At 69.7% G+C, this 40,569-nt stretch carries 33 protein-coding genes and 2 pseudogenes; 16 read left to right on the top strand and 19 right to left on the bottom strand.

The features are described 5' to 3' along the window. From LDQ05_RS11345 to LDQ05_RS11335, 3 genes and pseudogenes are all read right to left on the bottom strand, one after another. Window positions 1–252 (bottom strand): annotated as a pseudogene (locus tag LDQ05_RS11345) (esterase); the annotation flags it as partial. A gap of 8 nt (window positions 253–260) precedes the next feature. Beyond that, entirely contained in the window at window positions 261–1,088 is an 828-nt protein-coding gene (locus LDQ05_RS11340; RefSeq protein ID WP_226437064.1) for an SDR family NAD(P)-dependent oxidoreductase, read from the bottom strand. Further along, window positions 1,085–2,674: a flavin-containing monooxygenase gene (locus LDQ05_RS11335; RefSeq protein WP_226437063.1), complete on the bottom strand. Its 1,590-nt coding sequence runs from the start codon at window positions 2,672–2,674 to the stop codon at window positions 1,085–1,087. Before LDQ05_RS11335 ends, LDQ05_RS11340 begins: the two co-directional genes overlap by 4 nt. Before the next feature lie 80 nt (window positions 2,675–2,754). On the opposite strand from LDQ05_RS11335, the gene LDQ05_RS11330 reads away from it, so the two are divergent. Further along, window positions 2,755–3,447, top strand: coding sequence for a TetR/AcrR family transcriptional regulator (locus LDQ05_RS11330; RefSeq protein ID WP_226437062.1), 693 nt, complete (start codon window positions 2,755–2,757; stop codon window positions 3,445–3,447). A 105-nt stretch (window positions 3,448–3,552) separates the two neighbouring features. On the opposite strand, the gene LDQ05_RS11325 is transcribed toward LDQ05_RS11330, so the two are convergent. The 6 genes and pseudogenes from LDQ05_RS11325 to LDQ05_RS11300 form a co-directional block, all read right to left on the bottom strand. Then, window positions 3,553–7,209 (bottom strand): multifunctional oxoglutarate decarboxylase/oxoglutarate dehydrogenase thiamine pyrophosphate-binding subunit/dihydrolipoyllysine-residue succinyltransferase subunit, encoded by a 3,657-nt coding sequence (locus LDQ05_RS11325; protein WP_443711609.1) that lies wholly within the window; start codon window positions 7,207–7,209, stop codon window positions 3,553–3,555. A gap of 258 nt (window positions 7,210–7,467) precedes the next feature. Next, window positions 7,468–11,340: an ABC transporter ATP-binding protein gene (locus tag LDQ05_RS11320; protein WP_226437060.1), complete on the bottom strand. Its 3,873-nt coding sequence runs from the start codon at window positions 11,338–11,340 to the stop codon at window positions 7,468–7,470. A 57-nt stretch (window positions 11,341–11,397) separates the two neighbouring features. Then, window positions 11,398–12,174 (bottom strand): ABC transporter permease, encoded by a 777-nt coding sequence (locus tag LDQ05_RS11315; protein ID WP_226437059.1) that lies wholly within the window; start codon window positions 12,172–12,174, stop codon window positions 11,398–11,400. 245 nt (window positions 12,175–12,419) lie between these two features. Further along, window positions 12,420–13,487 (bottom strand): annotated as a pseudogene (locus LDQ05_RS11310) (ATP-binding cassette domain-containing protein); the annotation flags it as partial. Between the two features lie 68 nt (window positions 13,488–13,555). Next, window positions 13,556–14,359, bottom strand: coding sequence for an alpha/beta fold hydrolase (locus LDQ05_RS11305; protein ID WP_226437058.1), 804 nt, complete (start codon window positions 14,357–14,359; stop codon window positions 13,556–13,558). Between the two features lie 10 nt (window positions 14,360–14,369). Beyond that, window positions 14,370–15,089: a YbdD/YjiX family protein gene (locus tag LDQ05_RS11300; protein ID WP_226437057.1), complete on the bottom strand. Its 720-nt coding sequence runs from the start codon at window positions 15,087–15,089 to the stop codon at window positions 14,370–14,372. A gap of 56 nt (window positions 15,090–15,145) precedes the next feature. On the opposite strand from LDQ05_RS11300, the gene LDQ05_RS11295 reads away from it, so the two are divergent. Both LDQ05_RS11295 and LDQ05_RS11290 read left to right on the top strand, forming a co-directional pair. After that, a complete protein-coding gene (locus tag LDQ05_RS11295; RefSeq protein WP_226437056.1) occupies window positions 15,146–16,054 on the top strand; it encodes a helix-turn-helix domain-containing protein in 909 nt (302 codons plus the stop codon). Between the two features lie 52 nt (window positions 16,055–16,106). After that, complete coding sequence (locus LDQ05_RS11290) at window positions 16,107–16,484, top strand: VOC family protein (RefSeq protein ID WP_226437066.1); 378 nt, start codon at window positions 16,107–16,109, stop codon at window positions 16,482–16,484. A gap of 40 nt (window positions 16,485–16,524) precedes the next feature. Here the strand turns inward: LDQ05_RS11290 and LDQ05_RS11285 are convergent, their stop codons facing one another. Continuing rightward, window positions 16,525–17,556, bottom strand: a complete 1,032-nt coding sequence (locus LDQ05_RS11285; protein ID WP_372461081.1) for a glutathione S-transferase family protein — start codon at window positions 17,554–17,556, stop codon at window positions 16,525–16,527. A 31-nt stretch (window positions 17,557–17,587) separates the two neighbouring features. After that, on the bottom strand, window positions 17,588–18,286 hold the full coding sequence (locus LDQ05_RS11280) for a GNAT family N-acetyltransferase (RefSeq protein WP_264184832.1): 699 nt from the start codon (window positions 18,284–18,286) through the stop codon (window positions 17,588–17,590). Window positions 18,287–18,430: 144 nt separating this feature from the next. Here LDQ05_RS11280 and LDQ05_RS11275 point away from each other — a divergent pair, with 144 nt between their 5' ends. Beyond that, complete coding sequence (locus LDQ05_RS11275; protein ID WP_264184839.1) at window positions 18,431–19,834, top strand: DHA2 family efflux MFS transporter permease subunit; 1,404 nt, start codon at window positions 18,431–18,433, stop codon at window positions 19,832–19,834. 87 nt (window positions 19,835–19,921) lie between these two features. After that, complete coding sequence (locus LDQ05_RS11270; protein WP_226437053.1) at window positions 19,922–20,977, top strand: class I adenylate-forming enzyme family protein; 1,056 nt, start codon at window positions 19,922–19,924, stop codon at window positions 20,975–20,977. 46 nt (window positions 20,978–21,023) lie between these two features. On the opposite strand, the gene LDQ05_RS11265 is transcribed toward LDQ05_RS11270, so the two are convergent. After that, window positions 21,024–22,334 (bottom strand): D-arabinono-1,4-lactone oxidase, encoded by a 1,311-nt coding sequence (locus tag LDQ05_RS11265; RefSeq protein ID WP_226437052.1) that lies wholly within the window; start codon window positions 22,332–22,334, stop codon window positions 21,024–21,026. Window positions 22,335–22,404: 70 nt separating this feature from the next. On the opposite strand from LDQ05_RS11265, the gene LDQ05_RS11260 reads away from it, so the two are divergent. Genes LDQ05_RS11260 through LDQ05_RS11250 form a run of 3 tightly spaced genes read left to right on the top strand, consistent with a single transcriptional unit; the run spans window position 22,405 to window position 25,023 of the window. Then, entirely contained in the window at window positions 22,405–23,049 is a 645-nt protein-coding gene (locus LDQ05_RS11260; RefSeq protein ID WP_226437051.1) for a TetR/AcrR family transcriptional regulator, read from the top strand. 46 nt (window positions 23,050–23,095) lie between these two features. Continuing rightward, window positions 23,096–24,292, top strand: a complete 1,197-nt coding sequence (locus LDQ05_RS11255; RefSeq protein WP_226437050.1) for an amino acid deaminase/aldolase — start codon at window positions 23,096–23,098, stop codon at window positions 24,290–24,292. Window positions 24,293–24,324: 32 nt separating this feature from the next. Then, window positions 24,325–25,023 carry an alpha/beta hydrolase gene (locus tag LDQ05_RS11250; RefSeq protein ID WP_226437049.1) on the top strand — a complete coding sequence of 233 codons (699 nt, stop codon included), beginning with the start codon at window positions 24,325–24,327 and terminating at the stop codon, window positions 25,021–25,023. On the opposite strand, the gene LDQ05_RS11245 is transcribed toward LDQ05_RS11250, so the two are convergent. Then, window positions 25,014–26,816 carry an AMP-dependent synthetase/ligase gene (locus LDQ05_RS11245; RefSeq protein WP_226437048.1) on the bottom strand — a complete coding sequence of 601 codons (1,803 nt, stop codon included), beginning with the start codon at window positions 26,814–26,816 and terminating at the stop codon, window positions 25,014–25,016. The genes LDQ05_RS11250 and LDQ05_RS11245 overlap by 10 nt on opposite strands. Window positions 26,817–27,002: 186 nt before the next feature. Further along, window positions 27,003–27,629, bottom strand: a complete 627-nt coding sequence (locus LDQ05_RS11240) for a phosphoribosyltransferase (RefSeq protein ID WP_226437047.1) — start codon at window positions 27,627–27,629, stop codon at window positions 27,003–27,005. A 128-nt stretch (window positions 27,630–27,757) separates the two neighbouring features. Between LDQ05_RS11240 and LDQ05_RS11235 the strand changes: the two genes are divergently transcribed. Beyond that, entirely contained in the window at window positions 27,758–29,608 is a 1,851-nt protein-coding gene (locus LDQ05_RS11235) for a DEAD/DEAH box helicase (protein ID WP_226437046.1), read from the top strand. A 43-nt stretch (window positions 29,609–29,651) separates the two neighbouring features. Here LDQ05_RS11235 and LDQ05_RS11230 read toward each other — a convergent pair whose 3' ends face one another. Both LDQ05_RS11230 and LDQ05_RS11225 read right to left on the bottom strand, forming a co-directional pair. Next, window positions 29,652–31,553, bottom strand: coding sequence for an ABC transporter ATP-binding protein (locus LDQ05_RS11230; RefSeq protein ID WP_226437045.1), 1,902 nt, complete (start codon window positions 31,551–31,553; stop codon window positions 29,652–29,654). A 65-nt stretch (window positions 31,554–31,618) separates the two neighbouring features. Next, window positions 31,619–32,218, bottom strand: coding sequence for an AMIN-like domain-containing (lipo)protein (locus tag LDQ05_RS11225; RefSeq protein WP_226437044.1), 600 nt, complete (start codon window positions 32,216–32,218; stop codon window positions 31,619–31,621). 135 nt (window positions 32,219–32,353) lie between these two features. On the opposite strand from LDQ05_RS11225, the gene LDQ05_RS11220 reads away from it, so the two are divergent. From LDQ05_RS11220 to LDQ05_RS11210, 3 genes are read left to right on the top strand one after another with little or no spacing between them, the layout of a single operon-like run. Further along, window positions 32,354–33,097, top strand: coding sequence for an ABC transporter ATP-binding protein (locus tag LDQ05_RS11220; RefSeq protein WP_226437043.1), 744 nt, complete (start codon window positions 32,354–32,356; stop codon window positions 33,095–33,097). Next, complete coding sequence (locus LDQ05_RS11215; protein ID WP_226437042.1) at window positions 33,094–33,849, top strand: ABC transporter permease; 756 nt, start codon at window positions 33,094–33,096, stop codon at window positions 33,847–33,849. Before LDQ05_RS11220 ends, LDQ05_RS11215 begins: the two co-directional genes overlap by 4 nt. Then, the gene (locus tag LDQ05_RS11210; RefSeq protein ID WP_226437041.1) at window positions 33,846–34,436 is read left to right on the top strand and encodes a TetR/AcrR family transcriptional regulator; all 591 of its coding nucleotides are present in this window, start codon (window positions 33,846–33,848) and stop codon (window positions 34,434–34,436) included. The genes LDQ05_RS11215 and LDQ05_RS11210 overlap by 4 nt, the downstream gene beginning before the upstream one ends. Window positions 34,437–34,439: 3 nt before the next feature. Here LDQ05_RS11210 and LDQ05_RS11205 read toward each other — a convergent pair whose 3' ends face one another. After that, window positions 34,440–34,721: an SDR family NAD(P)-dependent oxidoreductase gene (locus LDQ05_RS11205; protein ID WP_226437040.1), complete on the bottom strand. Its 282-nt coding sequence runs from the start codon at window positions 34,719–34,721 to the stop codon at window positions 34,440–34,442. 39 nt (window positions 34,722–34,760) lie between these two features. Between LDQ05_RS11205 and LDQ05_RS11200 the strand changes: the two genes are divergently transcribed. After that, window positions 34,761–35,333 (top strand): MmyB family transcriptional regulator, encoded by a 573-nt coding sequence (locus LDQ05_RS11200; protein ID WP_226437039.1) that lies wholly within the window; start codon window positions 34,761–34,763, stop codon window positions 35,331–35,333. Between the two features lie 20 nt (window positions 35,334–35,353). Here LDQ05_RS11200 and LDQ05_RS11195 read toward each other — a convergent pair whose 3' ends face one another. Together LDQ05_RS11195 and LDQ05_RS19725 are read right to left on the bottom strand one after the other, a co-directional pair. Beyond that, complete coding sequence (locus tag LDQ05_RS11195; RefSeq protein ID WP_226437038.1) at window positions 35,354–36,127, bottom strand: deoxyribonuclease IV; 774 nt, start codon at window positions 36,125–36,127, stop codon at window positions 35,354–35,356. Between the two features lie 74 nt (window positions 36,128–36,201). After that, window positions 36,202–36,324: a hypothetical protein gene (locus tag LDQ05_RS19725; RefSeq protein WP_264184827.1), complete on the bottom strand. Its 123-nt coding sequence runs from the start codon at window positions 36,322–36,324 to the stop codon at window positions 36,202–36,204. On the opposite strand from LDQ05_RS19725, the gene LDQ05_RS11190 reads away from it, so the two are divergent. The 3 genes from LDQ05_RS11190 to LDQ05_RS11180 all read left to right on the top strand — a co-directional run bounded on the left by LDQ05_RS11190 (window position 36,323) and on the right by LDQ05_RS11180 (window position 40,502). Then, window positions 36,323–37,084 carry an SDR family NAD(P)-dependent oxidoreductase gene (locus LDQ05_RS11190; RefSeq protein WP_226437037.1) on the top strand — a complete coding sequence of 254 codons (762 nt, stop codon included), beginning with the start codon at window positions 36,323–36,325 and terminating at the stop codon, window positions 37,082–37,084. The two genes, LDQ05_RS19725 and LDQ05_RS11190, sit on opposite strands and share 2 nt — an antisense overlap. A 114-nt stretch (window positions 37,085–37,198) precedes the next feature. Beyond that, window positions 37,199–37,960, top strand: a complete 762-nt coding sequence (locus LDQ05_RS11185; RefSeq protein WP_226437036.1) for an ABC transporter ATP-binding protein — start codon at window positions 37,199–37,201, stop codon at window positions 37,958–37,960. 10 nt (window positions 37,961–37,970) lie between these two features. Beyond that, the gene (locus tag LDQ05_RS11180; RefSeq protein WP_226437035.1) at window positions 37,971–40,502 is read left to right on the top strand and encodes an ABC transporter permease; all 2,532 of its coding nucleotides are present in this window, start codon (window positions 37,971–37,973) and stop codon (window positions 40,500–40,502) included. The last annotated feature ends 67 nt before the right edge of the window (window positions 40,503–40,569 follow it).

Below are 40,569 nucleotides of genomic sequence, written 5' to 3'. Positions count from 1 at the left end.
CTTCCGATCGTGCAGATACAGCACGGCGGCGCGACGTTCGGTGGCCCCCACCGTGACCCGCTCGACGGGGCGCCCCGCGAGCACGGTCCGCCGTGTGACGGTGCCCGCCGGGCACCGCTGCACCGGCGCGAGCAGTTCGAGGATCCGCCGTTGCGCGACGAACGGCAGCCGCGGGTGCAGGGCGATCCGGAACAGCGGGCGCAGGAGCCTGCGTGCCGCGGCGGGTGACAACGTCGGGGTCGGTACGGGCATGGCTCAGGCTAGCCCTTCGGGAGCACCCGGGCGGTCACGAACGCAACGATGCGCTGGTAGGACGGTCCGACGAGTCGCACCCAGGCGTCGAGCAGTTTCGCGTCGGCGCCGATGAGCACGCGTCCCCTGTTGCGGCGCACACCGTCGACGATGGTCCTGGCGGCGTCCTCGGGGGTGGTGCGCGCCAACCTCTTGTCGAAGAACTGTGCGAAGGACGCCTGATCGTCGCCGTCGGGTACGGCGGCATTGCGGGCGATGGCCGTCTTGATCCCGCCCGGATGCACGCACGTCACCTGCACCGGGTGCTTCGCGACGAGCATCTCCTGACGCAGTGCCTCGGTGAATCCGCGCACCGCGAACTTCGCGGCGTTGTAGGCGCTCTGCCCGGGGATCGCCAGCAGCCCGAACAGGCTCGACACGTTCACGAGGTGTCCGTCGCCCGATGCGATCAGGTGCGGCAGGAACGCGTGGGTGCCGTTGACGACGCCCCAGAAGTCGACGTCCACGACACGTTCGAAATCCTTGAACTCGGAGCGTTCGAACTCGCCGTGGAACGCGATCCCGGCGTTGTTGTAGACCTGGTTGACCACCCCGTAGTGCGCGACCACCGACTCGGCGTACGCGACCACCTTCTCGCGCTGCGTGACGTCGAGGGTGTCCGACTTGACCTCGGCGCCCAGATCACGTGCGAGCCGCACCGTTTCGTCGAGCCCGACGACGTCGACGTCGGACAGCGCGAGCCGCGCGCCCTTCGCCGCGAGGTCGAGTGCCAGGGCGCGCCCGATCCCTGATCCGGCACCGGTGACGACGGCGACCCGTCCGGTGAATTCGCTCATTTGGCTGCTGCCTTCCGGGGAGTGCGGGTCTTCTTCGGTGCGGCCGGGGCCGGTGCGGATTCGACGGTGACGGGCGCCGGCGGGAGATCCGCAGCCGCGACGCTGCGGTACGCCGCGAGATCGAATTCCTTGGTGATCCGGCGGAACTCGAACGTGAACCCGGGCCACAGCGTGGTGTTGTTGCCGTGCTTGTCGAGGTACCAGCTGGCACACCCGCCGTTGCTCCACACGCTGGTGCGCAGCGCGTCCTGCAGGGAACGGTTGTACTCGCTCTGGCTGTCCTCGCGCACCTCGATGGTGCCGATGCGGTGGCTGTCGATGGTGCGGATCGCGTCGGTGACGTAGTTCAACTGCGATTCGATCATGTAGACCATCGAGGTGTGGCCGAGCCCGGTGTTGGGGCCGACGAGGAAGAACATGTTGGGGAACCCGGCGACCGCGCTGCCCTTGTACCCCTGCATCCCGGTGGCGTCGAAGACGTCGGCGAGCGATCGGCCGTCCTTGCCGAAGATGCCGGCGAACGTGGGGGAGTCGGTGACGTGGAAGCCGGTGGCGACGATGATCGCGTCGACCTTCCGGACGGTGCCGTCGCGGGTGACGATGCCGTCGGCGGTGACCTCGGCGATGCCGTCGGTGATCAGGTCGACGTTCGGCCGTGCGAGGGCGGGGTAGTAGTTGTTCGAGATCAGCATGCGCTTGCAGCCGATCTGGAAGTTCGGGGTGACCTTGCGGCGCAGTTCCCGATCGCGGATCTGGCGCCGGATGTGGGCGCGAGCGGCAAGTTCCAGCGGCTTCAGGAAGACGGGTGCCTTCGCGAGGCCGACGACCTGGGTCTCGCGGGTGACGTACTGCAGGGCGCGGGACAGTCGCTGGAACCCGGGGACGTGACGGAACGCGAATCGCTCGACGGGGGTGTACTCGCGGTCGGCGCGGGGCATCACCCACGGCGCGGTGCGCTGGTAGACGTCGAGGTGCGCGACCTTGCCGGCGATGGCGGGCACGATCTGGATGGCGGAGGCGCCGGTGCCGATGACGGCGACCCGCTTGCCGGCGAGGTCGGCGTCGTGGTTCCAGCGGGCCGAGTGGAAGATCTCGCCCTGGAAGTTCTCGATGCCGGTGATGTCGGGCAGCGAGGGTTCGCAGAGGGCGCCGACCGCGCTGACGACGACCCGCGCGCTGATGTCGCCGTGGTCGGTGGTGACGTCCCACCGGTGGGTGGTGGTGTTCCAGTGCGCGGATTTCACCTCGCAGCCGAACTCGATGCGCCGGCGCACGTCGTAGCGGTCGGCGACGGACTCGATGTAGGCCTGGATCTCGGGCTGCGGCGAGAACGATCGGGTCCACTCGGGGTTGAGCGCGAAGGAGTACGAGTAGAGGTTGGACGGCACATCGCAGGCGGCGCCGGGGTAGGTGTTGTCGCGCCAGGTGCCGCCGACGTCGTGTCCGCGCTCGAGGACCAGGAAATCCTTGCCGGCGCGGGCGAGGCGGATGGCGGCGCCCAGTCCGGCGAACCCGCTGCCGATGATGAGGGTGTCGACCTGGCGGGTGCCCGCACCCGAGGAGGTGTCTGTAACCGGGAGACTCATGTAAGTGAGCGTAGGGGCTTGTTGAGACGCGGTCAACAGTTTGTTGACCCGAATTCAATAGGAGTGCTTGCATGGGTGTCGTGAGCAGTCACAGGAAGACGACGGATGACGGGAACACCACGCCCCGACGCACCCGGCTGAGCCCCGAACAACGCCGCGCCCAGCTGATCGATCTCGGCGTGGAGATGCTCGCGACCAGACCCATCGAGCAGATCTCCGTCGAGGAGATCGCCGACCGCGCCGGTGTGTCACACGGATTGCTGTTCCACTACTTCGGGTCCAAACACGGCTACCACGTCGCGCTCGTCCGGCACATCAGCCGCGAGATGATCGCCCACACGGCGCCGGACGAGAGCCTCCCGCCCCTCGACATGCTGCGCGGCACCCTCGTCGCCTACGTCGAGTACGTCACCGAGCGCCGCGACGCCTACGTGTCGATGCTTCGCGGCTCCACCAGCGGCGACCCCGAGATGCGCGAGATCTTCGAGGCGACCCGTACCGCGATGGTCGAGCGGACCGTCGCGCACCTGCCCGCGATCGGGATCCGGACCGGTCCGGCGGTGCGGCTCGCCGTACACGGATGGGTCGCCTTCGTCGAGGACACGACCATCGTGTGGCTGCGTGATCACGCCGAACCGGCTGCATCCGCAGACCAGGTGATCAGCCGCGACGAGTTCATCGACCTCGCTGTCTCGGCGCTGCCGGCCGTCACCCTCGCCGCCCTCGCCTCCGGTGACTCGCAGAACCCTACTCTCGACGAATTCGTCCTCTGACGACGGCGCAGGCCGGGCCGGCGTCCCTGAGGACGACCGGCCCGGCCTGCTGTGAGAACCGTCGGCGCCGAGGCGCGAACGGGGCCTACCTGGTGGGAACTGCAGCTAGCGCGCGAACGCCTTCTCGATGATCTCCTGCTGCTCCACGGCGTGGACCTTGCTCGAGCCGGAGGAGGGCGCCGACATCGCGCGCCGCGACACCCGCTTGACACCGCTCAGGTGGTCCGGCAGGAGCTCCGGCAGCGCGAGACCCAGGAACGGCCACGCACCCTGGTTGGCCGGCTCCTCCTGCACCCAGTAGAACTCGGTGGCGTTCGGGTACCGATCCAGAGTTTCTGCGATCCGTCGACGCGGCACCGGGTACAACTGCTCGATGCGGACGATCGCGATGTCGTCGCGATTCTCCTTCTGCTTCTTCGCCAGCAGCTCCCAGTAGAGCTTGCCGGAGGTCAGCAGGACGCGGGTCGCCTTCGACCGGTCGGCGGTGTTGTCCTCGTAGGGGACCTCTTCGAGGACCGAGCGGAACTTGCCCTGCGTGAAGTCGGAGACGTTGCTGACTGCGGCCTTGTTGCGCAGCATCGACTTCGGCGTGAACACGACCAGCGGGCGGCGGATGCCGTCGAGGTGGTGGCGACGCAGCAGGTGGAAGTAGCTGGCGGGCGTCGACGGTACCGCGACGGTCATCGAGCCCTCGGCGCACAGCTGCAGCCAACGCTCGATTCGGCCGGAGGTGTGGTCGGGTCCCTGCCCTTCGTGACCGTGCGGCAGCAGCAGCACGACGTCCGAGAGCTGACCCCACTTCGCTTCACCGGACGAGATGAACTCGTCGATGATCGACTGGGCGCCGTTGACGAAGTCGCCGAACTGGGCCTCCCACAGGACGAGCGCGTCGGGGTTGCCCACCGAGTAGCCGTACTCGAAACCCAGGCCCGCGTACTCGGTCAGCGCCGAGTCGTACACCAGGAAGCGTCCGCCCTGACCGGACTCGTTGGCGACACGCGCCAGCGGGCTGTACTCGTCGCCGGACTTGCGGTCGATGAGCACCGAGTGACGCTGCGTGAACGTGCCGCGACGCGAGTCCTGGCCGGCGAGACGCACCAGCGCGCCCTGCTCGGCGAGGGAGCCGAACGCGAGGAGTTCGGCGAATGCCCAGTCGATGTGGCCGTTGACGGCCATGTCACGGCGCTTCTCGACGACCGGCTTGACGCGCGGGTGCACGGTGAAGCCCTCGGGCACGTCGGCGAACGCGTCGCCGATACGCTCGAGCACGGCCGGTTCGACGGCGGTCGTCAGGCGCGGTGCCGGGGTCTGGTCGAGTTCGACGGACTCCGACGGCTCCGGCTGGAACTTCTCGAGTTCCCGCACCTCGTTGAAGACCCGCTCCAACTGACCCTGGTAGTCGCGCAGGGCGTCTTCGGCTTCCTTCAGCGAGATGTCGCCGCGGCCGATCAGGGCCTCGGTGTAGCTCTTGCGGACGCTGCGCTTGGTGTCGATCACGTCGTACATCGCCGGCTGGGTCATCGACGGGTCGTCGCCCTCGTTGTGGCCGCGACGGCGGTAGCAGATCATGTCGATGACGACGTCCTTGTGGAACTTCTCGCGGAAGTCCACGGCCAGCTTCGCCACCCACACACACGCTTCGGGGTCGTCGCCGTTGACGTGGAAGATCGGCGCGCCGATCATCTTGGCGACGTCGGTGCAGTACTCCGACGACCGCGAGTGCTCGGGTGCGGTGGTGAACCCGACCTGGTTGTTGACGACGATGTGCACGGTGCCGCCGGTGCGGTAGCCGCGCAGCAACGCGAGGTTCAGTGTCTCGGCGACCACACCCTGACCGGCGAACGCGGCGTCGCCGTGCAGCAGCAGCGGCATGACGGTGAATCCGCCCTCACCCTTGTCGAGGATGTCCTGCTTCGCGCGGACCAGGCCCTCGAGGACCGGGTTGACGGCCTCGAGATGCGACGGGTTCGCGGTGAGCGACACCTTGATGTCGTTCTCCCCGAACATCTGGATGTAGGTGCCCTCGGCACCCAGGTGGTACTTCACGTCACCGGAGCCGTGTGCGGCGGCCGGGTTGAGGTTGCCCTCGAACTCGGTGAAGATCTTCGAGTACGGCTTGCCGACGATGTTGGCGAGCACGTTGAGGCGACCGCGGTGCGGCATCGCGATCGCGACCTCGTCGAGCTGATGCTCGGCGGCCTGGTCGATGATCGAGTCCATCATCGGAATGACCGATTCGGCGCCCTCGAGCGAGAACCGCTTCTGGCCGACGTACTTGGTCTGCAGGAACGTCTCGAACGCCTCGGCGGCGTTCAGGCGGCTGAGGATGTACTTCTGCTGCGCGACCGTCGGCTTGACGTGGTGGGCCTCGACACGTTCCTGCAGCCACTGCTGCTGTTCCGGTTCGAGGATGTGCGTGTACTCGATGCCGATGTGGCGGCAGTACGCGTCACGCAGCACCGACAGCACGTCGCGCAGCTTCATGCGCTGTTTGCCGTGGAAGCCACCTACGTTGAACTCGCGGTCGAGGTCCCACAGGGTCAGGTCGTGGGTGGTGACGTCGAGGTCGGGGTGCGACCGGAACTTGTCCTTGACGAACTGCAGCGGGTCCGTGTCGGCCATGAGGTGACCGCGGCTGCGGTACGCGGCGATCAGCTCGAGGACGCGCGTGTGCTTGTCGACGAGTCCCTCGGGCACGTCCTTGCGCCAGCGGACCGGCTCGTACGGGATGTGCAGCGTGTGGAAGATGTCGTCGTAGAAGTCGTCGCTGATGAGCAGCTGGTGGACCTGCTTGAGGAACTCACCCGACTCGGCGCCCTGGATGACGCGGTGGTCGTAGGTCGACGTCAGCGTCAGCAGCTTGCCGATGCCCATCTCCGCGATGCGCTCGTCCGACGCACCCTGGAACTCGGCGGGGTACTCCATCGCGCCGGCACCGATGATCGCGCCCTGGCCGTTCATCAGGCGCGGAACCGAGTGGACCGTGCCGATGCCGCCGGGGTTGGTCAGCGAGATCGTCACACCCGAGAAGTCGTCGCCGGTGAGCTTGCCGTCGCGGGCGCGGCGCACGATGTCCTCGTACGCCGAGTAGAACTGCGCGAAGTTCATCGTCTCGCAGTTCTTGATCGCGGCGACGACGAGGGAACGCTGACCGTTCTTGCCGGGCAGGTCGATGGCCAGGCCCAGGTTGGTGTGCGCGGGGACGACGAGGTTCGGCTTCCCGTCGATCTCCGCGAAGTGGTTGTTCATGTTCGGGAACGCCTTGATCGCCTGGACGATCGCGTAGCCGAGCAGATGGGTGAACGAGACCTTGCCGCCTCGGGTGCGGGCGAGGTGGTTGTTGATGACGATCCGGTTGTCGAACATCAGCTTCGCCGGGACCGCGCGCACGCTCGTGGCGGTCGGGATCGACAGCGAGGCATTCATGTTCTTCGCGACGGCGGCAGCGGCACCGCGAAGCACCTTCTTCTCCTCCGCGGCGGCCTTGTCGGCGGACGCGGCCGGGGCCTTCGGCGCTGCCGGCTTCGCGGCGGCGGGCTTCGCGGCGGGCTGGGGGGTCGCCGGCTTCGGAGCAGCAGCTGCCGGAGCGGGGGCGGTCGAGGGTGCCGCGGGGGTGGTCCGGGGGAGGGTGGACTGATCCGAAGCCGAGGTGTCGGCGCCGTTCACACCTCCCGCGACTGCTGCTTCCGGCGAATAGTCGGTGAGGAACTCGTGCCAGCTCGCATCCACGGACGAGGGGTCGTCCTGGAACCGCTGGTACATTTCGTCAACCAACCACTGGTTCTGTCCGAACTGTGATGTAGAGCTGCTGCTCACGGCAGTTGTTCGCCTCGTTTCTTTCTTCGGTACCCGATCGGAGCGCCTGTGCTATGAGGCTAGCCCGCCGCATATGACGATCAGAACCGATCGTCGGCACCGGAGAGCCAGCTCACAGTTTCTGTGTCGATGGGGTCTCCATCGATGACGGTTCTCGACAGCCGATTATTCCCTGTAGGGTGCATCGCCGCAGCATGGACCCCGTTACAAGTTCGAGGTGTGCGCAGTCGCAACGGAACCCGTGCCGACCGCGTCACCCTCGCCGTGCGGAGCACGCGGTCGATCCGGGCGTGCCCCGACCCGTCCGGTCGCCGCGCCTTCCGCGTGGGCCCACAGCCCCGCGTAGATCCCGTCGCCGTCCAACAGGTGCGCGTGCGGACCGCACTCGACGATGCGGCCACCGTCGACCACGACGACCAGATCCGCGCGGGCGGCCGTGGCGAGGCGGTGCGCCACGACCACCGCGGTGCGCCGGCGTGCGAGTGCGGCCCCCGCATCGAGGACGGCGCGTTCCGTCGCGGGGTCGAGGGTGGCGGTCGCCTCGTCGAGCAGCAGCAGATCGGGATCGACGAGTTCGGCGCGGGCCAGCGCGATGAGCTGACGTTGACCGGCGGACAACCCCTGCCCGCGTTCCCCGACCGGATGATGCATCCCGTCGGAGAGTCCCGCGATCATGTCCAACGCGCCCACGGCCCGGGCCGCCGACTCGATGTCGGCGCGGTCCGCGTCGGGTCGCCCGAACGCGATGTTGCTCGCGACCGTTCCGGTGAACAGGTGGGCCTCCTGCGGCACCACACCGAGCCGGTGACGGTACGCGTGCAGCGGGAAGTCGCGCAGATCGGTTCCGTCCACACGCACCGCGCCGGCCGTCGGGTCGTAGAACCGGGCGAGGAGCTTGACGATCGTCGACTTGCCGGCACCCGTCCTGCCGACCAGTGCCACCGTGGTCCCGGCCGGAATGTGCAGATCGACGTCCGTCAGTGCGGGGTCGGCGTCGTCGCGATAGCGGAATCCCACGTCGGCGAGCTGGACTTCACCGCGGAGGTGACCGGTGATCGGCACCGACGCCGTCGATTCCGTCTCGAGGGAACTCTGCGTCCGCAGCAGCTCACCGATCCGCCGCAAGCCCACCCGAGCCTGCTGGTAGCCGTCGAACACCTGGGAGAGCTGCTGGATCGGCCCGAACAGCAGATTCAGGTAGAGGACGAACGCGACGAGCACGCCGGCTGTCGCGGCGCCCGACGCGACCTCCCGCGAACCGACGAGCACGACGGCGGCGAGAGCGAGATCCGACAGCAGCGCGATGAACGGGAAGTACAGGGAGATGGCCCGCTGCGACCGCATCCGGCTGCGCAGATACGAACCGGACCGTTCCGCGAACCGTCGGGCGGCCTCACTCTCGCGCCGGTACGCCTGCGCCGCTCGCAGTCCCGTGACGTTCTCCTGGAAATCAGCATTGACCAGGGATATCCGTTCGCGGGACTGCGCGTACGCGGTGCCCGAGACCTTACGGAACCACAGGGTGGCCACCACCAGCACCGGGACGACCGACAGCACGACCAGCGCGAGCGACGGATCGGTCGCGAGGAGCGCAGCCGAGATCCCGACGAGGGTGAGCACACCGACCACGGCGGTCGACAATCCCGTCTGGATGAACTGGGACAACGCGTCGACGTCCGTGGTCATCCGCGTCATGATGCGACCGGACAGTTCACGCTCGTAGTAATCGAGCCCCAGCCGCTGCAGGTGCGCATAGCTGCGGACCCGCAATCCGAACAGCACCCGCTCACCGGCCTGCGCGGTGAGCACCGTCAACACCGCCACGGCCACCCAACCGACCAGCGCCACCGCGACGCCGACGGCCGTGGCCCGCCACAGTTCACCCGGAGCACCCGGGGTCACCCCGCGGTCCACCGCGAACCGCACGATCGACGGGAACGCGATGTCGGCGAGGGCCTGCACCGCGAGGCACACCACCACGGCGGCCAGCAGCGCCCGGACGGGCCGCAGGGTGCGCCGGAGCGAGAACGTCGGATCGTCGCGACGCAGCTCCGCCGACCGGTACTCCGGGCGGTCCCCGGGTGTGTCCTGCGCCGGTGGCAACGCCGCGACCGACGCGCGCAACTCGGGGGTGGGTGCGATCGCGCCCAACGCCCCACCGATCGGTCCGCCGCCCCCCGGGCCGCGGCCGACACCTCCGCCGGTGCCGGACCGTGGCCCGGACCCGTCGGGCACGGTGCCGAGTTCGGGCCACAGCACCGCCGCCGACGTGTCGGCGGCCTCACCGGGACGGGCCGCGCCGTCCGTCGGCGCCGCAGGGACGCCGTCGGGCGAGAGCAACCGGCGGAACACGGCGCTGCGCCGGTCGAGGTCGTCCACGGTGCCGATGTCCACGATCCGACCGCCGTCCAGGACCGCGACGCGGTCGGCCAGCGCGAGCGTCGACCGACGGTGGGCCAGCACCAGCGTGGTGCGGTCGGGCCGCGACCGCAGGGCCGCGTAGATCGCCGCCTCGGTCTCCGCGTCGACCGCGGAGGTGGCGTCGTCGAGCAGCAACACCCGGGGTTCGAGCAACAGTGCCCGTGCCAGCGCCACCCGTTGACGCTGGCCGCCGGACAATGTGAGGCCGCGCTCACCCACGACGGTGTCGTATCCGTCGGGGAGCGCAGCGATGAACTCGTCGGCGCGCGCGGCGACCGCCGCGGACCGGATCTCCTCGGCGCTCGCGTCCGGGCGTCCCAGAGCGATGTTCGCGGCGATGGTGTCGGAGAACAGGAACGGTTCGTCGAACACGAGGCTCACCGCCTCCCGCAACCGGTCGGCGCGCACCGTCGCGACATCGACGTCGACCCCGCCGGACGTCAGACACACCGACCCGGACGACGGGGCGTAGAAACGGGGGAACAGCAGCGACATCGCGGTCTTGCCCGACCCCGCGGGCCCGACGATCGCAACGGTCTCGCCGGGACGCACCTCGAGATCCAGGCCGCGCAGCACGTCGTGGCCCGGCTCGAACCCGAACGTGACCTCACGCAATGCCAGGCCGAGCGGCCCCTCGGGCACGGGCGCAGGGTCGGCGGGATCGGCGACGTCCGGTTCGGTGTCGATCACCTCGTACACACGCTCGACGGCGGCGCGGGACAGTTGCGCGAGGATCACGACGTGCGCGAGGGTCCGGGTCGTTGCGCTCATCGTCGCGATGTAAGCGGTGAACGCGACGAACGTGCCGACGGTGATCGTGCCGTGCAGCGCGAGCCACCCGCCGGCCGCGATGGTCGCGACGAGCCCCAACTGCGGGATCGCGCTCATCGGTGCCGCGAACCACGCGTTGATGCGGGCGGCGCGGAGCCGCTCCGCGTACAGGGCCCGCCCGTGCTCCTCGAGCCGGTCCACGGCCCGCGACTCCTGACCGAACCCCTTGACGACCCGAACCCCGGTGACGGTCTCCTCGACGTGCTGGGCGAGGTCGGCGGCACGCTGCTGCGCCGACCAGGTCGCCGCGAACACCTTCGGGCGCACCGTGCGCACCAGCAACGCGATCACCGGCACGGTGACGACCGCGATCAACGTGAGCAGCGGCGACAGCGCCGTCATGATCACGAGAGCCAGGACGAACTGGAGCAGGGCGCCGGCGGACATCGGCACCATCGCCAGCAGCCCCTGCACGAGTTGCAGATCGGTGATGGATCGGGACACGACCTGCCCGGTGCGGATCCGGTCCTGGCCGGAACCGTCGAGACGCTGCAACGAACCGAGCAACCGCAACCGCAGATCGTGCTGGACGTCGAGGGACAGCCGGCCCGCCAGCATGCGACGCCCGTACTGGCAGCCGAACCGCACGAGCGCACCGACGGCGATCGCGACGGCCGCGATCACGATCACCGACTGTGCGGCAGCCCGCTCGGTTCCCTGCGAGGTCGCGCTGTCGAGCGCGGCCTTCGTCAGCAGCGGGAACGTGATGTCGATCAGGGCCGCGACGATCGTGGCGGCGAGTGCACCGAACGCGGTCGCGCGGTGTAGCAGGCATTCGGCGCCGAGTCGTCGGACCCAGCCCCGATCGGGGGAATCGAGTGGCATCGCCTCCGACAGTATCGCCGGGTGACGACAAGGTGATCGTCGCGTGCTGCCGGACCGTCAGATCAGGTCACGGCTGCGGGTGCGCCACCAGCCCAGCCCGCAGAGCACGACGGCCCAGGCGACGACCACGAGGGGCGCGGCCGGCCAGCCCGGATGCAACTCGTTGCCGTCACCGGAGAACACGCCGAACAGGGTCGCCGCCGTCGCCTGCGCCGGCAGGATCTGCGCGAGTCCACCGATGTCGAGTCCGTGCAGGATCAGCGAGGTGATCGTCTCCCCGAACGGGACCCACACGCAGATCGCGACGACACTCCCCGTCGTCGAGCCCGTGAGCAGGCCCAGCCCAGCGCCGATCAGCGCCCACAGGGCGGCACAGAGCAGACCCACCGTCAGGACCACCGCGACCTGGCCGCCCGAGGCACCGTCGAAGCCGCCACCGAACATGAGCACGGCCGCTGCCGCGACGATCTCGACGACCGCCCCGTACGCCAGCCCGAACAACGCGGCCGTCGCGAGTTTCGCGGCGATGACGCGGTCGCGTCCGGCGGACATCAACACGGAGGTGGCGAGGGTGTGGTACCGGTACTCGCTGCCGGTGGCGACAGCCCCGAAGAGTGCGGAGAACACGAACACGAGCGTCAACGCGAGGGCGATGCCGACGGCAGCCGCGGCGGCACCGGCGAAACCCTCACCGAGGATCTGCCCGAGATAGCGGAACACGGGCAGTGTCAGCGCGCCGGAGAACACCCCGACGGCGACGGGGACGAGACCGAGGATCCACCAGTACCTCAGCCCCAGCACCTTGCGGAACTCTGCGGTGACGAGTGCGGTCACTGGTGTCCTCCCGATCCGGTCGTCGGCCGCCGGTGCTGATTCAGCCGGTAAACGCCCGGCGGATACCGCGATGTGTCCTGGTGCTGTGGTGGGTCCTGGCGTTGCGGTGGGTTCCGGTGCTGTGGTGGGTCCTCGCGTTGCGAGGTGTCCCGGTGCTGTGGTGGGTTCTGGTGCTGTGGTGGGTCCTGGCGTTGCGGTGGTCCCGGGTCCGGTCCGGCCTGCGGATCGGGTGAGTCATCGGCCTGCGGATCCGGTGAGTCGACGGGGTGCGGGGTCGGCGGCACCACCGTCGGGGTCGGCTGCACCACTGTCGGGGACGGCGGCACCACCGTCGGAGTCGGCTGCGCACCCCACCCCGGAGGTGCGGCCGCGGTGTAGCGGCCGGAGGTCATCGCGAGGAACACCTGCTCGAGATCGACGTGTTCGATGCTCGTCCCGAACAGTTGCACACCGGCGTCGCTCGCGAGCGACGCGATCCGGTCGGGCGCGACACCGACGGCGGCGAGACGCCCGTCCGGCTGGACCTGCACGTCGGTGTGGCCTGCCGCCGCGAGCACCGTGGCCAACCGCACCGGGTCGGACGTGGCGAGCAGTACCCGTGACCGGTACTGCTCCCGCAGGTCGTGCAGGGACGTCTCCGCTACGAGACGGCCGTCGCTGATGATGACCAGGCGGTCGGCCATCTGCTCGACCTCCCGCAGGATGTGGCTGGACACCAGGACGCTGCCCCCGCCCCGCGCGTACGCGACGAGGAAGTCTCGCAGCCACGCCATCCCCTCCGGATCCAGGCCGTTCGCCGGTTCGTCGAGCACCAGGTACCGGGGGGATCCGAGCAGCGCGGTCGCGAGCGCGAGCCGTTGCCGCATACCGAGCGAGAACTCGCCGATCCGCCGACGCGCCACCGACGACAACCCGACCAGGTCCAGGACGTCCCCGGCCCGAGAATCGGGTACTCCCGTCGCGGCGCAGTACACCCGCAGATGGGTTGCGGCGGTGTGCTTGGGATGAGCGCCGCGCGCGTCGAGAACCACACCGACGACCCGCGACGGATTGCCGAGGGACCCGAACGGGACCCCGTCGACGTACGCGGTGCCCGCAGACGGCCGGACCAGGCCGACGAGCATCCCGAGCGTCGTGGTCTTGCCGGAACCGTTGGGGCCGAGGAACCCGGTGATCGTCCCCGGTGGCACCGAGAAACTCAGATCCGAGACGACCGTCCGATCCGCGAACGTCTTCGTCAGCCGATCCACCACGATGCCCGGCGGTGGCGTTCCCGACGAGGTGTACGGCACGTTCGCCGATGGCGCTGTCATGGAATCCCCCCACGGTGCGACGGTGCGGCCGGCCGGTCGGCCGACACGATGCCCGAGCTTACGCAGAATCAGCCGACGAACGGCAGCACCGCGTCGAGGAACGCACCGGGAGAATCGAGCTGCGGGCAGTGCCCCGCGTCGGGGATCACCACCACCCGGCGATCGGTGGTCACGCGGATCCGTCGTGCCGCCGCGGCGGGGGTGAGCCGGTCGTGGGCACCCCACACGAGCAGAGCCGGCACGTCGAGGGCGTGCAACATCTCCGGTGTCGGTAGCCGACCGAGCTCGGCGATGACGGCGGTGCCGACGGCGAGCATGGTGTCGATCTGCTGCCGGGTCGCGTAGTTCGCGGTGAACGCCGCCCGCACGTCGCCGTCCATGCTCGCGGGCCGGTGCATCGCCGCGCGCGCATACAGCGCACCGATGGTGTGCTGCACGAGCGGTGTCGGCAGCGGACGGGAGAGTGATCCGGTGAGCCACGGCGGGATCCGCGCGCCGTGCGTCCACGAGCGGGGGATACCCGCGACGCCCGGCATGTCCGCGAGAACCACCCGGTCCACCGCCTCGGGCCGCGCCGACGCGAACACCATCGCGGTGGTCGCGCCGAGCGAGTTGCCGATCACCGTCACCGGTGCCGTCCGGTCGGCCACCAGCGCGCCGAGCACGTCCACGTAGTGGTCGAGGACCGGGGTGCGCCACTGTCGCCAGCTGCGTCCGAAACCCGGCAGGTCGACGGTGAGCACACGGTGTCGTTCCGCGAGTGCCGGTTCGACCCTGCACCAGGTGCCGCCGTGATCGGAGAAGCCGTGCAACAGCACCACGGTGCGGTCGCCCGACCCCGATTCCCGCACGAACACCGACGCCGACGGCATGCGTGCCCCCTCAGTGCGCGGTGCGGGACGGTAGTTCCGGTACCGCCGGTTGTGGAGGAAGGGCGACGTCGGGCCACACGGTTGGGGCCGGGCCGAACGCGGACCGCGCATTGATGATGGTTCGTTTGCCGATCGTGCGGTTGCCGACACCGCCGATCGCCGCACCGATGCCGGCGGGCACGAGCTTGCCGAGGATCAGGGCGCTCCGCTTCGCCGCGTACTTGCGGATGAACTTCTTCACGAGGGTGTTGTTGACGATCTTCAGCTGCTTGCTGCCGACCTGGGTGGTCAGGGCCTTCGACCAGTTCTCGAGCGAGGTGCCCGTCGCCGCCGCGACGATCTCCTTGCCGGTGTCGCCGAGCGCGACCGCGAGGACCAGAGCACGCCGCTGCTGGTGATCGTGGGGTTCGATGCCGTGTACCGACGCGATCGCCAGGGTCAGCAGCGCCGACGCCTCGAGGAAGAAGACGGCCTCCGCGCCGATCGCCCCGATCGCGGTCAGCGTGCCGATTCCGGGGAACGCCGCGGTGGCACCGGCGGCCGAGCCGCTGCCGGTGACCGCCAGGAGGAACTGCTTCTCGAGCCGTTCGATGATCTGCGCGGGCGTGTCGTCGGGATGCGCGCGTCGGATGTGCTCGACGTACTTCGCGACAGCCGGCCCCTGCAGTCTGCTGCCGTTGTCGAGGAGGTTGACGATGATCTTCTCGACGGCACCGCCGTGTTCGCTCATGGTGGTCTTCGTCCTTGTCTCGGCTCGGGTCGGAACGGGGGTCTACGCTCGACGATGTGGCCGCAACCACACTCGGTGTCGGACGCTCCGACGGTATCCGCCGACTCCCGGCGCCGCCGCTCAGACCGTACATCCGATGGTACGAGGGCTATCGTCTCGAGGGTTTTCCTGCGGGAACCCACCTCGGGTTGCCCTCACCCGACCTGACCGTGGTGCTCACTCTGGGTGCACCGGTCGACATCGCGAGCGCGGCCGCGCCCGGGCAGGCCCCCGGACGGTTCACGACACTCGCCAGCGGGCTCGCCACCGCAGCGGTGGAGATCGCCCACGACGGCAACCAGCACGGCATCCAGCTCGCGGTGACCCCGGCGGGCGCACGCGCCCTGTTCGACGTGCCCACCGCGGCACTCGGAGCGTGGATCGTCGAGCTCGACGACGTGCTCACCGACACCGATCGGCTGCTCGACGGCATCACCGCCGCGTCGACCTGGCAGGGACGTTTCGATGTGCTCGACCGCATCCTGGTCCGCCGGCTCGCCGCTGCCCACACGACCGTCGTGGATCGGTCCCTGGACCGCGCGTGGTCGCTGCTCGTGCACGGGCGGGGAACCGCGGTCCGCGATGTCGCCTCCGATGTGGGATGGAGCCGGCGACGCCTGACGTCCCGGTTCACCGCCGAGTTCGGGGTCGCGCCGAAGGACGCGTCGCGGATCGCGCGGTTCGACCGGTCACGGCTGCTCCTCGCCGGTGCACCCGGGCGTCGCCTCGCGGACGTCGCCGTCGCCGCCGGCTACTACGACCAGGCGCATCTCGCCCGTGAGTGGCGTGCCCTCGCCGGGGTGCCCCCGTCGCGATGGTTGGCCGACGAGGTCTTCCCATTCGTACAAGACACCGCCGTCCGATCGGACGACGCTGGAAGACATGACCGACAAGACCATGACCGAGAAGACACCGGTGGACGATGAACGACAGCGCGACACGACGACCCGGGTACCGGGGGTGATCGAACATCGGGGTGTGTGGCCGTGCCTCGCCTACGGAGACGCACCCGCGGCGATGCGGTTCCTCGTCGACACCCTCGGGTTCGTCGAGACCGCGCGTTACGGCGACGGCGATCGCGTCGACCACGCCGAACTGACCTGGCCGCACGGCGGTGGGATCATGCTCGGCTCCGCAGGACGCGACACCGCGATCGACCAGCACGCGAACACCGGCTCGGTGTATCTCGTCGTCCCCGACGACGCCACCGTCGACCGGGTGCACGCGCGTGTGCGGGAGGCGGGTGCGGAGATCGTCGTCGAACTGCGCAACGAGGACTACGGCTCGCACGGGTTCACGTGCCGCGACCCGCAGGGCGTGCACTGGAGCATCGGCACCTATCCGGGACATCCGTGACGGGACATCCGTGACAGGACATCCGTGAGACTGCGGCACCTCACAGCGGCGTGTGCCCGGCCGGGACACGCTCGGCGGGCCGGGGCGGGGGCGGCGGTGTACCGTCCCCGAACGGCCGTCCGCCGAGCGCATCACGACCGTGCGGGCTCACCCATCCCGACAGGTCCGGGCCGCGCGGCACGATCCGCGTCGGATTGATGTCGGTGTGGACCCGGTAGTAGTGCTGCTTGATCTGCACGAAGTCGACGGTGTCCCCGAATCCGGGGGTCTGGAACAGATCCCGGGCGTACGCCCACAGCGCCGGGAACGCGGTGAGTGGATTGCGATTGCACTTGAAGTGCCCGTGGTAGACGGGATCGAAGCGCACGAGCGTCGTGAACAGGCGCACATCCGCCTCGGTGATGGATTCGCCGACCAGATAGCGTCGTGTCGACAGTCGCTCCTCCAACAGATCGAGGCGCGCGAACAGCCGGTCGAACGCCGCGTCGTACGCCTCCTGCGAACCCGCGAAACCGCACCGGTACACGCCGTTGTTGACGTCGCGGTACACGTCGTCGGCAACCTCGCCGATCTCCGTCCGCAGGGACTCGGGGAACAGGTCCGGTGCCCCCTCACGGTGGAAGGCGGTCCACTCCGTGGAGAAGTCGAGTGTGATCTGCGCGTAGTCGTTGGTGACGACCTGCCCGGTCGGAACGTCCACGATCGCCGGCACCGTGATACCCCGCGGATATCCCGGTTGTCGCGCGAAGTAGGCGTCCTGCAACCGCTCGATGCCGAGGACCGGGTCGACGCCGCCCGGGTCGAGGTCGAACGTCCAACTCCGCTCGTCGTGCACCGGCCCGCACAACCCGAGCGAGAGCGCATCCTCGAGCCCGAGGAGACGCCGCACGATCAGCGTCCGGTTCGCCCACGGGCACGCACGCGCCGCGACGAGCCGGTAGCGACCCGCGACCACCGGGTATCCGTCGCGGCCGTCCGCGGTGATGCGTGTCGTGATGTAGCGGGTGTCGCGCGTGTACCCGGCGCCCGGCTCGATGTACCGGCCGCCGGTGTGGTCCTCGTCGGTGCTCACGTGCAGTCCTCTCGCTCGGACGTCGCGCGGCTCACCTCGGGGGCGGGACACGCACGGTCGTCAGGATTCCCCAATCCCCGTATCCCAGCACCGCCGCCAGGCCCCGCGCGGCGAAATCGTCGCGGCGCGCACGCCACAGCGGTATCAGACCCGCATCGAGGGCGTCGTGGGTGCACAACGTCGCGACGGTCGCGGCCAGACCCAGCCGCCGATGATCGGGGGTGGTCAGGGCGCGGACGTCGGCGACGAGCGTCCCGATCTCGCGGCAGCCGGCGGCCGCGAGCGCCCGGTGGTCGTCGTCGAGCAGCACGAACAGGCGTTCCGTCCCGGGGGTCTGCAGCTCGGACTCGGCGACGTCGTCGGGTGGGCAGCGTCGCGTCATCTCCGCGAGGTCGGTGGGGTCGTGGGAGATCAGCGGATCGCGGACACGGGCGGCATCGACCCAGTCCGAGCACAATCCCAGGATCTCGGTGCGGGCCGGGTAGCCGCCCGTCGCCGCGCGCAGGTGCGCATCGTCGAGTTCGTCGTCGGGGTACCCGTCGATCGCGGCGACGGCACGTTCGGGTCCGGCGACCACGGTGATATCCCCGGCGGTGAGCACCCGTAGTGTCGGCGATGCGTCGTCGACGGTCGTGATCCGGCCGCGGGATGCGAGCGCGTCGTACTCCAGGCCGAATTCGCGGCACCAGGCCAGCTCGGCGATGCTCGAGAGATGTGGGTCCACGCGCATACCGTAGACCCGGACGAGCGGAGGACGACGGTGAGCACATCGGGCGGGAACGACACCCCGCGGGAATCCGCGGCGGGCACCCCGGCGCGCCCCGGGGGTGTCGCGGCGTCGGACACCGCGACGCAGTGGGCGGCGCTCGGCGCGTTGTGCCTGGGCTTTTTCATGATCCTCGTCGACAGCACGATCGTGTCGGTCGCGAACCCGGCGATCATGCGCGAACTCGGCGCCGACATCGAATCGGTGGTGTGGGTCACCAGCGCGTATCTGCTCGCGTACGCGGTGCCTCTGCTCATCACGGGCCGGCTCGGCGACCGGTTCGGCCAGCGGCGGGTCTACCTCGCGGGACTGGTGTTGTTCACCGTCGCGTCACTGTGTTGCGGGTTGGCGTCGAACATCGGGACGCTGATCGTCGCCCGCGTCTTCCAGGGTTTCGGGGCGGCGCTGATGTCGCCGCAGACGATGGCCGTGATCACCCGGATCTTCCCGGCGGATCGCCGCGGATCGGCGATGGGGGTGTGGGGCGCGGTCGCGGGTGTCGCGACGCTCGTCGGTCCGCTCGCCGGTGGTGTCCTCGTCGACGGTCTGGGGTGGGAGTGGATCTTCTTCGTGAACGTGCCGGTCGGGGTGATCGGGTTCGTGCTGGCGGCGAAGTTCGTTCCCGCGCTGCCCGTGCACAGTCACCGGTTCGATGTGCCCGGCGTGGTCATCAGCGCGCTGGGCATGTTCCTGCTGGTGTTCGGCATCCAGGAGGGCAACGGCTACGACTGGTCGGCCGGGGTGTGGGCGATGATCGGTGCCGGAATGGTGCTGCTGGTGCTGTTCGTGTGGTACCAGTCGTGGGGACGCGGTGAGCCGCTCGTGCCGTTGCGCCTGTTCCGTGACCGCAACTTCTCGCTCGCGAACGTCGGGATCGCGGCGATCGGGTTCGCGATCACGGCGGTCATGTTGCCGTTGATGTTCTACGCGCAGAACGTGCGCGGGCTGAGCCCGACGGGGGCGGCGTTGTTGATGGTGCCGATGGCGGTGCTCAGCGGTGTGCTGGCACCGTTCGTGGGGCGCCTGGTGGATGTGCTGCACCCCCGCTACATCGCGGGCACGGGCTTCGCGTTGCTGGCGGTCGCCTTCGCGTGGCTCGCGCTGGTGATGACACCCGATTCGGCGACCTGGGAGTTGCTGCTGCCCATCGCGCTGACCGGTGTGGCGAGCGCCGGTATCTGGGCTCCGCTGTCGGCCACGGCGACGCACAACCTGGACCAGGAACTCGCCGGTGCCGGTTCGGGTGTCTACAACACGACCCGGCAGGTCGGTGCGGTGCTCGGCAGCGCGGCGGTCGGGGCGTTGATGGCGGGGTTGTTGTCGTCGCACGGTCTCGACGAGAACGTCGCGAACGGTCCGGCGGGTCTTCCCGAGGCCGCGCGGGAGCCGTACTCGGCGGCGATGTCCGGCTCGATGTGGTTGCCGGCGGCCGTCCTCGTGGTCGGGTTCGTCGTGTCCGTGTTGTTCGCGCGTCCTCGTGCGCAGGTCGAGCGGCGCGTCGCGACGGGGTGAACCGATCGGGGTGCGACATCGAAATGTGACCCACGCCATAACCGGTGCCCATATAGTGCAAGGCAACCACGGCGTTGGGAGGTGGCGATGTCGCTGGCGGTGGTCGATGTGCCCGTCAAGGTCGGGTGGCTGCAGGACGATCGTGTCTGTCGCCGATCGGGCGGCATCCTGCAGTACGACGATCTCGAACCGTGCCTGGCCGAACTGCTCGACCGCAGTGCGCTGCGCTACTCGAACCGGATCGCAGCTGTCGACCGCGGTGGGCGTGCGGTCTGCTACCGAGATCTGTGGTCGGCGGCGGCGCAGGTCGCGGGGGGCCTCCTCGATCAGGGTGTCGGACCGGCAGACCGGGTCCTCGTCCATTACCAGAACGGCTTCGACTGGCTGCAGGCCTTCCTGGGAGTCGTGCTCGCCGGTGCGGTGCCCGTCCTGCCCGATCCGTCGTGCAGCGACGGTGAACTCGCGTGGATCGCGGCGGACAGCGGAGCGGCGGTCGTGCTCGACGGCACCCTCCCGGCGGGGATCGCCTTCCTCGACGGTGGTGCGGGCCCCGACGAACTGGCGTTGCTCTACTACGTGCGTGGCGTCGGCGGTGTGCTGCGCGGCGTCGAGCTGACCAACACCAACGTCCTGTCGACGATCGAAGCGGTGGTGCATGCCCTGGATCTGGTGGGCGACGGCACCCGCACCGTCATCACGGCGCCGCTGTCCACCGCAGTCGGATGCAGTGTGCAACTGTTGCCGACCCTGGCGGTCGGCGGCACCGTCGTCGCGGCCGGTGCCCGCGGAACCCGCGTCCCGTGGCGGCACCTGCGTGCGTCGTTCCCCACGTCCCGTTGTGTTCGGGGCTGGGGTGTCGCCGAAACCGGCGGCATCGGGTTGTTGCTGCCGTCGGAGTTCCGGCGGCGTCACCCGCGCAGTGTCGGTGTGCCGTTCGGGGGGATCGAGGTGGCGCTGCTCGGTCCGGACGCCGACCGCGGCAGGGGTGAGCTGCTCTGTCGCGGCCCGAGTGTGGCGCGCCGATACTGGAACAACCCCGATGCGACGGCGGAATCGTTCGCCGACGGCTGGTTCCGTACCGGCGACCAGGTGTACATCGACGCCGCCGGGTTCGTCGACCCCGTCGCCGTGCGCGTCTCCTGACCCGTGCGCACTTCTGGTAGCCCCCGCTACCAGAAGTGCGCACGGGTCAGGGACCGAGGACGGTGTCGAGATGCGCGTTGGCGAACACCCGATCGGGGTCGACGCGGTCGCGGACCGCGACGAACTCGTCGAACCGGGGGTAGGCGGGCTTCAGGTCCTCGGCGGTGCGGGTGTGGAGTTTGCCCCAGTGCGGACGTCCGTCGACACCGCGCATGATCGCTTCGACGGCCGCGAAGTACGGCTGATGGTCGCGGCGGTGGAATTCGTGCACGGCCACGTACGCGGTGTCCCGCCCGTGCGCCGTCGACAGCCACACGTCGTCGGCCGCGGCGAACCGGACCTCGACGGGGAAGCCGACGGTCGCGCCCGTGCCGCGGACCCATCGGTCGATGTCGCCGAGTGCCTCGGGTAGGGCTGCCACCGGGATCGCGTACTCCATCTCCCGGAACCGCACCCGGCGCGGTGACGCGAACACCCGGTAGCTGCGGTCGACGAAGGTCCGCGGCGACAGTGCCCGAGACGACACCGCGTTCAGACGGGGGATCGCCGCGGGTGCGGCCGTGCCGAGATACTGGAACGCCCCGAAGATCCCGTTCGAGAGCACTTCGTCCTCGACGAATCCTCGGGCCCGGCCGACCGGCTCGACGGGGGTGCTTCCGGGCAGCCGCGTGTTGTGTTTGGTGAGCACCCCGTCGGTGTGCGGAAACCAGTAGAACTCGAAGTGGTCGGCGCCGACCAGGCCGTCGAGTGCCGCGAGGGTGCCGCGCAGCGATCCGGGGCGCTCCTCGGCGCGCAGCCGGAACGCGGGCACACAGTCGACCGTGACGGTCGCGAGCACTCCGACGGCGCCGAGCCCGAGCCGCGACGCCTCGAACAGGTCGGGTTCGTGGTCGGGGGAGCACTCGACGATCGAGCCGTCGGCGAGGACCACCGTCGTCGCGCACACCTGGGCGGCGAGGCCCGCGAATCCGGCGCCGGTGCCGTGCGTTCCGGTGGAGATCGCGCCGGCCACGGACTGGACGTCGATGTCGCCGAGGTTCGCGAGCGCCAGCCCGTGCATCCACAGCTGCTCGTTGAGTTCGTGCAAGCGGGTTCCGGCCCGGACGGTGACGCGCGCGCCCGTGGCGGTCGGCTCCACGGCGACGATCCCGCTCATCCGGTCCAGGGACAGCAACGTCCCGTCGGTGACGGCGACGCCGGTGAACGAATGACCCGCGCCGGCCGCCTTGATGCGACGTCCCGCCGCGGTGGACCGCTGCACGACGTCGGCCAGCTCGGCTGTGTCCGCGGGGGTTTCGAATCGCTGAGGGCTCGCCGATTCGGTTCGTGCCCAGTTGCGCCAGGTCGCCATGGTCATTCATGATGACTTGGACGAGCGTCCAGGTCAATGGGCCGTGCGGGATCCGGTCTGCCTCTACCATCGGGGCATGTCGAACCGGTTGCCCGCGGACGAACGTCGAACCCAGCTCGTCGAATCCGCACTCGAACTTGCCGAACACGGTGGTGTGGGAGCGGTGACCGTCCGCGCCGTCGCCGAGAGGGCCGGTGTGTCCCTCGGGGTGGTGCACTACTGTTTCGACAGTAAGGAAGCCCTTGTCGTCGCGATGGCTCAACACCTCATCGAAGAGATCGCCGACGCGATGCGCGCCGCTTTCGACACCTCCTTCGGCGGCACCTACCCGCAGGGACTCCGCGGTCTGCGTCAGCTGCTGTACGCGGGGATCAGCGCCGCGTGGCCGACGATCGAGGCCACCGCCGGACGACAGCTGCTCACCTACGAGATCACCACCTACTCGCTGCGGCACCGGTGCGCGGGTGCGCCGCTCGGCGGCGACATCGCGGCACACCAGTACCGGGCGATGGATGTGCAGGCCCAGAAGTTCCTGGCGGCGTGCGCCGACTGCACCGGCACGACGTGGACCGAACCGCTCGAGTCCATCGCACGGATCGCCCTCGCACTGCTCGACGGCTTCGCGTTGCGCTGGCTCGTCGACCGCGACAGCGACGCGATCGTCAGCGAACTCGACGACATGGCCGGCGTCATCGCCGCGCGCGCCGCCGAAATCGAGTGATCCCACCCCATCGACCCATTCTCCGTCGTCAGATCGGGACCCCACCGTGACCATCACAGACCCCACATCGACCACCGCGCTCGACCGGCTCGACGCCGCGACCGCCGAACTCGATCCTCCTTTCGCCGCACTGGACCTCGCGACACTCCGCCGCAACGCCGCCGATCTCGTCCGCCGTGCCGCGGGCACCCCGATCCGGGTGGCGAGCAAGTCGGTCCGCTGCCGTGCCGTGCTCGAGGAGGTGCTCGGCGCCGAACTCACCGGTCGCGGTGGGTTCCGCGGCATCATGGCGTACTCGCTGCGCGAAGCACTCTGGCTCGTCGACCGGGGTGCCCGCGACATCCTGCTGGGCTACCCGACCGCCGATCGCGGAGCCCTCGCCGACCTCGCGCAGCGTCCCGACGCGCTCGCCGCAATCACCCTGATGATCGATTCCCCCGCCCACCTCGACGTGATCCGCTCGGCGGCGGGAACCGAGAAGGTCCGTCCCCGAGTGTGTCTCGACGTCGACGCGTCCCTGCGCGTCGGGCCGGTGCACCTCGGTGTCCGGCGCTCCCCGCTGCGGACCCCCGACGAGGTCGCCTCGCTCGCCCGCCGTGCCGTCGCGGCCGGGTTCGATGTCGTCGGGGTCATGTTCTACGAGGCGCAGATCGCCGGACTGCCGGACTCGTCGATGCCGGTGCGGTGGGTCAAGAGGGCTTCCGCGCGGGAGTTGGCCGCGCGTCGTTCCGCGGTGGTCGCGGCGGTTCGGGCCGAGGTGGGTGTGCTCGAGATCGTCAACAGCGGCGGAACCGGCTCCCTGGAGGTCAGTTCCGCCGATCCGGTGGTCACCGAGGTCACCGCGGGGTCGGGTCTGTACGTGCCCACCCTGTTCGACCACTACCGGTCGTTCACCCCGAACCCGTCGCTGTTCTTCGCCCTGTCCGCGGTGCGCCGACCCACTCCGGCGATCGCGACGCTGTTCGGCGGCGGCTACATCGCCTCGGGTCCGGCGGGTGCGTCGCGGGTGCCGACACCGGTGCGCCCGAGCGGACTCCGTCTGCTGCGCAACGAGGGTGCCGGCGAGGTCCAGACCCCGGTGGGTGGTCGCGCCGCCGCCGACATCACGATCGGTTCGCGGGTGTGGTTCCGGCACGCGAAGGCCGGTGAACTGTGCGAACGGTTCGCACACGTGCACATCGTCTCCGACGACGGCACCCGCACCGCCGTCCCCACCTACCGCGGGGAGGGCCACTGCTGGTGACGGCCGCGGGACGGTGCGGGACAATCGGTGCCGTGCCGTTCCTCGCCGGTACCACCGGCCGCCTCCACTACCGTCACCGGCCCGTCGACGGTGCCGTCGCCGCACTCGTGTTCGCGCACGGCATCCGGCAGCACACCGGCAACTACCACCGTTTCGCGCACCGGCTCGCCGGCCACGGCATCGCGCTGTGGGGGCTGGATCTGGCCGGGCACGGCCTGTCCGAGGGGGAGCCGGACGCGGCGGGGGACGTCGCCGCGCACGCCGCAGACCTGGCGTTGCTGGCGGGGATCGCCGAGACCGACGGTCTTCCGGCGGTCGTGATGGGGCACTCGTTGGGTGCGGCGTCGGTGCTGCGCTTGCTGTGTGACGGCGACGCGGACCGGTTCGCCGCCGCGGTGCTGTGCGGTACACCCCGCACGGCGGCGGTGGCCGCGACGGCGGAGGCACTCGCGGAACTGCGCCTCCCGGTGCTGGCGGTGCACGGTGTCGACGACCGGCTCGCGCCCGTCGACTCGGTGCGCGACTGGGCGTCGGCGATCCGGACCGTGCGGTGGCGCGAGTACGCCGACGCGGGTCACGACCTGCTGCACGAACCCGTGCACCGCGTGGTCACCGACGACGTCGCCGCATTCGTCCTCGACGCGACGCGACGCGCCCCGGTCCGGTCGGTACCGGGCCGGGGCGCTGAGCGCGTTCCGCGTGCCGAGCGCGGAACGTGCGGTCAGGAGTAGATCGCGGCGATCTCCGCGCCGTGCTTCTCGTGGATGACGTTGCGCTTGAGCTTGAGCGTCGGCGTCAGCTCACCCGTCTCGATCGTGAAGTCGGTCTCGAGGATGCGGTACTTCTTGATCGCCTCGGCCTTCGACACCTTGGTGTTCGTGTCGGCGACGGCCTCGTCGATCTCGGCGATCAGATCCGGGTTCTTGAGCAGCTCGGAGATGGGCGTGCCGGCGGGCAGACCGTGCCGCTCCAGCCAACCGGGCAGGGTCTCCGGGTCGAGGGTGAGCAGTGCACCGATGAACGGCTTCGCGTCGCCGACGACGAGGACCTGGCTGATCAGCGGATGCGCGCGCAGGGCGTCCTCGAGCACGGCCGGTGCGACGTTCTTGCCGCCGGCGGTGACGATGATCTCCTTCTTGCGGCCGGTGATGTAGACGTAGCCGTCCTCGTCGATCCGCCCCAGATCGCCCGTGTGGAACCAGCCGTCGCGGATCGAGTCGGCGGTCGCGGCCTCGTTGTGCCAGTAGCCGGTGAACACCTGGGGACCCTTGAGTAGGAGCTCACCGTCCTCGGCGATCTTCGCGGCGCTGCCGGACAGCGGGCGCCCCACCGAACCGACACGCTGGTGCGAGACGGTGTTGACGGTGATCGCCGCGCTCGTCTCGGTCAGGCCGTAGCCCTCGTACACCGGGATGCCCACGCCGCGGAAGAAGTGGCCGAGGCGCGCGCCGAGCGGAGCGCCGCCGGAGACCGCGCGCTCGCACTCGCCGCCGAGTGCCGCGCGCAGCTTGCCGTACACCAGCTTGTCGAACACGGCGTGCTTGAGCTTCAACCCGAGCCCCGGACCGCCGTTCTCGATCGCCTCGCTGTAGGCGATGGCGGTGGCTGCGGCCTTGTCGAAGATCGAGCCCTTGCCGCCGTCGTACGCCTTCTGCTTGGCCGAGTTGTACACCTTCTCGAACACGCGCGGAACCGAGAGGATGAAGTTCGGCTTGAACGCGGCGAACTGGTCGAGCAGCGTCGAGATGTCGGACGTGTGCGCGACGGTCACCTTCGAGTCGAAGGCGCTGAACGAGATCGCGCGGGCGAAGACGTGGGCCATCGGCAGGAACATCAGGGTGCGCTTGCCCGGCACCATCGCGTCGGGCATCGCGGCGCGGTTGGCCGCGGACTCGCCGTAGAAGTTGCCGTGGGTCAGCTGCACGCCCTTGGGGCGACCGGTGGTCCCGGAGGTGTAGATCAACGTGGCGGCGGAGTCGGCGCGAACCTGCTTGCGGCGCTCCTCGACCTGCGCGTCGGTGATCGCGGCACCCCGCGCGACGAGTTCGTCGACGGCGCCCTTGGCTCCCTGCGCCGCCTCGATCTGCAGCACCTCGCGCAGGGCGGGTGCCGCGTCGGCGACGGCCTTGACGGTCTGCGCGTGCGTGCCCGTCTCGACGATGAGCAGCGATGTCGCCGAGTCCTCGAGGATCCACTGCGCCTGGTCGGCGGAGGAGGTCTCGTAGATCGCGACGGTGCAGCCACCGGCCGTCCAGATCGCGTAGTCGAGCAGAACCCACTCGTAGCGGGTTCCGGACAGGATGGCGACCCGGTCGCCGAACTCGATGCCCGAGGCGATCAGCCCCTTGGCGACCGCTCGCACGTCGGCGGCGAACTGGCGAGCGGTGACCTGCACCCACTTGCCGTCGACGAGTCGTTCGAACGGTACGAGATCGGGTGATTCCTGTTCGTGCCGGAACACCGAATCTGCCATCGATGCGTCCTCGGGAATAGAGAACGACTGCGGGACGGCAATCTCACTCACTGTGACCCCTCCATCTTTTCGTCCGGTCGATGTGCATTGCATCACGTCTGGACCGATTTCGCACCACCCGAGTTGTCGGGAATGTGTGTTTTCGCGTGTTCAGTGTGCGTGATCCGCGCCACGAAAGCTACCCGTGGGTAGCACAAGATACCCGAAGTGGGCCGTGTGACGGGCCGGTGCGGCCGATCAACCGTCCAGCAGTCGCGCGGACTCGTCGTCGCCGAGTTGGTGGAAATCCCGGTACGCGGCGCCGACGCTGTCGAGCGCATCCGACGTCCACGGGCACACCACCTCGTCGGTCACCCGCGACAGTCGCCGCACCGAATCCGGCGACGCGACCGGGACGGCGAGGACGATGCGTGCGGCGCCGGCCGCCCGTGCCGCGCGACAGGCCACCTCCGCGGTGGCCCCGGTGGCGACGCCGTCGTCGACGATCACCGTCGTGCGGCCGGTGAGGTGGATCCGCTGTCGGTCACCGCGCAGCAGGGCGATGCGGCGCGCCAACTCCGCGCGTTCGGCCGCCTCGACCCGGGCGACGCTCCCGGCCCGGACCCCGGTGCTGCGGAGGACGTCGTCGTTGAGCACGCGGAAGCCGTCCTCGGCGATCGCGCCCATCGCGACCTCCGGGTGCCAGGGCACCCCGAGTTTGCGGACGATCAGCACGTCGAGGGGTGCGTCGAGGGCGTCGGCGACCTCGCGGGCGACGGGAATCCCGCCGCGGGGCAGCGCCACGATCACCGGGTCGGTGTCGCGCAGGTGGGCCAGGGCCCGGGCGAGTCGGCGTCCGGCCTCGGGCCGATCCGCGTACCGCATGTGCCCAGTATGCGCCGTTCCCGGACGTCTTCGTGGCCTCCGTCGGCGGCACCGCCGCGCGTGTTCTCGCGCACTCGGGCACGGGTTCGGCGCGGCGCCGTCTCGCCATCCGATAAACTGCTGGTCAAATGAGTGAAATCGAAGACACCCCCGACGCGGACCAAGCATCCCTGACGTTTGCCGATCTCGACATCGACGAGCGTGTGCTCCAGGCTCTTTCGGACGTGGGATACGAGTCCCCGTCGCCGATCCAGGCGGCGACCATCCCGCCGCTGCTGGAAGGTCGGGACGTCGTCGGTCTCGCTCAGACCGGCACGGGCAAGACCGCAGCCTTCGCGGTGCCGATCCTGTCCCGGATCGACACCTCGAAGAAGCGGCCCCAGGCGCTGGTCCTGGCACCCACGCGCGAGCTCGCGCTGCAGGTCGCGGAGGCTTTCGGTAAGTACTCCGCGCACATTCCCGGCCTGCACGTGCTGCCCATCTACGGTGGTCAGGCCTACGGTGTGCAGCTGTCGGGGCTGCGGCGCGGAGCCCAGGTCATCGTCGGCACCCCCGGGCGTGTGATCGATCACCTCACCAAGGGCACCCTCGACATCTCCGAGCTCGAGTTCCTCGTCCTCGACGAGGCCGACGAGATGCTCACGATGGGGTTCCAGGAGGACGTCGAGCGGATTCTCGCCGACACCCCCGACACCAAGCAGGTCGCGTTGTTCTCCGCGACGATGCCCGGGGCGATCCGCCGGTTGTCGAAGCAGTACCTGAACGACCCGCAGGAAATCACCGTCAAGTCGAAGACGACCACGTCGTCGAACATCACCCAGCGCTGGGTGCTCGTCTCGCACCAACGCAAACTCGACGCGCTCACCCGGATCCTCGAGGTCGAGTCCTTCGAGGCGATGATCATCTTCGTGCGCACGAAGCAGGCGACCGAGGACCTCGCCGAGAAACTGCGCGCCCGCGGGTTCTCCGCGGCCGCGATCAACGGCGACATCGTGCAGGCCCAGCGTGAACGGACCATCGGGCAGCTCAAGTCCGGCGCCCTCGACATCCTCGTCGCGACCGATGTCGCGGCCCGCGGTCTCGACGTCGACCGCATCAGCCACGTCGTCAACTACGACATCCCGCACGACACCGAGTCGTACGTGCACCGCATCGGCCGCACCGGTCGTGCCGGCCGCAGCGGCGACGCCCTCCTGTTCGTCGCACCCCGCGAGCGGCACCTGCTCAAGGCGATCGAGCGGGCCACCCGCCAGCCCCTCGCCGAGATCCAGCTCCCGACCGTCGAGGACGTCAACGCGCAGCGCGTCGCGAAGTTCAACGACTCGATCACCGAGGCGCTCACGTCCGATCACCTGCAGCTGTTCCGGACGTTCATCGAGGACTACGAACGCGAACACGACGTGCCGCTCGCCGACATCGCCGCGGCGCTCGCCGTCCTGTCCCGTGACGGTGAGTCGTTCCTCATGGAGGCGGAGCCGGAGCCGATCGCCCCGCCGCGCCGCGACCGTGAGCAGCGTGAACGGCCGCCGCGCCGGTTCGACGACGGACCGAAGTTCGGTCGTGACGGGCAGGAGATGGCGACCTACCGGATCGCCGTCGGCAAGCGGCACCGCGTGCAGCCCGGTGCGATCGTCGGTGCCATCGCGAACGAGGGCGGCCTGCGCCGCAGCGACTTCGGGCACATCAGCATCCGCGCCGACCACAGCCTCGTCGAACTCCCGAAGGCACTGCCGCAGGAAACCCTCGAGGCCCTTCGGGCCACGCGGATCTCCGGTGTGCTGATCCAGTTGCAGCCCGACACCGGCGCGCCGGTGGGTCGGCCCGGCTCGTACCGCGGCGGTGACCGTCGCGAATTCCGCGGTGACCGCCGGGGCGGCGACCGCCGCGACCACGGCAAGCGTGATCACGGTGGCCGCGACCGCGGTGGGCGTCGCGAGTACGGCAACGATCGCGGCGGTCGCGGAGGCTACCGGGACTGAACGCTCACCGCGACACCCCCGCCGGGGTGTCGGCGGTGACCGGTCATGCGTCCAGCGTGCGTGCCATCGAGGACGGATCCGGTCCGGAATCGGAGAACTGCGTGCGATACAACTCGGCGTACCGACCCCCGGCGTCGAGCAGATCGCGGTGTCGACCGCGCTCGACGATCCGCCCGGCCTCGACGACGAGGATCTCGTCGGCGGCGCGGACCGTCGAGAGCCGGTGGGCGATGACCACCGACGTCCGGCCCGTGAGGGCCTCCGTGAGCGCTTCCTGCACCGCGGCCTCCGACGTCGAATCCAGATGGGCGGTGGCCTCGTCGAGGATCACCACCCGCGGGTGGGCCAGGAGCAGACGCGCGATCGTCAGGCGCTGACGCTCTCCGCCGGAGAGCCGGTAGCCGCGTTCGCCGACCACCGTGTCGAGTCCGTTCGGCAACCCGATGATCAGCTCGTCGAGCCGTGCCCGCCGCAATGCGTCCCAGACCTCGTCGTCGTGTGCCTCGGGCCGGGCGAGCAGCAGATTCGCGCGGACCGTGTCGTGGAAGAGGTGACCGTCCTGGGTGACGAGTCCGACGGTGGCGCGGAGCGAATCGGTCGTCAACTCGCGCACATTCGTTCCGGCGAGCAGCACCGCCCCGGAGTCCACGTCGTAGAGCCTCGGAATCAGCTGCGCAATGGTCGACTTGCCCGCGCCCGACGAGCCGACCAGCGCAACCATCCGGCCGGGTGCGACGGTGAACGACACGTCGTGCAGGACGTCCTCCCCGCCGCGGGTGTCGAGCACGGCGACCTCCTCGAGCGACGCCAGCGAGACCTTCTCCGCCGACGGATACGCGAAGTTCACCGCCCGGAACTCGACCGACACCGGGCCGTCGGGCACGTCGCGGGCGTCGGGGGACTGGCGGATCAGCGGCTGCAGGTCGAGGATCTCGAAGACCCGCTCGAAGCTGACCATCGCGCTCATGATGTCCATGCGGGCGCTGGCGAGCGCGGTCAGCGGTGAATACAGGCGGGTGAGCAGCATCGCCATCGCCACGACCGAGCCGGCGTCCAGGGCGCCGCGCAGTGCGTAGAACCCGCCGAGGCCGTACACCAGTGCCAGAGCGAGCGCGGACACCAGGGTCAAGGCGGTGACGAACACCGTCTGCGCCATCGCGGTGCGCACCCCGATGTCGCGGACCCGCTTCGCGCGCACCGCGAACTCCGCGGACTCGCGGGCCGGGCGGCCGAACAGCTTCACCAGGGTCGCGCCGGGCGCGGAGAACCGTTCGGTCATCTGCGTGTTCATCACCGAATTGTGGTTCGCCGCTTCACGGCTGAGCTGGGCCATGCGGGTGCCCATCCGACGGGCGGGAATCACGAAGATCGGCAGGAGCAACAGGGCCAACGCGGTGATCTGCCACGAGATCCCGATCATCACGACGACGGTGATCACGAGGGTCACGACGTTCCCGGCGACACCCGACAGGGTGTCGCTGAAGGCCCGTTGCGCACCGATGACGTCGTTGTTGAGCCGGGACACCAGCGCTCCGGTGCGGGTGCGGGTGAAGAACGCGACCGGCATGCGCTGTACGTGGTCGAAGACGGTGGTGCGCAGATCCAGGATCAGGTTCTCGCCGATGCTCGCCGACAACCACCGGTTGGCGATACCGAGCCCGGCCTCGACGATCGCGATGACCGCGATGATCGCGGCGAGCGTCACCACGGTCGACAGCGGATCGCGGTCGACGATCGCGTCCACGACCCGTCCCGCGAGCACCGGTGTCGCGACACCCAGCGCGGCGATGACGATGCTCAGGAGCAGGTATCCCGCGATGCTCCGGGTGTGCGGGCGTGCGAACTCGGCGATCCGCCGCAGTGTCCTGCGCGAGAACGGGCGACGATCGCTCTCGGCGTGCATCGCGTTGTACATCGCGTTCCACGCCGTTACTTCCATGCTCATCCACGGGCCTCCTGTCGATGCCCGCAACGCTAGAACCTCGAGTGTGCTCGAGGTCAACCCCCGGCTCAGCGGGCGACGTCGACGACCAGACGGGTCGGTTCGGTCAACGCGAACACCGAGAAGGCCGTACCCGGGTCACGGACGCCGACGAACGACTGCGTGACACCTTCGAACACGCCGGAACCGTTGACCTCCGTGACGGAACCGCCGGCCGGTGCGATCACCGGGTTCGGACCCGAGTACGGGTCGGCGCCACTGTCGAACGGATACGCCGAGCCGTCGATCAACACCTGCAGCACCGCCCCGCCCGCGACCGGGATCTCGTGGCCGCTGCCGTCCTGCACCGCGCGATCGACGTACCCCACCCGCCATCCGGGGACGCCGTCTCCACCCAGTTCGTACACCACGCGGTCGAAGCCGTCGTGGCTTCCGATCCGGATGTCGACGACCGTCAGTTTCGCGCCGGGCCCGGCGGGGGACGACTTGTCGGCGGCATCGACGGGTGTCGACGACGCATTCGGGGCGGACGCCTCGGTGGTGGCGACGGACGTCTCGACGGACACGGCGGTGGCGGACGGTTCGCCGGTGGTCGAGCAGCCCGCGAGTGCTCCCGCGAGAACCGCGGCGGCGGCGGTGACGGAGAGGGCTGTGCGGGTGTGGGCCATGGGGCTCATGGTACGTCGATCCGGACGCGGAAATGCCGCGACGACACGGGACTTGACCCGACCGAGACGTGCGGCGCACACTGACGACAGGAATTCAACGGGTGTTGAAGTCAATGTGCGACGAATTGAGCGATCATGAGCAGCACACCCGCCGTCGACGTGTCGTCCCTGCACGTGCACCGCGGCCTCCACAAAGCCCTCGACGACGTGAGCCTGCAGGTCCCGGCCGGGTCGATCACCGGTCTGCTCGGCCCCTCCGGGTGCGGCAAGACCACCCTCATGCGCTCCGTCGTCGGCACCCAGATCATCGAGTCCGGAACCGTCACCGTCCTCGGCGAACCCGCCGGGTCCCGCGGCCTGCGTCGCCGTGTCGGCTACGTCACGCAGGCCCCCAGCGTGTACACCGACCTCACCGTCACCGAGAACGTCGCCTACTACGCCGCGCTCTACGGCCGCGACCGCGCCGCCGTCGCCGACACCATCGCCGCCGTCGGGCTCGCCGGGCACGCCGGAAACACGGCCGACGCCCTCTCCGGAGGGCAACTCGGGCGCGTCTCCCTCGCCTGCTCCCTCGTCGGCGACCCCGAACTGCTCGTCCTCGACGAACCGACGGTCGGCCTCGACCCCGTCCTGCGCGCCGAACTGTGGGAACACTTCCGCGCCCTCGCCGCGCGGGGCGTCACACTCCTCGTGTCCAGCCACGTCATGGACGAGGCCGACCACTGCGATGCGCTCGTGCTGTTGCGGGACGGACGGCTCGTCGCGCAGCTGACACCGCGGGAACTGCGCGACCGCACCGGAGAAGAACGGCTCGAGGACGCGTTCCTGCACCTGATCCGCGGTGACGCGGCCGGCACCGAGACGGAGGAGACGCGATGAGCACCGTGATCTACGCCGCGACCACCACCCGCATCCTGCGCCAGCTGCGTGCCGACCACCGCACCGTCGCGATGATCGTGTTCGTGCCCAGCCTGCTCATGGCGCTGCTGTACTTCATGTATCGCGACACCCCACCGGGCTTCGACGGACGGACCCTGTTCGACAGCATCGCCATCACGATGCTCGGCATCCTGCCGTTCGTCGTGATGTTCCTGGTCACGTCCATCGCGATGCAACGCGAACGCACCTCGGGCACACTCGAACGCCTCCTGACGACACCGCTGACGAAGTTCGATCTGCTCGCCGGATACGGCAGTGCCTTCTCCGTCGCGGCGATCGTGCAGGCCGGCATCGCGTGCGCCGTCTCGTTCTGGCTGCTGGGGGTCACCAGCGCCGGCCCGGTCGCGTGGGTGCTCGTCGTCGCCGTCCTCGTCGCGGTCCTCGGAGTGTCCCTCGGGTTGCTGTGCAGCGCGTTCGCCCGCACCGAGTTCCAGGCCGTCCAGTTCATGCCGGTGATCGTGATCCCGCAGTTCCTCCTGTGCGGGCTCCTCGTCGCGCGCGACGACCTGCCGGACTGGCTGCGCTGGATCAGCAACGTGCTGCCGCTCAGCTACGCCGTCGAAGCGCTGCAGGAGATCTCCACGCACCCCGGCACCACCGCGGTGATGGTGCGCGATCTGCTGGTGGTCGCGGCGTTCGCGGTCGCGGCGCTGGCGCTCGGCGCGGCGACCCTGCGTCGGCGCACCCCGTGACCGCGCCGCGTCGCCCGGGCCGTCGACCGGGCGCATCCGGTGCCCGCGACGACATCCTCGCCGCCGCGCGGGAACTGTTCGCCGCGCGCGGCTTCGACGGCACGACGATACGGGCGGTCGCGTCGGTGGCGGGCGTCGACCCGGCACTGGTGCACCACTACTTCGGGTCGAAACAGCACCTGTTCGCCGAAGCGGTGGAGTTGCCGGCCGATCCGCACGAGGTGCTCGCCCCGGTCTATGACGCGCCGGTGGACGATCTCGGTCGCGCCCTGGCGACCGCCCTGCTCGCCCTGTGGGATTCTCCGCACCGCGACCGGATCGTCGCGCTCGTCCGCACCCGCATCGCGGGCGACGGCGCACTGCTGCGCACGTTCCTGCGGGACGTCGCCCTCGGGCCGTTGCTGGAGCGCATCGACGTGCCCACCGGCAGCGCTGCGGTACGTGCCGAGCTGGTGATCTCGCAGATGGCGGGCATCATGGTCACCCGCTATCTCCTCGAACTCGAACCGTTGGCGTCGCTGCCGTCCGAGCGGGTCGTCGAGATCGTGGCACCCACGCTGCAGCGCTACTTCACCGGCGACCTCTGACGGTCACCACGGCAGGGCACCGTTGCGGTCGAAGAACGGTCCGGCCAGGGTGTCGCCGGTGCACGCCGTCACGATCGCGTCGGTGCCCTCACCGACCGACTGGGGTCCGGTGAACCCGTTGAGCGCGGTCGCGGTGTAGCCGGGATCGACGGCCACGACCCGCACCTGCGGAAGCGCCTTCGCGTACATGGCGGTCACCATGTTCAGGGCGGCCTTCGAAGCCGGGTACACCCGCTGGCGCGCGCGTTGCGGTTCGACGCAGCCGGACGCGATCAGCTTTTCCACCTGGCGGGTGTCCCGCCTCCGGGACCGGGCACGATCGACATGCATGTGCGGCCGAGTGTGTTGCGCCTGCTGGACCGGTTCGCCGACCTCCCGGTCGTGGTGATGAGCGCGCAGGGGGATGTGCTCGCCTGGAACGAGATGGCCTGTGCACTCCAGGGCGACTGGTCGGCGATACTACCCCACAGTCGCAACATCAACCGGCTGCGTTTCCTGCCCGACCCCGCCGATCCGCCGATGAGCGGGGTCGGTGCCACGGCCGAGGAATTCGCGGCGACCGCGGAGCAGTCGGTCGCGATGCTGCGGTCCGCGGCGGCCCGGTACCCGGACGACGCGGGAGTACGCGCCCTGATCGACGACCTGCGACGCGGGTCGGAGCTGTTCGTCGACCTCTGGAATGCGGGGAGGGTCGGAGGCTGGCGGTCGCACACGAAGACGGTGCGGCACCCGGTGGCGGGCGCGATCGTTCTCGACTGCGACACCCTGCACGTTCCCGACGTCGACCAGTCGCTCATCGTGTATTCGGCGGCACCGGGAACACCCGCCGCGGAGTCGCTCGCGTTGGTGCGGGTGCTGGGGATGCAGTCGTGGGACGGCGGCACCGTCCGGCGCTGACGACGAGGTCGCCCCCCGGATCACCGGGGGAGGTGCTCGCGTAGGTAGTCGAGGTCGTCGGCGATTCCGTCGGCCGGGGTCTCGAGCACGACGGGGGCGCCCGCAGCCTCCGCGACGGACACGAGCAGCGCCGGGTCGATGCGGCCGTCGGTCAGGTTCGCGTGCCGGTCGCGGGCCGATCCGAACTCGTCGCGCGAATTGTTCAGGTGCACCAGATCGATGCGTCCCGTCACCGACCGGACCCGTTCGACGATGTCGACGAGATCCTCGCCCGCCGCCCAGGCATGGCACGTGTCGAGGCAGAACCCGGCGCCGTGGTCGCCGATCGCGTCCCACAGTCGTCCGATGGTGTCGACGTAGCGGGCCATCGCGAGATCACCGCCCGCGGTGTTCTCCACGAGGATCGGCACCGGGAACCCGCCCTTGTCGTCGCGGCGTTCGAACAGTTTGCGCCAGTTCTCGATCCCCGCGGCGATCGATTCGCCGTCGCGAACGTGCCCGCCGTGCACGACCAACCCGATCGCACCGATGCGTGCTGCGGCCTCGGCGTGCTCGGCCACCGCCTTGCGCGACGGCATCCTGATCCGGTTGTTGAGGCTCGCCACATTGATCACGTAGGGCGAGTGCACCACGACGTCGATGTCGGACGCCAGGATCCGTTCGGTCTGCGGATGCTCGCCCGGCGTCTGCCATTTCTGTGGGTCGGACAGGAACAACTGCACGATGTCGGCGCCGAGGTCCTCGCCCCGGCCGATCGGGTCCGCATCCTGGCGGACGTGCGCGCCGATCCGCATGCGCCCAGGCTAGCGGACCGCTCGACCCGCCGTCGGCCTCCGGCCGAGTCGAGCGAATGTATCGCTCACTTGAATCAGACGAGTGAGCGATACATTCGCTCGGTGGCGGAGGTGATACCGATCACCGGGACGTCGACGACGCGTCGTCGCGCGATCTGTTTGCATCCCGGGGAGTCGAGTACGGGAAAGGACATCATGGGAACTGCCGACGGGAAGATCGCGTTCATCACCGGCGCAGGGCAGGGGGTGGGGCAGGGGATCGCCTTCGCGCTGGCCCGCGAGGGCGCCGCCGTCGCCGTGGCCGGCCGCACCGAATCGAAACTGGTCGACACGGTCGAGACGATTCGTGGATTCGGTGGAGTCGCCGAACCGATCGTCTGCGACGTCGCCGATCACGCCCAGATCACCGACGCGATCGAGCGCACCGTCGAGGTGCTCGGCGGAGTCGACATCCTCGTCAACAATGCCAGCCTCAACCCGCGCGGACCGCTCCTCGAACTGACTCCTGACGTCATGGAGAAGGCGTACCGGTCGGGTCCGCTCGCCGCGCTGCACGCGATGCGGCTCGTCCACCCGATCATGAAGGCCCGCGGCGGCGGGTCGATCGTCAACATGGTCACGTCCGCCGCGGTGCGCTGGGACACGAGCGGCTACGGCGGCTACGCCTCCGTCAAGGAGGCGCTGCGGTCGCTGACCCGCACGGCTGCCTCCGAATGGGGCGTCGACGGAATCCGTGTCAACGCGGTCGCCCCGCACGCCCTGTCACCGGGGCTGAAGTGGTGGACGGAGAACCAACCCGAGGAGGCCGCGGAGTTCGTCAAGAGCATTCCGTTGGGACGCATCGGCGACTGTGAGGAAGACATCGGACGGGCGGTGGCGTGGCTGGTCGGCGACGGCGCCCGCTACCTGACCGGCGCGACCGTCCCGCTCGACGGTGGCCAGGCCCGCTGGGCCTGACTGCCCCGACACCACGCCCCGACCCCGCCGTCCCGACGCCCGGCCGGCGGGGTCGGAGAACATCAGGGTCCTCCCGGATGGTGCGCCGCGCGACGACACGCAAGGATGGTGCGCATGGCATCACACACGGCCCCGGCCGCGCGTTCACAGGACCTGAAGAAGATCTACGGCACCGGCGACACCGCCGTGCACGCACTCGACGGGGTGACGGTGCAGTTCGCCGCGAGCGAGTTCACCGCCATCATGGGGCCGTCCGGCTCCGGCAAGTCGACGCTGATGCATTGCCTCGCCGGCCTCGACAGCGCCACCTCCGGTGCGGTGTTCATCGGTGACACCGATCTGACGACGCTCTCCGACAAGCAGATGACGCAACTGCGGCGCGATCGCATCGGATTCGTCTTCCAGGCGTTCAACCTCGTTCCCACCCTCACCGCACTCGAGAACATCACGTTGCCGCTCGACATCGCGGGTCGCGAGGTGGACCGGCAGTGGCTGGACACCGTCGTCACCCGCCTCGGCCTCGGCGACCGCCTCGATCACCGCCCCGGTGAGTTGTCCGGCGGCCAGCAGCAGCGCGTCGCGTGCGCCCGGGCCCTCGCCGGCCGGCCCGAGATCATCTTCGGTGACGAGCCGACCGGTAACCTCGACTCCCGCTCGTCCGGTGAGGTGCTGTCGATCCTGCGGGCCGCCGTCGACGAATTCGATCAGACCGTCGTGATCGTCACCCACGACCCGCGGGCTGCGTCCTACGCCGATCGGGTGGTGTTCCTCTCCGACGGTCAGGTCGTCGACGAGATGCGCGGCCCGACCGCCGACGCCGTCCTCGACCGCATGAAGCGGTTCGACACGGTCACCCCCGTCCCGGCGGCGGAGTAGGAGACCGGAGATGAGTGGGAACCCCATCCGCAAGGTTGCGTTGCGCAACCTCGCCGCGCACAAGGTGCGGTTGGCGCTGACGGTGTTGTCGGTGGTGCTCGGCACCGCGTTCATCACCGGGTCGTTCGTCTTCACCGACACCCTGCAACGCACGTTCGACGACATCTTCGGCGACGTCGCGCAGGGCGTCGACGTCCGTGTCTCCGCCGAGGAGCTGGGGGCGAGCGGCGTGCCCGTGTCGGACATCGCGACGGTCGAGGGACTCGACGGAGTCGCGCGCACCGCCCCGCTGATCAGCGGTAGCCTCGTCGTCCTCGGCTCGGACGGGGCCGCCGTCCAGACCGGTGGCGCCCCGGTGGAGGGGCTGGCGTGGCTGCCGCCGGACCGGACCCTCGGCGATCCGCAGGTGTTCGTGGACGGCGGTCCGCCCGTGGCGGACGGGCAGATCGCCCTCAACACGAGCGGTGCCGAACGCGGTGACCTGCACGTCGGCGACCGGACGCAGGTACTCACGATGGCGCAGGGCATGGTCCCGGTCACCGTCAGCGGCATCTACGACGTCGACTCCGACACCGGCGGCTACATCGGTGTGCTGTTCACCGAGACGCAGGCGTCGGCGTTGTTCACCGACGGTCGGCACGTCCAGTCCATCGACGTCGCCGGAGACGGGTCGATGTCTCCGGAGGCGCTGCGTGACGAGATCGCCGCGGCGCTGCCCGGCACGAAGGTGCAGACCGGCGCCGAGGTCACCGAGGAAGTCAAGTCGCAGGTGTCGGAGGCCTTGAGCTTCCTCAACTACTTCCTGCTCGCGTTCGGTGCGATCGCGCTGCTCGTCGGCACGTTCATCATCTACAACACGTTCTCGATGATCGTCGCGCAACGCATGCGTGAGCTCGCGTTGCTCCGCGCGATCGGTGCGAGCCGCCGCCAGGTCGGCAGGTCCGTCACCCTCGAAGCGCTCGTCGTCGGGCTGATCGGGAGCGTGCTCGGTATCGCCGCCGGCATCGCCCTCGCGTACGGGCTGCGGGCCGCCCTGAACGCGGCCGATCTGGGTCTGCCGTCCGGTCCGCTGCAACTGTCACCGCGCACCGTCATCGTCGCATTGATCGTCGGTGTCGTCGTCACCGTCGTCAGCGCGTACGCCCCGGCGCGACGCGCCATGCACGTCCCGCCGGTCGCGGCGATGCGGGAGGAATCCACGGGCGGTGATGCGTCGCTGCGGGTTCGCACCCTCGCCGGTGTCGTCGCCGGTGTCGCCGGAGCGATCCTCGTCGCGATCGGTGCGCAGGGGACCGGTGGCGGTGCCGCCGCGACCGTCGGCGTCGGCGCACTGGCCCTGATCGTCGCGGTGCTGTTCGCGGCGCCCGCGCTGTCGCGTCCGGTCGTCCGGGTGCTCGGCGCGGTGTTCGCGCGACCGTTCGGTGCCGTCGGGAAGCTGGCCCGCACCAACGCCACCCGCAATCCGCGCCGCACCGCGGCGACGGCGTTCGCACTCACCCTCGGTTTGATGCTGGTGTCCGTCATCGGTGTGTTCGGGGCGTCCGCGAAGACCAGCGTCGATGCGCTCGTCGACAACGGCGTCGAATCGGAGTTCGTGCTCACCGGGCCGCCGATGCTCGGGCTGCCGTCCGCGGTCGTCGACGCGGCGCGGGGTGTCGACGGTGTCGCGGAGGTCGTCAGCGCACACACGGTCGTCGCGAAGGTCGGCGACGACGAGGACTTCCAGTTCGGTACGGCGATCACGGGCCGACTGCAGGACGCCGTCGCCCTCGACATCGTCGAGGGCACCGAATCGACGACCGGCGACGAGCTGCTCGTCTCGCAGTCCGTCGCGGCGGAACGCGGCCTGCACCCCGGTGCGGTCGTACCCCTGACGAGTCGTGACGGCGAAACGGTCGACACCGCCGTCACGGGTGTGTACGCCGACAATCAGCTCATCGGCCCGTGGATCACCTCGCCGGAGCTGTACGAACAGTTCACCCCGGTCGGATCCCGGTCGGCGATGGTGGTGCTCGTCGGCACCGAGGCAGGCGCCGATGCCGACGCGGTGCGGGCGGGCCTCGAGGACGCCACCAAGCAGTTCGTCATCGTGCAGGTGATGGACCGTGACGAGTTCAAGGGGCAGCAGGCACAGCAGATCGACATGCTGCTGGCCATCCTCTACGGGCTTCTCGCGCTGGCCGTGGTCATCGCGATCCTGGGCATCGTCAACACGCTCGCGTTGTCGGTGGTGGAGCGGCGCCGCGAGATCGGGATGCTGCGCGCCGTCGGCATGCAACGCGCGCAGGTGCGCCGCACCATCTACATCGAGTCGCTGCTGATCGCCGTGTTCGGTGCGGTCGTCGGGCTCGTCCTGGGCCTCGTGTTCGGATGGGCGTTCGTCCGCACCCTCGCCGACCAGGGGCTCGACCACATCGCGGTCCCGTGGGGGCAGGTCCTGGGGATGCTCGTCGGATCCGGTGTCGTCGGGGTCCTCGCGGCGCTGTGGCCCGGGATCCGGGCGGCCCGCACGCCGCCGCTGGAGGCGATCGTGGACGTGTGATGCGGTAGTTGTCCACAGGGGCACGATTCATCCACAGGCACCCGGCCCGAGCGGATCCGCTCGGGCC

Origin of the sequence: Rhodococcus yananensis (assembly GCF_020515525.1) — a bacterium.
In the GTDB taxonomy this organism is placed as follows: Bacteria; Actinomycetota; Actinomycetes; order Mycobacteriales; family Mycobacteriaceae; genus Rhodococcus; species Rhodococcus yananensis.
This window is presented reverse-complemented; position numbering and strand designations above follow the sequence as displayed.

What these genes read in the sequence shown, in the direction of transcription:
- LDQ05_RS11230 (WP_226437045.1), bottom strand. Translation starts at nt 31,553, where the DNA reads ATGAGCATGGAAGTAACGGCGTGGAACGCGATGTACAACGCGATGCAC.
- LDQ05_RS11235 (WP_226437046.1), top strand. Translation starts at nt 27,758, where the DNA reads ATGAGTGAAATCGAAGACACCCCCGACGCGGACCAAGCATCCCTGACG.
- LDQ05_RS11240 (WP_226437047.1), bottom strand. Translation starts at nt 27,629, where the DNA reads ATGCGGTACGCGGATCGGCCCGAGGCCGGACGCCGACTCGCCCGGGCC.
- LDQ05_RS11195 (WP_226437038.1), bottom strand. Translation starts at nt 36,127, where the DNA reads ATGCGGATCGGCGCGCACGTCCGCCAGGATGCGGACCCGATCGGCCGG.
- LDQ05_RS11280 (WP_264184832.1), bottom strand. Translation starts at nt 18,286, where the DNA reads ATGCGCGTGGACCCACATCTCTCGAGCATCGCCGAGCTGGCCTGGTGC.
- LDQ05_RS11340 (WP_226437064.1), bottom strand. Translation starts at nt 1,088, where the DNA reads ATGAGCGAATTCACCGGACGGGTCGCCGTCGTCACCGGTGCCGGATCA.
- LDQ05_RS11300 (WP_226437057.1), bottom strand. Translation starts at nt 15,089, where the DNA reads ATGAGCGAACACGGCGGTGCCGTCGAGAAGATCATCGTCAACCTCCTC.
- LDQ05_RS11325 (WP_443711609.1), bottom strand. Translation starts at nt 7,209, where the DNA reads ATGTACCAGCGGTTCCAGGACGACCCCTCGTCCGTGGATGCGAGCTGG.
- LDQ05_RS11320 (WP_226437060.1), bottom strand. Translation starts at nt 11,340, where the DNA reads ATGCCACTCGATTCCCCCGATCGGGGCTGGGTCCGACGACTCGGCGCC.
- LDQ05_RS11215 (WP_226437042.1), top strand. Translation starts at nt 33,094, where the DNA reads ATGAGCACCGTGATCTACGCCGCGACCACCACCCGCATCCTGCGCCAG.
- LDQ05_RS11265 (WP_226437052.1), bottom strand. Translation starts at nt 22,334, where the DNA reads ATGACCATGGCGACCTGGCGCAACTGGGCACGAACCGAATCGGCGAGC.
- LDQ05_RS11225 (WP_226437044.1), bottom strand. Translation starts at nt 32,218, where the DNA reads ATGGCCCACACCCGCACAGCCCTCTCCGTCACCGCCGCCGCCGCGGTT.
- LDQ05_RS11305 (WP_226437058.1), bottom strand. Translation starts at nt 14,359, where the DNA reads ATGCCGTCGGCGTCGGTGTTCGTGCGGGAATCGGGGTCGGGCGACCGC.
- LDQ05_RS11180 (WP_226437035.1), top strand. Translation starts at nt 37,971, where the DNA reads ATGAGTGGGAACCCCATCCGCAAGGTTGCGTTGCGCAACCTCGCCGCG.
- LDQ05_RS11270 (WP_226437053.1), top strand. Translation starts at nt 19,922, where the DNA reads ATGTCGCTGGCGGTGGTCGATGTGCCCGTCAAGGTCGGGTGGCTGCAG.
- LDQ05_RS11200 (WP_226437039.1), top strand. Translation starts at nt 34,761, where the DNA reads ATGCATGTGCGGCCGAGTGTGTTGCGCCTGCTGGACCGGTTCGCCGAC.
- LDQ05_RS11220 (WP_226437043.1), top strand. Translation starts at nt 32,354, where the DNA reads ATGAGCAGCACACCCGCCGTCGACGTGTCGTCCCTGCACGTGCACCGC.
- LDQ05_RS11185 (WP_226437036.1), top strand. Translation starts at nt 37,199, where the DNA reads ATGGCATCACACACGGCCCCGGCCGCGCGTTCACAGGACCTGAAGAAG.
- LDQ05_RS19725 (WP_264184827.1), bottom strand. Translation starts at nt 36,324, where the DNA reads ATGATGTCCTTTCCCGTACTCGACTCCCCGGGATGCAAACAGATCGCG.
- LDQ05_RS11335 (WP_226437063.1), bottom strand. Translation starts at nt 2,674, where the DNA reads ATGAGTCTCCCGGTTACAGACACCTCCTCGGGTGCGGGCACCCGCCAG.
- LDQ05_RS11260 (WP_226437051.1), top strand. Translation starts at nt 22,405, where the DNA reads ATGTCGAACCGGTTGCCCGCGGACGAACGTCGAACCCAGCTCGTCGAA.
- LDQ05_RS11190 (WP_226437037.1), top strand. Translation starts at nt 36,323, where the DNA reads ATGGGAACTGCCGACGGGAAGATCGCGTTCATCACCGGCGCAGGGCAG.